This window comes from Kitasatospora sp. NPDC059973 (assembly GCF_042737525.1).
GTDB lineage: Bacteria > Actinomycetota > Actinomycetes > Streptomycetales > Streptomycetaceae > Kitasatospora.
On the sequence record NZ_JBHWUI010000017.1, the window covers coordinates 1 to 55030 of the forward strand.

The following is a 55030-nucleotide window of genomic DNA, read 5'->3' on the forward strand; positions in this document are numbered from 1 at the left end:
GCCGAGGGCAGGGCGTCGACGGGCCGTGCGCCCGGGCGGGCGAGTGCCGCCCAGACGCCGAGCGCGCCGAAGGCGGCCGGCAGGACGACGGCCGCGGCGCGGCGGCGGGCCGCCACGGGCCCCAGGGCGGCGGCGAACAGTGCCATGACGGTGTAGATCCCGGTGAGGAGCACGGTCTTGTCGGAGGTGCCGAAGGAGCGCACCGCCCACTCCTTGACCTCGGTGGGCGCGAGGTCGATCGCGGCCGAGCCGATCGCGATCACCGGGGCCGCCTGCGGGCGCAGGAGGGCCGCCGCCGTCTCGCCGACGGCGAGGGCCGCGCAGGCGGCGGCCGCGCCGAACGCCATCAGGGCCGGCAGCGCTCCGACACGGTCGCGGCGCCCGGCGCGTCGGGTGGTCACATCGTTGCTCACACTCCCCATTCGGTCGGCTCGGCGCCGCGGATGGGTCCGTCGCCCGGCTTCACTCGATCGGGTGAGGGAGGCGACCGGATCCGTCCGAAGGCAATCCGCCGGCCCGCCGGGGGCGAATACCGTGCGACCGATGAACGACATTCCTGAAGCCCCGAACCGGGCCCGGGCGGTCGCCGTGCGCACCGCACGCGGCCGTCCGGCCGGTACGCCTCGCCGGTGCATCCGCCCGGCCGGCCACCGGAGTTGCGGATCGCGGGGGTGTGGCAGGTGACCGCCGTCGCCTTCCTGCCCGGCCGCTCCGAGCCGCCGGGCGACCTCAAGGCGGTGATGGCGCTCGTCGCCGCCGGTGATCACGAGGCGTTCGCCCGGCTGTACGACGCGGTGGCCGGCCCGGTGTTCGGCCTGGTTCGCCGGATCCTTCGGGACGAGGCCCAGTCGGAGGAGGTGACGCAGGACGTGATGCTGGAGGTGTGGCGCGGCGCGGCCCGCTACGACCCGCTGCGCGGGGAGGTGCTGCCCTGGGTGATGACCATCGCCCACCACCGTGCCGTGGACCGGGTCCGGCACTGCGAGGCGGCGGCCGACCGCGACCGGACGGTGGCCGCCGGCAGCCGGGAGACGCCCTTCGACGAGGCCGCCGAAGGAGCCGGTACCCGGATGGAGCGACAACAGGTCCGGCACTGCCTGCGGCGCCTAACCGATCTGCAGCGCGAGTCCGTCCTGCTGGCGTTCTACCAGGGCCTGACCCACCGGGAGGTCGCCGAACGGCTGAGCACCCCGTTGGGCACCGTCAAGACCCGGATGCGCGACGGTCTCATCCGGCTGCGCGACTGCCTGGGAGCCGGATCATGACCGCCCCCGCCGACAGCGATCTCCACCTGCTCACCGGCGCGTACGCGCTGCACTCCCTCGACGCGGACGAACGTGACGCCTTCGAGGCGCATCTCGGCGGGTGCGGGAGCTGCGGGGAGGAGGTGGCGGGCTTCGCCGCGGCCCTGAGCCGGCTCGGTACGGCCCAGGCGGTCGAGCCACCGCCGCGGCTGCGGGCGGCGCTGCTGGCCCGGCTGGAGCGGGAACACCAGTTGCCGCCGCTCCCCCGGCACACCGGCGCGGCCGCGCCCCGGGTCGCGCCGCCCGGCGTCCGCCGGCGGGCCCGCTGGCCGCGGTTCGCCCTGGCCGCCTCGCTGGCCGCGACCAGCGCGCTCGGTGTCCTCGCCGTGCAGCAGCACGAGCAGGCCCGGCGGGCGCGTTCCGTCGCCGAAGAGTTGCGTGCCCGGCAGGCGGCCTTCGGCGAGTTGCTGACCGCCCCGGACGCCCGGGTGAGCACCGTCACCGCCGGTTCGGGTGCCGGCACCGTGGTCTGGTCGGCCGACCGCAACCGGGCCGGGTTCCTCGCCACCGGCCTTCCCGATCCCGGGCCCGGCCGCGTCTACGAACTCTGGCTCGACCACGCGGGCAGCTACCTCCCGGCCGGTCTGCTGCCGGACGGCGACGGCGCCCTCCTGCTCACCGCGCCCCTGGACGGTGCCCGGTCCGTCGGCCTGACGGTGGAGCCCGCCGGCGGGTCGGTGCGGCCGACCGGCGAGCCCGTGCTGGCCCTGCGGCTGGGACGGACCTGACGCACGGCCGTCCGGGGCCGGGTCAGGAGGAGGTGACCCGGCCGCGGTGCGGCGGACGGCGGTGTTCGGCGGGCTTCCGTGGGCGCCCTTCCCAGCTGTGCTTCACGCGGTGAGGTGCCGCTCCGCGTCGGAGCCGGTGGCGGGCGCGGTGGCGGTGGCGGTGCCGTGCTGCTCTTCTTCGGGGCGGCCCTTCTTGGGCAGCAGGAAGGTGATCGCGAAGAAGACGGCCAGCAGGCAGGCCTGGACGATCAGCGCGCGGTGGAAGCCGCCGGTGAAGTCACCGGCCTTGGCCTGGGCGAAGAACACCGAGCCGAAGACCGCGACACCGATGGAACCGCCGACCGCCTGGACAGCCGACAGGACACCGGAGGCGGAACCGATCTCGTCGTCGTGGACCGCGGCCAGGATGAAGCTGAACAGGGCGGTGATCACCAGGCCGGCGCCGATGCCCGCCACCGCCACGCCGGGGGCGATGTCCCAGATCGAGAACGAGGTGACGTCCAGGCCGTCGAGCTCGAACCACAGCACGCCCGCGCCGGCCAGCTGGACCAGCGGTCCGATCTGCAGCACCTTGCGGCCGATCCTGTCCGCGAGGAACGCGCCGCTGACCGCGCCGCCGATCGCGGTTCCCACCGCGAGGGGCAGGTTGCCCAGTCCCGCCTCACCGGCGGTGAAGTGCCGGCCGATCTGGAGGAAGAGGGTAAGAACGAGCTGGGTGCCGATGAGCCCGCCGAAGAACAGGGCGAGGCCGCCGAGGCCTACGGTGAAGGCCGGCTTGCGAAGCAGGCCCGGGGTCACCAGCGGCTCGCGTCCGGCGGCTGCCGTGCGGCGCTGCTGGAGGGCGAAGAGGGCGAAGCCGGTCGCCGAGGCGGCCATGGACAGCCATGTCCACAGCGGCCAGCCGTTCTCCTGCCCCTGGTTGAGCGGCAGCACCAGCAGGGCGCAGGACGCCACGACCAGCGCGGCGCCGGTCATGTCGACCCGTACGGAGCGGTCGCCCGCCTTCTTGGGCACGAACTTCGCGGCGACGATCAGTGCCGCGATTCCGATGGGCAGGTTGACCAGGAACACCGACCGCCAGCCCAGGTCGAAGAAGTCGCCCTCGATGAGGAAGCCGCCCAGGACCGGGCCGATGATGCCGCCCAGGCCGAGGACCGGTCCGAAGACCGCGAAGGCCTTGGTGAGCTCGGGGCCGGAGAAGTTCTCCCGCAGCAGGCCCAGGCCCTGGGGCAGCAGCGTCGCTCCGGCGGCGCCCTGCAGCAGGCGGAAGGCGATCAGTGACTGGATGTTCGGCGCGACCGCGCACAGCAGGGAACTCGCGGTGAAGGTCGCCAAGCCGATCAGGAACATGCTGCGTCGGCCGAAGCGATCGCCGAGCCGGCCGCCGAGCACGAGCCCGGCGCCCAGGGTGAGGGCGTAGCCGCCGATCACCCATTGCAGTCCGACGGAACCGGCGCCGAGGGACCTCTCCAGGTCGGGCCCGGCCACGTTGACGATCGAGGCGTCCAGGAGATCCATGATCTCCGCGACGATCATCACCGCCAGGATCAGCCACCGCCACCGGTAGGGCTCGGTCGTCCTGTCAGGGGTGGGAGACGGGGCACGCACGTCAGATACCTCCATGGTGAAGTAATTCCATGATGAAGGTAAATTGATGGGGGTAGGTTGTCAAAGGCGGGCCGCCCACCTGGACGCCCGGCGGGCGAGACGAGGTGGCAGTGCCTGTGGAGGAAGCGATGGGCGACGGTGTCGCGGCGCGGCGCGAGCGGCTGATGGAGGGGCTGCGGATCCATGGCGGCCACTACGCCGAGCTCAGCCGGCGCTTCGCCGCCTGGCTGGGCCTGCACTCCACCGACGCGACCGCGGTGCTGGAGATCGCCGCCGCCGAGGAACGCGGGGCCCCACTGTCACCGGCCCGGCTGAGCGAGCGCATCTCCCTGTCCACGGGAGCCACCACCGCGCTCCTCAACCGCCTCGAAGCGGCCGGGCACATCACCCGCACCCGCGAGCACTCCGACCGGCGCATCGTCACCCTGCGCGGCGGCCCGCACATCCAGGAGCGGGCGGACGAGTTCTTCGGCCCGCTCGCCCACCGCCTCGACGCCGTGATGGCCCCCTACCCGCCACAACTCCTGCAACAGTTCGAGCAGTTCATCACCGCTCTGAACGCCACCATGGACGCCCACCTAGCCGAGCGGAGCCCGGTGGCCCCGCCCCCCGGCTCCCCCCGGGGGACCGCCGGCGCCGGCTAGGGGTTGGCGAAGACCGTCGTCACGGCCAGGGCCAGCCATCCACCCACAGCGTCCGCAGCGGTCGGGCCCCCGGGGCGCGACCGCTGCGGAGCCGGGGCGGGCACCGCCGGCGGGCTACCGGTCGAAGTGGTGCCGGTGTTCGGCCAGGAAGGCGTCGAGGGTGCGGGGCGAGCGGCCGAGGACGTCGGCGACGGTGCTGGTGGGTGCCTCGGGGCGGGCGACGGCCAGTCGCTGGATCTCCACGACGTGGTCGGCGAGCCAGTCGGGCATGCCGGCCCGGTGGACGAGGTTGTCGCGCATCTCGTCCGGGGCGAGGTCGACATACCGGATCAGGCGGCCGGTGACCGCGGTCAGCCGGGCGGCGAGGTCGGGGTGGGAGACGGCTTCCGGTCCGGTCAGGGTGTAGGTGCCGCCCGCGAGGTGACGGCGGGTGAGCACGGCGGCCGCGACGTCGCCGATGTCGCGGCTGTCGACGTAGTTGCAGGGCGCCTCCCCCATCGCGCCGAGGACGACCCCCTCGGCCACGGCGGGCGCCAGGCGCAGGAGGTTCTGCATGAACGCGTAGGGCCGCAGGACGGTGCCGGTGAGTCCGGAGGCGCGCAGGTGTGCCTCGACGGCGTGGTGCCCGCGGGATATCGCGACGGGCGAGTCCGGCTCGGCGGCCGGGGCGGAGACCTTGACGACGTGTCCGATGCCGCTGACCACGGCGATGTCGATGACGCGGGTTTCGAGCGCGACCTGCGCGGGACTGTTGGCCATGGCGAGGAAGAGCTGGTCGGCGCCCTCGAAGGCGGCGCGCAGCGAGTCGGGGTCGCCGGCGTCGGCGTACCGGACCTCGACGAGCCGGTCGTGCCGCGGGCCGGCGGCGCCGGGGAGCGGCCGCTGCGGGGTGCGGGTGAGGGCGCGCACGGGTACGTCGAGTGCGCGGAGGCTGTGGAGCAGGGCGGTTCCGGTGGTTCCGGTCGCTCCCATGACAACGATCATCGGGTGTCCTCACATACCTGGTGTGTTCCGCGGCGGCGGGTGCCGCCGGGTTCGGTGACGGCCGGGGCCGGGGCTACGGCCGGGGCTTCGCGACGGTGCCGCGCCAGCGCAGGGTGACGATGGTGGTGGCGAGCACGGCGGAGACGGGCAGGTCGATGCGCAGCCGCCGCAGCCAGGGGGCGGCGGGAAGCGCGGTGTGCGCCGGCAGCCATGCGGCGACGAACCACCCCAGCCCCGCCGCCACGCCGGCGGTCGCGACGACGAGCAGCACGGTCAGCACGAGCCGCGGCAGGGCGAGGGTCCAGCGCCGTGGCCGCCCGCCGTGCCGCAGCCAGGCGCCGACCAGGAAGGCCACCACGGCGGAGGTGCCGGCGATGGAGGTGACGGCCGCCACCGTGAGGTCCGCCTGACCGGTGACCACCCCCGCGGTACCGGCCATCAACGCGGGAGCGGCGTAGGCGGTCAGCACCTCGCGCCACAGGACGAACGGCCGGGCGGCCGCCCGGCTCGGGGCGGTTCGGTCCTTCGTTTCGGGCATGTCGGCCTCTTCTTCTCGTTCGGGTTCCGAAAGGCGAAAGGGTTCGACCGGGCGGCCGGACGGGCCTACCCCGGTCAGGTAATTAGCTGGCTAATTACTGCTCCGTCAAAAGGGCTCCCGTCCACGGGACGGGAGCCCGGGCCGACCCACGGCCGGGGTCGGCCGAATGGGCCGGGGTCAGTCGGCGGTCAGTCGGCGGTCAGCGCCGAACTGCCGCGCACGACGCGGGAGAGCAGGTCCAGGAACACCGTGCGCTCCTCGACGGTGAGCCCGCCCACCATCGCCTCCAGTCGCCCGAAGTGCTCGGGCGCCATGTCGCGAAGGCGCTGCGCACCGCGCGCGGTCAGGACCGCCACCGTGCCGCGCCCGTCCTCGGTGGACGGGCGCCTGGCGACCAGGCCCTCGCGTTCGAGTCCGTCGAGCAGGCCGGTGACCGTGGCCCTGGAGACGTCGAGATCGGCCGCCAGCTGCGAGGGGGACTTCTCCCCCCCGTGGCCTTCGAGGTCGGAGAGCAGGCGGTAGCGGCCCGTCGAGAGCCCGAACCGGGCGAAGTGCGCCTCGGCCGCCCGGCCGACTCTCGCGCCCGCGGAGATCAGTCGCACCGCGACCAGCACCGCCTGCGGATCGACCTCCAGCCCGTAGTGCCGCAGCTGCCATCCGGCCTGCTCCAGCGTGGGCTGCTCACCGTCCCCACCGTCCCTCGTCATGCAGATAATATGGCAGCTAATGACTTGGCCCGTCAAGGAGCCACGGGCATTCGCCGAATGGCACCCGCCCGACGGCCGGAACCCCGGCGTGACGGCAGGACGCGTGGCGGGAGGGTGAACCGCGCTCCGGCCCCACCGGCCGGGGCCACCGCCCGGGTATGTCTCGCGGAATGTCCGACCGTCAGGACGGCGCCGGTACCCGGCCCAGAACAGGTGGATCCATGAGTTCGACCCCCAGAAGTCGGCGCGTCCGGGCCGCGGCCCTCCTCACCAGCCTCGCGACCGTGCTCGTCCCCGCGCTGACGCTCGGCACCGCCGCGCCGGCCGCCGCGCACGGCGACGAGCTGAGCGCCGAGATCCGGGCCATCATGGCCAAGCCCGGCTACGAGCACGCCCAGTGGGGACTGCTGGAGCGGGACGGCACCACCGGCGAGATCATCCACTCCCAGTTCCCCGACCAGTTCTTCCTCCCCGGCTCGACGGCCAAGCTGCTCAGCGTCTCGGGCGCCTGGCACGCGCTGGGCGGCGACCACGAGTTCACCACCCCCGTGCAGGCCGTCGGGCAGCAGAACGGTTCGGCCCTGGACGGCAACCTGGTCCTGATCGGCCAGGGCGACCTCACCATGGGTGGCCGGACCGCCCCGGACGGCTCGGTCTCCTACACCCCGATCGACCACACCTACGCCAACGACGTGCCCGGCGCGACCCTCACCCCCGAGGACCCGCTGGCCGGGCTCGACCTGATCGCCCGGCAGGTGCGCGATGCCGGACTCACCCGGATCGACGGCGACGTCGCCGTCGACACCCGGCTCTTCAGCTCCTTCCCCGGCCTGGACCCGACTCCCACCCCGCTGATCGTCAACGACAACGTCATCGACCTGCTGACCACCCCGACCTCCCCGGGCCAGAGCGCGCAGCTGACCTGGCGTCCCCAGGTCGCGCCGTACCAGGTCGAGTCGACGGTGCGGACGGTCGCGGCGGGCAGCCCGACCGACCTGACGGTCTCCGCCTCCCCCGACGGCACCCGGATCACCGTCTCCGGCACGATCGCGGCCGACGCCCCGCCCACCCTGCGGATCTCCCCGGTGAAGGACCCGGCCGCGTTCGGGCGCACCGCCCTGATCGAGGCCCTCGGCCGCGCGGGCGTCACGGTCACCGCCGCGCCGACCGGGCCGAACCCGACGGACAAGGTGCCGGACTCCTACGACGGCACCCGGCGGGTGGCCGCCTACGTCTCCCCGGTCTACGCGAAGTACGCCAAGCTGATCCTCAAGGTCAGCCACAACCTCGGCGCCAACCTGGCCATCTGCCTGATGGCCGTGACCGCGGGCAGCCACCAGTGCGAGGACGGCTTCCCCGTCCTCAACGAGTTCCTGCGCGGGGCCGGGATCGACCCGACCCAGGCCCAACTCCTCGACGGCCGCGGCGGAAACCCGGTCGACCGGGTCACCCCGAGGATCGAGACCGACATCGTGAACTACTGGCAGAACACCCCGGAGGCCGCCCGCTTCCGCGACGCGCTGCCGATCCTCGGCGTGGACGGCTCGCTGGCCGGCGCGTGCGCCGGCTGCCCCACCTGCCCCGGCAAGGGCAAGGTCTGGGCCAAGCCCGGCAGCGTGGTCGGCGAGGACGGGCTCAACCAGCGGCTCGCCGTCGGCGCCCAGACCCTGGGCGGCTACCTCGACGCGGGCCACGGCCGGCTGAACACCTTCTACCTGGCCGTGAACGGCGCGTCCGCGCCCGACATCGAGGGCTTCCTCGACGAGATCAACGACCTGTCCCGGATCGCGGGCCTGCTGCAGCAGGAGGCCGAGGCACGCAACGGCTGAGGTCCGAGGCCGTTCGGCGGGCCCGGCCGGACGGTGACCGGCGGGGCCGGCTCTGCTGCTTCTGCTGCCGGGCACCACCCCCTCGCACCACTGCGCGGGGCCGGGGTCACCGGGCTGCCGGACCCGGACCGCTGTCGACGTCCGCAGCGGGCGATGGGCCCGGCGGGACGGGCCGCAGGGTGGTGGGGTCGGCGATCAGCCAGGCGGTGTCCTTGTCCTCGCCCCACCGTACGTTCGCGATCCAGGGCAGCTCCGGGCCCGGACGGCGACGCGCGGTGACCAGGCAGGAGCGCCAGCGGCCGCCGACCCGCGCCCAGGCCAGGCGCCAGCACCGGTCGGCGCCGTCCTCGGCGGGCGTGCCGGCCAGCTCGGCGGGCACCGCCACCGCGTCCCGCCACCGGCCGAGGAACGGCGCGGCCGCGGGAGGCGCGTCCTGCGGCTCGGGCAGCGGCCGGACGGTCTCCTCCGTGTACAGGAACCAGCCCCAGGGCTGTGGGCTGTCCGTGTCGGGCGCCCAGCGCACATGGACCACCCAGCAGGCGGCGCCGGGCGGGCGCCGCCACACGGTGAGCATCCCCGGGCGCCACTCCCCGCCGAGCCGGATCTCCACCAGCCGCCACCGCCGCACGTCCCGGGACGCTCCGGGCAGGGTCATCAGCTCGCGCGGCGCCCGCTCGGCATCGCCGGGCCGCTCGGGCGGGCGGACGGGGCGGGAGAACGGAACGGCCGAGGTCATGAACCCATTATTCGATTGTTTGTTCGAGTGATCAAACGTCAGCTGCGCGGGCCGCCGGATGGGGCCCTGCGCCGACGCGCGATAACTGTCCCGTGCGCGAGCTGGTGGTCACCAAGATCCACACAGCCGATCCATGGTTCCTGAGTCGTGACGCGCTGGTTGGACCCTGGTCACGAGAGTGGGAACCGGTCCGACCGTCGCCGACGCGGAAGCGGTCCGGACGTGGCTCGCCCGGACGGTGAACCGACCGCGGCTGCGGACTCCGGCTCCCGCCGCCGGCGGCCGGGTCAGCGGCGGCTCTCGATCCGCAGGCCGCCCGTGGTCACCCGGCGGATGGGCTCGCTCACCAGCAGCTCGTGCGGCTGGCCGAGGGCGATCGCGCCCGCCGCGTCGAGCCGGGCCAGCTGGGCGTCCGTCAGCTCGACCGCCAGGGCGCCCAGGTTGTCCTCCAACTGGGCGCAGGTGCGGGCGCCGAGCAGCGTGGTCGTCACGCCCGGGTTCCGCAGCGTCCAGGCCAGCGCCACCTGGGCCGGAGTGTGCCCCACCTCGTCGGCCACCTCCCGGACCACCCCGGCCACGCCGAGGCTGCGTTCGGTGAGGGTTCCCAGGGCGAGGTTGTGGCTCCGGCGGGTGCTCCCGTCGGGGCCGGCGCCCGTCGCGCCCACGTCGTCCCGGCCGTACTTGCCACTGAGCACCCCGCCGCCGAGCGGCGAGTACGGGACCACGCCCAGGCCCAGCTCCCGCGCCATCGGGATCAGGTCGCGCTCCGCGGTGCGTTCGATCAGGCTGTACTCGACCTGCAGCGCGACCAGCGGCGACCAGCCGCGCAGGTCCGCGATCGCCTGCATCCGGGACACCTGCCAGGCCGGGGTGTTGGAGATCGCCACGTACAGCACCTTGCCCTGCCGGACCAGGTCGTCCAGGCCGCGCAGCACCTCCTCCGCCGAGGTCCGGAAGTCCCAGACGTGCAGGTACAGCAGGTCGAGGTAGTCGGTGCCGAGCCGCCGCAGGCTGCCCTCCACCGAGCCGAACAGCGCCTTGCGGTGCCCGCCCCCGGAGTTCGGGTCGCCGGGGCGGCGCAGGGTCGAGTACTTGGTCGCCAGCACCAGGCGTTCGCGCTCCTCATGGGCGAACTCGCCCAGCAGGCGCTCGGAGCTGCCGTCGGTGTAGGTGTCGGCGGTGTCGAGGAGGTTGCCGCCGAGCCCGACGTAGCGGTCGAACAGTTTGCGGGCCTCGGCCCGTTCCGCGCCCCATCCCCATTCGGTGCCGAAGGTCGCGGTGCCCAGGGCCAGCGGTGAGACCCGCAGTCCCGAGCGGCCCAGCAGCCGGTAGTCGTCGAGGGCCAGTGCCATCGGGTTCTCCTGTGTTCGTATGTGTTCGTGTTCCTTGCCGGGACCGAGTCTGTAGCGACGGCGGGTCCCGGATAAGGGAGGGACTTTCCTGGGAAGACCGGTCCCACCCTGGCGGTTGGACCGGTCATGACGACCCGCACCATGGACACCACCGAGGAACTGGGCGCCTTCCTGCGCAGCAGGCGCGAACGGCTGGACCCGGACCGGCTGGGCCTGCCCGCGCACCGGCGGACCCGGCGAACGCCCGGACTGCGCCGCGAGGAGGTCGCCGAGCTGGCCGGAGTCAGCACCGACTACGTGGTCCGGCTGGAGCAGGGCCGGGGGCTACGGCCCTCCGCGGAGGTGCTGGCGGCGCTGGCCCGGGCCCTGCGGCTGGCACCCGGAGAACGCGACTACCTCTTCGACCTGGCCGGACGGCGCCGCCCCGGCACCACCGGCGGGCCGGCCGCTGGTCCGGCGCCGTCGCTGGCCCACCTGGTCGACGACCTCTCCCCGCTACCCGCCGCGCTGCTGGACCACCGCTACGACCTGCTGGCCTGGAACCCCGAAATGGCCCGGCTGCTACCGGAGTTCGACGCCGTTCCGCCGGAGCGGCGGAACGCGATGTGGCTCTGCCTGCTGCACCCGCCGATGCGCGGCTTCTACGCCGACCGCGAGAGGGTGCTGCGGGACGGCGTCGCCCATCTTCGCGCGGCCTGGGCCGCCCACCCGCAGGACCGGGCACTGGCCGCGCTGATCGCCGAATTCACCGCGCAGGACGAGGACTTCGCTCGGCTCTGGGCCGAGCGGGAGGTCCGCGTCAACGGCCGCGGTCGCAAGCTGCTGCGGCACCCGGCCGTCGGGACGATCGCCGTCGACTTCGAGGTCCTGCTCCCGCTGGAGGACCCGGAGCTCCGGCTTCTGGTCTACCGCGGCGCGGACGACGAGAGCCGCGTAGCCCTGCACCGGCTGTGCGGCGGTGACGGGCGCCAGGAAGGCTGACAACTCGCGGCTGGTGGCAGGAAGCGTGACCACTTGCGCTGGATGGTGTCGACGCCGAGGTGGGTGAGGACGCCGTGCCCGCCGTTCTTCCCCCGGACGTGCAAGGTGTCCCTGGACAAGCGCCGCCTGCGCGACGTCGAGGTCGTCGAGCGGCTGCCGACGGAGGACCGCTACGACCGGCCCGGGCCCGCCGCGTCACCGGCGCAGCTGCGCGTTGAGCCGGGCGGCCTGCCGGGTGAGGTGGTCGCGTTCGGGCAGGGTGGGCGCCGACCGGGCGGCCTGGGCGTAGAGCCGTGCCGCGGTCGCCGGATCACCGTCGCGCTCGTGGAGGTACGCCGCGACGGCGGTGTACCGCGGCAGGGCGGAGTCGAGCTCCGCCAGGGCGGCCAGCCCCGCCCGGGCGCCGTCGGCCTCGCCCACCGCGACGGCCCGGTTGAGGCGTGCCACCGGGCTGTCGGTGAGCCGCACCAGCTCGTCGTACCACTCGACGATCTGCACCCAGTCGGTCTCCTCGGTGGTCCGGGCGTCGGCGTGGAGCGCGGCGACGGCCGCCTGGGCCTGGAACTCGCCCAGGCGGTCGCGGGCGAGGGCGGCCTGGAGCACGTCGACGCCCTCGGCGATCAGCCGGGTGTCCCACAGGCCGCGGTCCTGCTCGGCGAGCGGCACGAGCCTGCCGTCCGGGCTGGTCCGGGCCGGGCGCCGGGCGTGGTGGAGCAGCATCAGCGCCAACAGGCCCGCGACCTCCACGTGGTCGGTGCCGGCCGCCAGTTGGCGGGTCAGCCGGATCGCCTCGGCCGCGAGGTCGACGTCCCCGGAGTACCCCTCGTTGAAGACCAGGTAGAGCACCCGCAGCACGGTGGCGACGTCACCGGGCCGGTCGAAGCGGACGCCGGAGACGGTCCGCTTGGCCCGGCTGATCCGCTGGGCCATGGTCGCCTCCGGCACGAGGTAGGCCTGCGCGATCTGCCGCGTGGTCAGGCCGCCGACCGCGCGCAGAGTCAGCGCGACGGCGGAGCCCGGCGTCAGGGACGGGTGCGCGCACAGGAAGTACAGCTGGAGCGTGTCGTCCACCGCCTCGCCCCGGTCGGGCACGGGCTCGGCCTCGACCAGGTCCTCGCGCCGCCGCCGGGAGGTGTCGGCCCGGACGGCGTCGAGGTACTTGCGCCAGGCCACCGTGACCAGCCAGCCCTTCGGGTCGCGCGGCGGGTCGTCCGGCCACCTGCGCACGGCCTCGACCAGAGCCTCCTGCACGGCGTCCTCGGCCGCCGCGAAGTCCGCTCCGCGACGGACGAGGACACCGATCACCGCGGGCACCAGGGCCCGGAGCAGTGCTTCGTTCACTCGGTGGCCGTGCACTTCTCGCCGTAGAACGGGCGCACCTCAAGCCACTCGTGGATCGGCTTGCCCCCCGCGCCCGGGGCCGCCGACAGCTCGCCGGCCAGCTCGACCGCGCGCTCGTAGGTCTCCACGTCGATCACCATCCAGCCGGCGATCAGGTCCTTGGTCTCCGCGAACGGACCGTCGGTGACCGGGGGCCGCCCCTCGCCGTCGTAGCGGACGAACGTGCCCTCCGGGGAGAGCGCCTGGCTGTCGACGAACTCGCCGGTGCCCTCCAGCCGGGCGGCGAAGTCACGCATGTACTGCACGTGGGCCGTCACCTCCTCCGGCTCCCACTGGTCCATCGGCACGTCGTTGACCGCCGCCGGCGCGCCCCGGTAGTGCTTGAGCAGCAGGTACTTGGCCATGGTGTTCTCCTTGGTGAGGTACGGCCCATTGTGGCCGTCTTCACCCCTGGGACGGAGCCGGGCGCGGGTTCTCGACATCCCTTCGCGAAATTCCTTCCGCGGACTTCGACGCCTTCGCGGCGCGGTCGGTTCGCGCCCGCCGTGCGCCGGCCGCCCACCGGTCCGTCCCGTACCGAGCCGGGCCCGGCACCGCTCGTCGGCGGCCCCCGCGCCCGCCGACGGCGACGCGTCCGGACGGGTGCCCCCGCGGGAGGAAGGGGCCGACGGCCGGTCCGGATCGTCGTCGACGTGGACCGGCCGTGGCGCCCGCCCCCTCCTCCGGGGCTCAGCGCTCGCAGGCGACGCCGTCGCCGTCCGCGTCGAGCCCGGCGCGGTAGCCCGGGTCGCCCCGGTGCAGCGGTGCGGCGCCGGCGGCCTTCGCGGCGGCGCAGTTCTTGTAGTAGGCCGCCGCCGGGGCCTGGGTGGTGGGTTCCGGCTCACTGGTGGGGGGCTTCGGGGTGGTCACCGGCGGCTTGGTCTCCGGGACCGGCGGCTTCGGCGGAGCCGGGGCGGCGGCGGGGGTGCTGGGCGCGACCGGGACGGGCGCGGGCACCGGGGGCGCGGTGGTCGGCACCGGGCTGGGTACGGCGGGCGGCTCGGTGGCGGCGGGTTCGGGCGCGGCCGGGGCGGGCGGGGTGGTGGGCGCCGGCGGGGTGGTCCCGGCGGGCGGGGTGGTGGGCGCGGCCGGCTCGGCCGGGGCGGAGCTCACCGGGTTCGGGGGCTTGCTGTTCTGCTCGGCCTTGGAGTCGCCGGAGGCGCCGATCAGGATCAGCAGCCAGACGGCGGCCAGCACGGTGACGGCGAGCTTCGCGCCCTTGGTGAGCCGCTTGGAGCGCCACGCCCACAGTGCGCCGAGCGGCGGGAGCAGCCAGAGGGCGAGCACCCGCAGGGCTATCTGCCCCTTGGTGCGCGGGGGCAGGGGCGCCGCGGCGGGCGCGGGGGTGTGGACATGGGTCGAATTCACGCGGATTCCCCGGGTCAAGATCACAGGTGGTAGGCGCACATTGTGCCGCAATCGTGAACGGCTTCGACCGGTATTCCACACATCGGGCACCCCGGCCCCGGGAGTGGGGCCCGGGGCCGGGCGCTCCGTCAGTTGGCCACCCACCCGGCCACCCGCCCGGCCGCCCGCCCGCCGCCTACGATTCGGCGGAGGTCCGGCGGGCGGCCGCCTCGTCCCGCAGCACGCTGTAGCGGATGCTGTCGCGCCACTGCCCGTCGCGGAACACCACGTTGCGCAGCACGCCCTCCTGGGTGAACCCGGCCTTCTCCAGCGCGCGTTGCTCAGCGAAGTTCTCCGTCTCGGTGTCGGCCTCCACCCGCGCGACCGGCGAGTACGCGAACAGGTAGTCCACCAGCAGGATCTGGGCGCGAGTCCCGATGCCCCGCCCTCGCGATCCGGGCAGCAGCTGGATGCCCATGCTCCAGTAGTACGAGCGCGGCACGACGTCCACCCGCCGCCAGCCGACGAACCCGTGGAACTCGCCGCCGGCCGCGACGGCCAGCTGTCCGCGGTCGTCGCCCAGCAGCCGGTTCTCGGCCCACCGCCGCCGCCAGGACCCGGGGTCGGTCCAGCCGAACCACTGGAACGTCCCGACCGCCTCCGGGTTCTGGACCAGTTCCTCCAGGGTGCCCAGCTCGCTCTCGGCCACGGGGCGCAGTGTCACATTGTCATATGGCATGCGGTGAAGTGTAGTTTCGGCCGTCGGGGGCCGGAGAGGATCTTCACCGCAGGGCGGGCGGGAGCGGCGGGGCCCGCACCTGCTCCGTTTCGCTGAGGGGAAAGTCCGCCCCGGCGGGGAGCGACGATCCGTACAGTCCGATCTCATGACGATGGTCACCACACGCACGGTCACCTATCCCGCCGACGGCCTGACGATGGCCGGGCACCTCGCGCTCCCCGCCGGCGTCGACCGCCGGCCCGCCGTCCTGATCGGCCCCGAGGGGCCGGGCCTGAACGACTTCCAGCGCCGCCGGGCCGACGCCCTCGCCGAACTGGGCTACGTGGCACTCGCCTTCGACTTCCACGGCGGCGGACACTGGTTCACCGACCCGCAGGAGATGCTGGCCCGCGTGATGCCGCTGCTCGCCGACCCCGGCCGGATGCGGGGCATCGGCCACGCCGCCCTCGATGTGCTGCGTGCCGAACCGCGGACCGACCCCGACCGGATCGCCGCGATCGGCTACGGAACCGGCGGCGCGATCGCGCTGGAACTCGGACGCGACGGCGTCGACCTGCGGGCGATCGGAACGGTCAACGCACTGACCACGGGCCGCCCGGGCGAGGCCGCGCGGATCCGTTGCCCCGTGTGGGCCGGGGTCGGCTCGGAGGACCCGATCATGGCCGCCGGGCAACGGGACGCCTTCGCCGCCGAGATGCAGGCCGCCGGCGTCGACTGGCGCCTGGTGGTCTACGGCGGGGCCCTGCACGCCTTCCACCACCCGCCGGTCGACCAGAGCGTGGTCCCCGGCGTCGGCCACCACCCGCGGCACGCGCGGCGGGCCTGGCGCGACATCGTCGGCCTGCTCGCCGAGTGCCTGCCCGTGACGGAGTGAGCGGGCCGACCGTGACGCGCCCGCGGGAATGTCCGGACAGGCCGTCGCCCTACGACCAGGAGACCTGGGCCAGCGGACCGGCCGAACGGACATCCACCAGATCGAACCCGTCCTGCCGGCGGATCACATGCCGGATGCCCTCCGAGGCCGAACTGCGGACGAACCCCACCCATCCGACGCCGGTCGCCTTCCGGAGGAGCCACTCCACCGCCTCCATCACCACCCCGAACTCGTCCTCGTGAACACCGGTGCGAAGGGTGAGCGCCCAGGGGGCGCTCCCCTTGGGGTCCGCCCGATCGACGGCACGGACCAGCAACGCGGTGTCCGCACCGGCGAACGAGTGGCTCGCCGATCCTCCATCGAAGACCGGCCACGGCTCGTGGCCGGAGTCCTCCCAGTCGACGGCGGCATGCGTCGCCGGTGCCCGGTCGGCCTGACCCAGGAGCCATCTCACCTCCTGGACGACCGACGCCGGGAGGTCCGACGGGAGATCCACAGCCAGGAACAGGTCGTAGTAGTCGCTCACCCCCCGAACCTAGCCCGCACCACCGACACTCCCGGCTGTCGGACCGCACGGACCTGGGCCCCGGGGCGAGCGGATGGGCCGTCAGGTCACCCGCTCGGATGGAGTATCGTCCGGTGATCGCACCGGTTCGAGCGGCCCGTACCGGTCGGCGGTCCGTACCGATCGGCGCTCGGGCCCGATCGGCGAGCGTACCGGCCGTACCACCGAGGAGAACCGTGACCCTGCCCCCACCCGCTCTCGCCCGCGGCCGGGCGGCGGCCCTGCTCGCCGCGACCTTCCTGGCGTTGAGCGGCTGTACGAGTCCCGGCGGAGGCAGCGGGCCGGAGGCGGCGCCGACGCCGGCCGGGCCGCCGCTCGCGGGGCCCGGCCGGCTGGTGGTCGCCCGCTGCGAGCGGTGGGCCGTGCCGTCGCCGACGACGGCGGACGGCAAGGTGCACGTGGTGACCGTCACCGCCCACGCGGCCACCGACGGCAGGGAGGAAGCCCGCCGGGTCGCCACTCTGCCGGACCTGGCCACCAGTGCCACGCTCTGCGACCCGACCCTGACCACAGCCGTCTCGGCGACCGCCGACCGGCAGGCGTTCAACGCCGACTTCTCGCTGATCGCCGGCACCGTGGCACCGAACTCGGGGGCGATGAAGCGGGCGGCCGCCTTCACCCTGCCCGGTGGACGGGCAGCCTCCACCGCGCCGGCCGACGGGCCGGGCGAGGATCGCCGACCGCTGTTCCAGGAGGGCACCTCCGTCCTCTGGTACGAGACCGCAGGCCGGCAGCTGACCAGCCGTGACCTCGCCGCACGCGGCGCCGAGCCCGCGCCCCGGGGCACGGCCCCCGGCGAGGATTTCGCCCTGGACGGCGACCGCCCGTGGCCGGCACGCCCGTTCGGCACCAAGCCCGAGGGAGTCTCGGTCGCCCCCGGCGGCACGGTAGCGGCCGGTTACACCCAGCAGAACGCGGTGCTGTGGCGCGGCGACCAGGTCACCGGAAGCACCCTTGGCGTCGTCGAACCGCTGCTGCTCGGGACGCCCGCCGAACCGGGCCACCAGGTCGTGCCGGGTTCGGCGGGCGTACCCAGCGGCTGCGTTCCCAGACTCTGGCTCGACGGCGGCCATCTGCTCTGCGGGACACGCGACAACCTCTACCGCGTCGGATTCGCAGCCGACTTCAGCCGGGTCGAGGGCGTGGACGCACTGCTCCCGCCCGAGAAGCGCTTCGTCTCGGGCGCGGTGCTCTCCCCCGACGGCAAGGCACTCGCCTACCTGTCGGCCGCCGACGGGACCGAGTCCATCCACCGCGTCGACCTGGTACCGGACGCCGTCCCGGTCAAGCTGGCCGACCTGCCCCCGACCGCCCCCGCCACGGACGACCCCGAGAACGGCTTGCCGCACCTGGTGGCCTGGCTGTGAACCGGGACAACCGAGATCCTCAGCAGCCAGGGAACGGGATGAAACGGATTCAGCGGGTCACCGGCACGGTCGTCGGCTCGGCGGTGGGTGACGCGCTCGGAGCCCCGTTCGAGTTCGGCCCCCGCGGCGCCTTCTCCGCGCGGTTCCCCGGACCCGGTGACGGTCCCAGCGCCGGTGGCGCTGGCGAGATGTGCGGAGGTGGCGGCTGGGATCCGGGTGAGGCGACCGACGACACCCAAATGGCCGTGCTGGTCGCGGAGTCGCTGCTGCAGCGCGGTGGACTGGACCTGCCGGACATCTTCGGCCGCTTCCAGCGGTGGGCGGCGTCCGGTCCCAAGGACATCGGCCTGCAGACCGAAGACGTCCTCACCAACGGCATGGCCTGGGACATGGCCGCCGCGATCCACTTCCAGGTGAACCTGCGGGCGGCGGGCAACGGATCACTGATGCGGGCCTCGACCTCCGCGGTGCACTTCGCCGGTGCCGGACGGGCGGCCACCATGGACGCCGCCCGGCGCATCGCCGCCCTCACCCACGGCGACCGGGCCGCCTGGGAAGGCACCGCGATCTTCCACGAACTCGTCCGCCTCACCCTGGAGGGCGAGGACGCCCTCGGCGCGCTCCCGGAGATCCTGGACCTCGTCGATCCCGATCACCGGCCGCGCTACGCGACGGTCCTCGATCCCGGCTGGGATCCGGACCGGGCGACCGAGTTCAACGGCGCCGTCTGGCCCTGCCTGGGATCCGCGGTCTGGGCGCTGCGCACCACCACGAGCTTCGAGAGCGCGGTACGCGCGGCCGTCGACCTGGGCGGCGACACGGACACCGTCGCCGCGGTGACCGGCGGGCTCGCGGGCGCCCGCTACGGGCTGGACGCGATCCCTGCCCGGTGGACCGCACCGCTGCACGTCCCGCTTCCGGGCTCCGGCGGACGGGTCCTGCTGCTGCCCGACCTTGTCGACCTGGCGCGCCGCCTCGGGGGGTGACCTCGCCCGAGTGCCCCCGGGGTCCCGATCGTGCCCGCGGCGCGCACCCGGGACCCCGGGGGCACTCACCCGGCAGGGGGAGGGAGATCGTTCCGGCGGCTGACGGCGCACCGCCACGGACGGTGCACCGTGGGGAACATGACGAGTGCCGAACGGACGATGAGGGCGCTCCCGAGCGCCCGGTGGCAACGGTGGCCGGGTTGGGTGGCCCGGGCCACCCTGCTGTGGGGGGTGCTGTACGCCGCCTTCGGCCTGGCGTGCGCGCTGAGCGGGACCTCCCTGCTCCCTCGCGGCGGTGACTCGGCCGCCGCCGCGCTGAGTTGGGCGGTCGTGGCGACAGGGACGCTGGCGACGACGGCGAGCGGAGCGGTGGTGCGGTACGGACTGCGGCCCGCGCTACGGGTCCTGCTCCTGGTGACCTGCGGGCTCGCGGGAATCACCGCGTTCAGCCTGCTGATGGATGTGATCACGCTGCTGTTCGGTCAGGGCGTGGACCACCCGGCCGCCACGGCGAACAAGGCCCTGGCAGCGGTCGGAGCGGGCCTGCTCGCGGCCACGGCCCGCTCCGACCGGGCCGGCGAAGCCACCGGTACCACCGGAATCGGCAGTATCGGCAATACCGGCGGTACTGCTGTGCGGGCGCCGACCGCTGCGCCGCGGGCCGTCCAACTCGCCGCCTGGGCCGGGACACTGGCCTTTCTCCCGTACACGGCGATGAAGCTGGTCTGGGCGTCCGGCGGGACGTTCGCGGGACTCACCGGTGCGGAGACGCTCGCGATCTCGGAGCGGAACGGCGCCTCGGGCGTCTTCCTCACCCTGGAGTCCTGCGGCCTGGACCCCACCGCACTCCTGGCCGCGCTCGGCGTCTTCCTCCTCTGGGGCCTGGTCCGCCCGTGGGGACAGGTCTTCCCCCGCCCGCTGCCGTTCCTCCGCGGCCGGCGCGTGCCGCGCTGGCTCCCGCTCGCCCCGGCTCTGGTCGGCGCCGCCACGCTCGCCCCGTACGGCGTGGTGGGAGTCGGATACCTGGCCCTGGCCGCGGCCGATGTGGTGACGATCCGGCCCGGTGACTTCCCCTCCTCGGGCGACGCGCTGCTGGTCGGCTGGATCGGGCTGGTCGCCTTCGCCGTCTACGGCCTCGCGCTGACCGTCGCGGCCCGCTCCTACTGGCTCCGGACGCGACCTGCCCGTCGGGCGGGTGTCGGCGCGGAGTGATCGGTGGCGTCCGGGCTCGGCCTCGGCAACGACAGTGTCGAGCGGTCGCATCACTCGCACCGGAGGAAGTGCCCACGCGTCAGCCCGTGCGAACCCCGGGTGCCGAGCTGCGGCGGGAGCTGCTGAACGCCTACCTGCGGGTCCACAACTCCCCTGCGCAGGAGCGCCGGTGTCGCCATCTGGCGGCCCTACTGGCCGACGAGATCACCGGCGGCGGTGCCACCCCGGAGCTGGCGGACCACCTGGCCGACTGTCGCCCCTGCACCCGGGCGGCGGCGGAGCTGCGGGCCATCCACCACTGGGACGTCGCCGTGCTGCAGAAGTGCACCCTGCTCCGCCCCTGGGGCCCGACACCCCAGGAGCCGATCCAGCCCGACGACACGATCCCCGTCGATCCGCCGGAGCGGCTCCCGGCGCCGCCGGGACGCGGCGAACCACCGACGACGCCCGGCGCGACGCGGACGCGGTGCGCCACGTCACGGGCGCGACGCGGCGCACCGCAGGCGGTGATCACCGCCCGGCAGGACGCCACGCGGTCCGTGCCGTCCGGCCGGCGGCGCCACCGCCGCAGCCCGACACCGTGGCAGGCCGGCGTGCAGGAACTGGCGATCGCCGAGGCGCCGGCCGTGCTCGGGCTACGCCGAACCCCTCGGCGAGGCACCCTCGATGGGCCTCGCTCTGGCCACCGGCCGCGGCCCGCGATTCTCCCGGGACGAACGGCCCGGTCCTCGGATCAGAGCAGCTCTGATCATTCGATCGTCAGGTTATAGTGCGCACGTCAACATGCACGGGCAGGCCTCTGCGGGGCCGCCCTGACGTCGGATCACCTCCGCCGTCCCGAGGCAGGAACCGATACGACGTTGCCCAGAACGCGAGTTGCCGTCCCGGTCACGGCGCGGAGAGTCGAACTCACCCGCCCGGACACGGTGCACGGATCCGCGTTCCGCCGCCTCCGCGGCCCCCTCGCGGGCGGGGCTCCTCGGTTCCTCGCCGCGGCCCGCGGCCCCAGTCGCCGGAGACCCCGCCGCCGCTCGGCCCCCGTCTGAGAGCGAAGCCGGCCGCTCACCCCTTACGTCACCGTCACCCGGCGCTCCTCGTGCGCCCGCGCTCTCCGAGAGGTCCGCCCCGCCATGGTCGACCCCCGCTTCAGCATCCTGTCCGAGGACTTCGCCGCCGAGCACGCCCCCGTCACCACCGCAGACGGTACGCACACCACGGCCCACCGCCGACACGAGGAAAGAGGAGCCGCCATGGCAACCGTCGGAGAGCGGCTGAGCAGCGCCCGGGTCCGGGCCTTCATCGGCCGCGACGAGGAGCTCGCCCACTTCGCGCGCGCCCTGGCCGGGGACCAGCAGGCGCCGTTCGCGTTCTACCTGTCCGGTCCGGGCGGCATCGGCAAGTCGACGCTGCTGCGCCGCCTCACGGACCACGCCCGCACGGCGGGACGGCCCCTGCTGGAGCTGGACGGCCGCTTCGTCAGCCGGGATCCGGCCGACTTCGAGCGCGCCGCCGCCTCCTTCCTGACCGTCCCCGGCACGGTGCTGCTCCTCGACTCCTTCGAGCACTGCCAGTGGCTGGAGAGCTGGCTGTGGCAGCGCTTCCTGCCCCGCGCCGCCGCCGACACCCTGGTGGTGCTGGCGGGCCGCCTCGCGCCCCAGCCGCAGTGGGCGGCCGATCCCGCCTGGGCCGGACTCCTCCACGTCAGCGAGCTGGGGCAGTTCACCGAGGAACAGGCCCGGAGCCTGCTCACCACCGCGCAGGTCCTGCCCGAACTGCGGGAGCGGGTGCTCCGCTTCGCCGGCGGCAACCCGCTGGCGCTCTCCCTCGCGGCCGCGTCCGGCATGGCGGACTGGACGAGGGAGGAGGTCTGGGCGCCCTCGGCGGATGTCCTGCGCACCCTGCTGTCGGGCCTGATCGGCGAGGTGCCGACGGCGGCCCACCGCCGCGCGCTGGAGCTGGCCGCCCAGGCCTACTCGACCTCCGAGGAGCTGCTCGCCGCCGTCCTGCCCGAGGAGGACGCCCACCCGCTCTTCACCTGGCTGCGCGACCTGCCGTTCATGGAGTCCACCCACCGCGGGCTCCACCCGCACGACGCCGCCCGCGAGACGCTGGCCGCCGACCTCCGCTGGCGGGCCCCCAACGCCTTCGTGACGATGCGCCGGCGGCTGGCCGAGGAGTACCTGCGCATCCTGCGGGAGGCCCCGGAGGAGCGGGTCTGGACCGTTACCGACGAGCTGTTCTACCTCTTCCGCGAGGGGGAGCTGGTCGCCCGCCTGCGCACCTTCTCCCGCGAGGACGAGGTGCACGACCGGCCCCTCCACCCGGACGACCTCGACACGGTGCTGCGGATGGCCGAGCAGACCGAGGGCCCGGCCTCGGCGGAGCTCGTCCGCTACTGGGCGCGGCGCCAGCCGCAGGCCTTCAGCGTCTACCGCCTGGTGAGCACGGGCCGCACCGTGGCCTTCACGGTCCGCCTCGCCCTGCCCGCCCCCGCCGATCCGGAGGACCTGGCCGCCGACCCGGTCGTGGCGGCCGCCTGGGAGTACGCCCAGGCCGCCGGGCCGGTCCGGCCCGGCGAGCACATCGGCGTCAGCCGCTTCTCGGTCTACCCCGAGCGGTACCAGGTGCCCTCGCGCGTCATCGACCTCAGCAGCTCCCGCGCCCAGGCGGAGTCCGCCCGCGCCCGCGGCCGCGCCTACGGCTTCGCCGTCTGGCGGGACGCCGAGACGTGGTCGGCGCGCGTCAAGGGCAGCCTCGCCGACACCGGCGCCCGGCCGCGGGTCGGCGAGCACACCTACGGCCTGTTCGCGGTCGACTGGCGCCAGGTGCCCGTCGAGACCTGGCTCCGCCACTTCATAGCGGCCACCGCCGTGCCCACCCGGGCCGGGCCGTCGGGCGTCTCGCGCGCCGCGTTCGACCAGGCCGTCCGCGACGCCCTGACGCACTGGCGCGACGCGGGCGCCTTCGCCGCCTGCGCGCTGCTCCGCACCCGCCTGGCGGCCGACTTCGGCGAGCCCGTCGAGGAGTTGCGCGCCCTGCTGCGCGGGAGCGTCGACGACCTCGCCCGCGATCCGCGCGGTGTCCGCGCCCGCGACGCCGTGACCGCGGGCTACTTCTCCGGTGCGCCCACCCAGGAGGCCGCCGCCCGCCGGCTCGGCCTCCCCTACGGCACCTACCGGCGCCATCTGCGGCAGGGGCTGGACCTGCTCAGTGAGGCGCTGTGGCGGCTGGAGCTGCACGGTCCCGGTCCCGAGTGAGGCGGCGCGAGCGCACGCGTGTGCCGGCCGTCCCCCTCCCGGCACCGGCGGAGAGCGGCTGGTCACGGGCGCCGGACTGTGGTTCCATGCCGCGATGAGGAGTGAGAGCGGGTTCGGCCCGGGCACCGCCCCGGGGGTCCGGTGTCGTGACGATCGTGACCTCGGTGCGTGCGTGCGGGTCCTGGCGGAGGTCCATGCGCGGGACGGCTACCCGGTGAACTGGCCCGAGGCGCCGACGTCATGGCTCACGCCGCCCGTCCTCATCGGCTCGTGGGTGGCGGAGCTGGACGGCCGGATCGCCGGCCATGTCGTCCTGTCCCGCAGCGGCGCGGGCGACGCGGCGCCGGGGCTCTGGAGCGCTCGGGCGGGGGTAAACGTCGACGGGACGGCGGTGGTCAGCCGGCTGTTCGTCGCCCCGTCCGCCCGTGGCCGCGGGATCGGCGCGCTGCTGATGGCGCGGGCGGCCGAGGAGGCCCGGGCCCGCGCTCTGCACCCGGTGCTCGACGTGGTGGCGTCCGACACCGCCGCGGCCGCGCTCTACGAGCGCCTCGGCTGGCGGCTGCTGGCCACCGTCGAACAGCGCTGGAGCCCGGAGCAGCTGGTCGCCGTCCGCTGCTACGCCGCCCCGTAGCGCGCGGCGACGGCGGAGGCTCCGCCCGGCCGCGAGGAGGCCCGGGCGAGCCCCGGTCTCACCGGCCGTAGGCCGTGTCGATGTGGGCGAGCACCGCGGCGGCGCCGTCCTCCGTGGCGATCCGCCGGGCGAGTTCGGCCGCGCGGCTCCGGTGGACCGGCTCGGTCGTACAGGCCGTGATCGCGGTCCCGAGGGCTTCGGCGCTCAGCTCCTCGAACGGCAGCACCAGCGGGGCGACGCCCAGCCGGTGCAGCCGGTCCGCCCAGAAGGGCTGGTCGGCCATGACGGGGACCGGTACGGCCGGTACCCCGGCGCGCAGCCCCGCCCCGGTGGTACCCGCTCCGGCGTGGTGGACGACGGCGGCCGTGCGGGGGAAGAGCCAGTCGTGCGGTACGTCGCCGATGGCGAGGACGTCGTCGCCACCGCCGCCGAGGTCGGCCCAGCCCGCCTGGACCACCGCGCGCACCCCCGCCCGCTTCACCGCCGCGGCCACCAGGTCGCTGAGCCGTTCCCCGTGACCCGGGGCCATGCTGCCGAACCCGATGAACACCGGTGGCGGCCCGGCCTGGAGGAAGTCGACCAGCTCGGCCGGGGGCCGCCAGCCGTCCGGCCGGGCGGGCCACCAGTAGCCCGGGACCTCGACCCGGGTCGGCCAGTCCGCCGGGCGCGGCAGCACGGAGGGGCTGAAGCCGGCGAAGACCGGGCCGCGGTCGGCCTCCGACGGTGCCGGTGCCGCTTCGGGGAGCCCGAGGCGGGCCCGCAGCCGGGTGGCGGCGCCCGCGAAGAGCTGGTCCCGGCGGCGCACCACGTCGTGGCCCGCGGCCAGGTTGCCCTCCGGTCCCAGGCCGTCGGCGTCCGTCGCACCGGGCAGCGCGAACTCCCGGGTGGCGAACGCCGGTACGAGGTGGGTTTCGAGGACGGGCACGCCGAGCGCCTCCCCGGCCGTCTCGCTCAGCGGAGCCGGGGCGAAGGCGGTGAGCACCAGGTCGGTGCCGTCCGCCACGGCCCGCTCCACACCGTCGGCGAGCCCGTCCACGTACGCCCTCGTCAGCGCCCGGGCCTCCGCCCGCGACGCCGCCCGGGACCAGCCGCGGATCAGCTCCTCCGGGTCCCCCGGCAGCGGCCGGTACCCGAGGCCGCACCCGCCGACGAGTGCGGCGAAGGCCGGATGGGCCGCCACGGCGACCTCGTGTCCGGCGTCCAGCAGGCGTCGCCCCAGGCCGGTGAACGGTGCGACGTCGCCGCGCGACCCGGCGGTGATGATCAGAATCCGCATGCCGCGATTCTCCCCGACGGGCGGCGCCCGTTCACCCTTCCCGGGAGCCCACCAGCCGCTCCGGGCGGGCGGCGGTACCGGCACCTCTCGTCGGCTGCCCCGGCCCGCGGGTTTCCCGGGGAGCGGCGAGCCGGGAGAATGCGGGCATGGTGATCACGGCGCGCGCCCTCAACCGCTCGACCCTCGCCCGGCAGTTGCTGCTGGCGCGGGAGCCGATCGACGCCGCCGACGCGGTGCGGCGGGTGGTCGCCCTCCAGGCGCAGGAGCCCGCCTCGCCCTACCTGGCACTGTGGAACCGGATCAGCGGATTCGACCCGGCCGGACTCGACAGCGCCGTGGCCGGGCTGCGGGTGGTGCGGTCGACGCTGATGCGGATCACGCTGCACCTGGTCCACAGCGAGGACTACCGGGCCTTCCGCGAGGCCGTGGAGCCGACCCTGCGCGCCTCCAGGCTCGGCGACGCGCGCTTCACGGCGTCCGGGCTGACCGCCGCCGACGCCGACGCCCTGCTTCCCGAGCTGCTGGAATTCGCCGGCCGGCCGCGGACCGGCGCCGAGGCCCAGGCCTGGCTCGGCGAACGCCGCGGCACACCGGTCGAGCTCCCGGCGTGGCGGATGCTGCGGCAGTACGCGCCGCTGTGGCACGTGCCCGCCGGCGGGCCCTGGTCGTTCGCCCCCCGGCCGTCGTACGTCGCCGCCGCCACGCGGCCGGTGCTGACCGACCCGGACGCCGTCTTCGACAGCACGGGGCCGCTGATCCGCCGCTACCTGGAGGGCTTCGGCCCGGCCTCGGTGGCGGACATGGCGCAGTTCGCCATGATCCAACGGGCCCGCGCCAGAAAGGCCGTACAGGCACTCGGCGACGAACTCGATGAGCTGGAGGGCCCCGACGGCACGGTGCTGTTCGACCTTCCCGGCGCGCCCCGGCCGGACGAGGACACCCCGGCGCCGCCCAGGCTCCTGCCGATGTGGGACAGCACCCTGCTGGTCTACGCCGACCGCAGCCGGGTCCTCCCGGCCGCCTACCGCAAGCTGGTGATCCGGGTGAACGGGGACGTGCTGCCGACCCTGCTGGTCGACGGCCACGTCGCCGGCGTCTGGCGGAGCGTCGAGGCGGGGATCGAGGCCACCGCCTTCCACCCCCTCCCGGAGGAGGTCTGGGAGGCGCTGGCCGCGGAGGCCGGTGCGCTGTTCGCCTTCCTCGCCGACCGCGACCCGCGGGTCTACCGGCGCTACGACCACTGGTGGGCCAAGGGCCTGCCCGCCGCCGAGACGCGTCTGCTCACACCGGCCTGATGCCGTCTGATCCATCGGTCCACATCGAGCGCATGATCCGTCACTGAGGAGGCCGGAACCCTGCGCCCCCGCGACGCGCTAGCGGGGGCGGGGGCGGGGGCGGCGGGGATCCCGCACGGTTTCGACGTCGGCGGGGCGCGGAGGCGCACCGTACATCCGACAAGCCACGGCGATGACGCGCCCGATTGGCGCAGCTCGCCGAACCGGCGGGCCGGTACGTCGGGCGCAGTAGGGTCGACGCATGCTCCTGTGGATCAACGGCCCCTTCGGCGGGGGCAAGACGCAGACCGCGCACGAGATCCGGCGGCGGCTCGCGGGCAGCGTCATCTGCGACCCCGAGCACGTGGGTTTCGGCCTGCACCGGATGATGCCGCCCTCGCTGCGCGGGGACTTCCAGGACCTTCCCGCCTGGCGGCAGGGAGTGTTCGAGGTGCTGGACCGTGCTCTGACCGAGCACGACGGCGTGGTGATCGCGCCGATGACGGTCGTGGAACCGGCGTACCTCCGCGAGACCGTCGGTCGGCTGCGGGAGCGCGGCCACGACGTTCGGCACTTCGCGTTGCTGGCGGAGCGCGCGACGGTGCTGCGACGGCTGCGCGAGCGCGGCTTCGGGCACGTCGTGCAGTTCGTCGCCGGGAAGGACACCGCTCTGCGCCGGGAGAGCTTCGCCCTGTCGAAACTCGACGTGTGCCTGGAGCGCCTGCGCCAGGACGAGTTCGCCGAGCACCTGTGGACCGACCGCCTCACCGTCGCGCAGGTCGCCGAGCACATCGCCGCCGCCTCCGGACTGACGCTCGCCCCGAACACCGACAGCGCGCTCCGCGGGCGCCTTCGGCGGACGTGGACGGGTGTGAAGCACATCCGGTTCGACTGAGCCGCCGCTACCTCCTTACCCGGTCCCTCTGCACGGTGGCCGGACTGCCGCGGCGTCCGAAGCCCCCTGCGCTGCCGGCGACCTGACGCCGCACCCGCACCCGCACCTGTATCCGGCCCAGGCCGAGGCCCAGGCCCACGAAAAACGGCTTGCCTTCGAGCGGTGACCTCGATCAGGATCGCCCGCATGGACCTGTAACGGCTGCCACGTAGCGAGAACCACCCCGTCGCACGATCGATCTCGGAGCCTGATGGCTCGGCCCCGAGGCGATCAGTCGCGCCCGCGTGTGCATCCGTCAGATCCAGGAGCCGCAGCACCGCCTGCGAGAGCTCCTGCCGAGTCCTGAAAGCAATCACCTCCATGCATACCGACCGCAAGGCCCTGTGGGCCGTGCGCCAGTCCGCCCTGCCCACCATCGTGCGCCAGTGCCCGGACTGCTACAGCACGCGTCACCGCCCCTCGGGCAGGATCCGCGTCAACGCGAACGGCAAACTCCTCGACATCTGGCTCCTCCTGAGCTGCGCGGGGTGCGACCGGACGTCCAAGGTGCCCGTCCACGAGCGCGTCCACGTCTCGTCGCTGGAGCCCGCCCGCCGGGTCGCGTACGAGACCAACGACCCGTCTGTGGTGCGGGAGTTGACGATCAGTGCGGCACTCGCCGCGAAGACCGGATACCGCCTCGACTGGACCGGCACCTGGGGCCTGCAGACCCGCACGCCCCTCTACGCGCTCGACGACCCGACCCCGCTCAGGGTGCTGGTCACCTTCGAGCTGCCCGCGCCGATCCGCGTCGAGCGGCTCCTCGCGCTCGGGCTCGGGCTGAGCCGCGCGCGGATCCGGCGCATGCTCGGGGACGGGCGCATCCACCTGCCACCGGCCCTGGGCGCCAAGGCGCACCGGGACTTCGAACTCACGATCCACCGTCCCGGCTCCGTCGACGTGGCGAAGCCCGCGACGCTCCTCGGCACCCCCGCGCCGACCGGCCCGCGCACTGCTCCGCACCACCTCGGGTCGCTCGACACCGCGCGGCAGCTGTCGCGGTCGGCGGGAGCGTAGGAGAGAACCGGTGGGGCCTCCCTTCGAGTCGTCGGGAGGCCCCACCGCCACGGCACCCGACCGGGCGCCACCGTTGCCTCCCCGCAGCACCCCTGGGTCGCCCCGTCGTGTGCCCCCGCAGGTTCTCCCGGACCAGTGTCCCGGGACGACCGTGCCCGGAGGCGTCGGCAGTCGTTGTCGAAACCGTCGACCCATTTCCACACGAAGGCAGGCGGACACCGTGACCGACATCGACTGGGACCACCCCAAGGACCCCGCGCCGGGCACCTGGCAGCTGGACCACGTCAAGCAGTACGTGGGCTCGAACGGCGCCGAGGGGCAGCACTGGAAGGGCACCCAGACCCTCCTGCTGACCACCGTCGGCCGGGTCTCCGGGCAGGCCGTCCGCACTCCGCTCATCTACGGCGAGGACGGCGGCCGCTACCTCGTCGTCGCCTCCAAGGGCGGGGCCGACGACGCGCCCCTGTGGTACCGGAACCTGACGGCCGACCCCCGGGTCCGCGTCCAGGTCGGCCCGACGATCGTCCAGGGCACCGCGCGCACCGCCACCGCCGCGGAGCGGGCCGCCTTCTGGCCGGTCATGGTGGGCCACTGGCCCGCGTACGACGAGTACCAGGCCAAGACCGACCGCGAGATCCCGATCGTGGTCATCGACCCCGCCTGACCGGCGCGCGTGGAGCGCACCGCGGGCGGGCGGGTGGCCCCCGGTGCGCTCCACGCCCACCGCGGGCCGAACCGGGCTCGACGTCCGCACCGGCTCCGGGCCGGCGCCATCCTCACCCGGGTGGCCGCCGGTGGATCGGTACTGTGGCCGGACACCCCGTCGAGAGGCGCCCTCCCCATGGCCAAGAACGCCGCCGAACCACGTGCCGCGGCTCGCAAGCCCCTGCTGCAGCTGACCGGCGTCAGCCGCTCGTACGGCGAGCGGGAGGTGCTGCACCCCGTGAGCCTGTCGCTGGCCGCCGGAGAGTGCGTGGCACTGCTCGGCCACAACGGATCGGGCAAGTCGACCCTGCTCAGGGTCGCGGCCGGACGCGACGCCCCCAGCAAGGGCACCGTGGTCTTCGACGGCATCCCGATGGACGAGAACGACCCCCGGGTCCGGGCCCGGGTGGCGGTGGTCGGCGACACCGTCGCCTGCTACCCCGACCTGACCGTCCGCGAGCACCTGCTCCTGGTCGCGGTCGCGCACGGGGTCGCCGACGCGCCCGACTGGGTCTCCCAGGTACTGACCGACCGGATGCTCACGGCACGGGCCGACGCGCTGCCCTCGGCCCTCTCCTCCGGACAGATGCAGGCCCTGCTGCTGGCGTGCGCGCTGGTGCGCCCGCGCGACCTGCTGCTGCTGGACGAGCCCGAGCAGCGGCTCGACCCGGATGCCCGCCGCCACCTCGCCGACCTGCTCAGGGCGGAGCTGGCCGACGGCGTCGCGGTGCTCCTGGTCACCCACCACACCGACCTCGCCCTGGACGTGGCGGACCGGGTGGTGGTGCTGGAGGACGGCAAGATCCTGAAGCAGGGCGCGACCCGCAAGGTCCTGGCAGCGGATCTCGCGGCCCGCACCGCCGCCGGCTCGGCGGGTGCCCGGTGACCACGACCCATCCGGAGGCCGACCGCGACCTCGCCGTCGAGGCCTGGACGGACGACGACGACTGGACCGACGAGACGCTCGCCCTGCTCCGCGCCCTGCGGGCCCCCCACCGGCGCAACCGTGCCAAATCGGTCGGCTTCGCCGTCTACTGCGTGGTCCTCATCCTGATCATCTGGGGCGGCGTGCCCAGCCTCGGCCTGTTCCTCCAGGCCTCCATGGGCGCCGACTACACCGGCCACGGCGGTGATCTGCTCGCCGCCATGCCCGCCGGGATCACCGCGATCGGGCTGCTCACCTTCGTCCTGCTGGTCCGGGACGGCCTGTGGCGCGGCCCGGTGGTGCCGCCCCGGGCGGCGACCGACTGGCTGCTGATCCACCCCGTCCGGCCCCGCCCGGTGCTCCGCCCGTGGTTCTGGCTGTCCTGCGCCGTGGCCGCCTTCCCCGGCCTGGTGGCGGCGGTCGGCGGCATGGTCGCGCTCGGGCTGACCGTTCGCGTCGGCCTGCCGGCCGCGCTCGGCTGGTGCCTGCTCGGGGGGCTCTGCGTACCGCTGCTGGCCACCTGCGCCGCGCTGGTCGTGGAGCGCAGTGACCGCGCCGCCCGCTGGGTGCGCCGGCTCACTCCGTACCTGACCCGTGCTGATCATCGCGCTGGCCGGCCAGAGCGCGCTGGCCGTCGCCGGACACCCGGTGCACTGGCTGGAGCTGGTCGAGCTGTGGTCGGGGCCGTGGGGCTGGGCCGCGATCGCCGCCCTGGCGCCGACGCCGGCCGCCGTGGCGGGCGGCTGGGCGGCCGCCGCACTGCTGTTGCTGTCGACCGTCGCCGCCCTGGCGCTCGCCGACCGGGCCGCCGCGACGGTGCCACTGGCCCGGCTGCGGGAGCGGGCCAGGACGGCCGCCGGGGTGCTGGCCGCGCTCCGCACGGTCGAGCTGCGCAGCGCACGACTGGCCGTGAACAGCGCCAACGGCAGCGACCGGCAGCGCAGGCTCCGGCTGCCGGCGCCCCGGCGGCCGTGGCAGGTCGTGCCGTGGCGGGACACCCTCGCCCTGCTGCGCTCGCCCGCCCGGCTGGGTCGCGCGGTGGTGCTGGCGGTGCCCGCGCTGCTCTGCGCCGTCCTCGCGCACGGCGCCACCGGTGGGCTGTCCTGGCTGACCACCGCCGCCGCCCTGGTCTTCGGCTACCTGGCGGTGGCACAGCTGCTGGAGCCGGCCCGGATCGAGACGGACGACGTCCGGCGGGCCTCCTGGTCGCCGTATCCGTTCGCCGCCCTGATGCTGCGCCACGCGATCGTCCCGACCGTGGCCGGGCTCCTGCTGGGGCTGGCCTGCGCCGGGGCGCTGCTGGCCGCGGGTGGCGGCCCGGCCGCCTGGCTCGCCCCGGCCGCCGCGCCGGCACTGGTCGCCGCGGGGCTGGTGAACGCCTGCCGCGGGGTGCTGCGCAAGGACCTGATGCTGTCCCCGGCCCAGGGCGCGGGCGGCGGGACGGGCCCGCTGCTGTTCGCCGCCTGGTACGCGGCCGGGCCTGCCGTGGCGGTGGCGGTGCTGACGCCGATGTTCTCCACCGCCCTGCGCGGCGGTACGGCCGTCCCGGTCGGCAAGGCCGCCCTGATGGCGGTGGTGGTCGCCGTCCTGCTCCTGCGCTGGGCGCAGGCCAGGGCGACGAAGATGAGCAAGGCCCGCCCGGGGACGAGCGCTCCCTAGCCCCGGCCGTTCGTCGCGGGTCGTCGCTCCGGACACGTCGGCGCACCACCACCCGGGCCGCTCGCCCTCACGACCACCGAGCCGCCGCCCACCGAGCCCGCGCCCCACCCCTGCCCCCGGCCCAGCCCCGGTCAGGCAGGGGTGCTGTGGAACTGGCGGGCGAGGTAGTTGGACCAGGTCTGGTGGAAGGTGGTGGCCAGTCGGGAGTCGGGGGCGAAGAGGTCGAAGGCGTGATACGCGCCGGGGTAGAGGTGGAGCTCGACCGGGACGCCGTGGGCGCGCAGCCGGGTGGCGTAGTCGAGATCCTCGTCGCGGAAGCAGTCGAGGTCACCGACGGCGATGAACGTGGGCGGCAGGGCGCCGAGGTCGGCGGCGCGGGAGGGGGCCGCGTACGGGCAGACGTCGTCGGTGCCGGCGCGGTCGCCCAGGATCGCCTTCCAGGCCAGCAGATTGGTCGAGCGGTCCCAGATGCCGATGTCGGTGATCTCGTGACTCGACGCGGTCCGGTTGCGGTCGTCGAGCATGGGATACGTCAAGGACTGGAACAGGGGCGCCGCGCCGCCGCGGTCACGGACCAGGAGGGTGGTGGCCGCCGCGATGCCGCCGCCGCCGCTCTGGCCCGCGATGCCGATTCTGGCGCTGTCCAGACCCAGGGCGTCCGCCTCGCGGCCGAGCCACTGGTAGGCGGTGAAGCCGTCCTCGGCGGCGCCGGGGGCGGGTGTCTCCGGAGCGAGCCGGTAGTCGACCACGGCGACGGCACAGCCGAGGCTCGCGCCCAGCCGCTTGAGCCACGGGTCGTCCTGGGCGGCGAAGCCGAGCACCTGCCCGCCGCCGTGGAACCAGAGCAGCACCGGCAGCGGTCCCGGCGCGGCCGTCGGCCGCAGCAGGCGTACCGGCACGTCGGGGCCGTCCGCCCGGCTCACGAGATGCTCCTCGACGGTGACGGACCGGTCGCCGGGCAGGCTGTCGGCGGCCGACTCGGCCTGGACCCGGAACGCCGCGCGCGTCGCGGCGAGGTCCGTCAGGTCGAACGCGCCGTTGGGGGTCATGGGGACGCCATCGAGGGCCAGGCTCAGCTCCCGGTCCATCAGCTGACGGGAAACGGGCATGGTGGCGCGTACGTTCATGGTGGTGCCTACTTTCAAGGGGGGAGGGATCAGGGACGGAACGCGTCGATGACGACCACACCGGTGGGCCCGTACGTCTCCAGGGACTCCAGGACCCCGCTCGCCTCGTGGAGGCCGACGGTGCGCGAGACGATGCGGCCGGGGCTGAGGCGGCCGGCGGCGATCATGTTCAGCATCGTGCCGAAGCGCTGGCCCTGCATGCCGAAGGCGCTCAGGAACTCCAGCTCCTTGACCATCATGACGTCGATCGGCAGCGCGACCTCCCCCCTCTCCGCGGCCGTGGTGTGGCCGAGTTGGAGGTGGCGGCCGCGGGTGCGCAGGGACAGCACAGAGTTCCGGCAGGCGGCGGCGATGCCCACGGCGTCGACCGACACGTGTGCGCCACCACCGGTGAGGGTCCGCACCGCCTCGGCGGGGTCGTCCGCCGCCGCGTTGACGGTGTGGACCGCGCCGAGCGCTCGGGCGGCGTCCAGCTTCTCCTCGGTGATGTCGATCGCGATGACGTTGGCTCCGGTGGCCGCGGCGATCTCCACCGTCGACAGCCCCATGCCGCCCCCGGCCCCGTACACCGCGACCCACTCACCGCCGCGGACCCGCGCCTGGTCGACAACCCCGTGGAAGGCCGTCATGTAGCGGCAGGCCAGCGCGGCGACGTCCACGAAGCCGACGCCCTCCGGCACCGCGACCAGGTTGACGTCGGCGAAGCGGACCATGACGTACTCGGCGAAGGCGCCCCAGTAGGACACCCCGGGAACGAGCGAGTCCACGTGCTCGCAGACGTGCTGGTTGCCGCTGCGGCACATCTCGCACGAGCCCTCGCCGGGATTCATCGGGAAGATGACGCGGTCCCCCTCCCGCCACCCCCGCACCTCGCGGCCGACCTCCACGACGGTGCCCGCGAACTCGTGGCCGAGGACGAACGGGGCCTCGACCCGCGGGCCGCCCGTCCAGAACTCGCCGGCCCACAGGGCCCAGTCGGTCCGGCAGATGCCGTTCGCGCCGACGCGGAGGATCGCGCCGTCCGGCGGGCAGACGGGATCGGGCACGTCGCGGAGGACGAGCGGCTGGTGGAGTTCCTCGATGACTGCGGCACGCATGGCGCGGCCTCCTCGTGCGGTGGAGAGATGTGGCGGGGTGCGGAGAGGTGTGGCGGGGTGCGGAGAGGTGTGGCTGGGTGCGGAGAGGTGTGGCGGGGTGCGGCGGACAACGGAGCACGTTCGACGCCGTGTCCACCGGTTCAAGCGGTGGACCAGAAGCTAGCCGCTTGTCCGGAACCGTGTCAACCGCTTAAAGTGGTGGACATGGATGACAAGGACGGCCGCGACGGACGCCAGCGCGCCAAGGCCGACTTCCGCTTCGACGACGCGCGGCTGTGCTTCGCCTTCGCCGGCACCCTGGCCGACCGCGGCACGGACACGCCCTTCGAACGACTGGCCCGGCCAGAGGACTTGAGCCGCTGGGCGGTGCAGAGCGCCTGCGCGACGACGCCGCCGCCCTGCACCGAGGCCGACCTGGGCCGGGCCAGGCACCTGCGCGAGGCGATCCAGCGGACCGGCCGCGCCCTGGCGGACACCGTCCCGCCCGCCCCCGAGGACATCGCGCTCGTCAACCGCGCCGCCGCCGAACCGGCCTCGGTCCCCGAGCTCGCCCCCGACGGGAGCACCGTGCGCTGGCACGGCGACGCGGTCACCTCGGTGCTCTCGATGGTCGCCCGGGATCTGATCGACCTCTGCGCGTCCGACCACCGCACCCGGGTCCGCATCTGCGGGAACCCCGACTGCGGCGTCCCCTTCGTCGACGCCTCCCGCGCGGGCGCCCGTCGCTGGTGCTCGATGAAGACCTGCGGCGCCCTCGTCAAGAAGCGCGCTTACCGGGCGAGGCTGCACACACCCACCGACGGCGCCTGAACGGTGCTCGCCCCGGGACGCGGGCGCGCCGACGGCCCCGCGCGCACCGGGCGGGCCGTCGGCCGCCCGGGCCACCATCTGTCCGGCTCCGCTGCCGGACACGCCCGCTCCGCGGCACCGGATCCCCGTCCCGGTCACGCCCCCGGGGCGCCCCGGGGCCGTCGCGTGCCGTCCCGACCCGGTCCGGCGCCAGGCGACGCCGGACCGGACGCACGGGTGTGATCACCGTGCCGGACGTGCGGTCGGTCCGCCGGCTGCCCCGATCGCCCCGGCGTCCGGGGCAGCCGGTCCAAGCCCCTGCCCCGGCCTAGGAGGTGACGTCCAGCGGGCGCAGGAAACGGCGCTCGTACCGCTTGATGCAGCCGGTGCTCCGGGCCAGTTCGAACGCCGCCTGGCACTCCGGGTCGGTCATGCTGTCCGTGCGGTACCGCTCGTACGCGGCGAAGCCGGGAAAGGAGAAGAGGGCGTAGGCGATGTCGCTGTCTCCCTCGCTCGGCAGGAAGTAGCCGTGGTGCGTCCCGCCGAACCGGTTGACGAGCCCGACCCAGCGGCGGCCGTACTCCTCGAAGTCCGCCAGCTTGTCGGCGTCGATCTCGTACTTCAGATGAATGGTGATCATGCCCCCATGAAAGCGGCCGCGCCGACCCGAACGCAACGGGCGGCGAGGTCCTCGACCAGATCGAAGCGCCCCCACGAGCTGGAGGTGCCGGCCGACGCCCGGGGGCCCGGAATCGGCCGACGACTCGGTCCGTCCGATCGGGTGCGCTGGCAAGTGAACTACCGCTTCAGCAGCGCGGCGGGCATGCAGGACTGGTCGTACTGGCTGGACACCTTCAACATCGCCTACGACCCTGCCGCCGCCGACGTGTTCCTGTCGGCACCGCCCGTCCTCGTCGACGAGTGCGGGCCGCTGCGCTAGCGTCACCGCGTCGCTCCCCCGTCTGACCTGCGGCGCAGCCGGTGCGGCCGGGTGACGGCGGGCGGCGGGGGGCTCCGCCGTCGAGGCACCCCGGTGCAGTGTTGTCATGTCCCCCGCCTCCTTTGCGTCGGACGCTTCACGAAAGCCAAGGGAAGCTTATACATCGGCGTCTGCCATGCTGGATTCCTTATGGCGAGGCATCGCGCGGCGGCCGCGGTGCCGCTCGGAGTCGATGTGAGGGTGTGGCGATGCGGACGATCGGCCTGATCGGTGGGATGAGCTGGGAGTCGACGGCGGAGTACTACCGGTTGTTGAACGAGTTCACGCGGGAGCGCCTCGGCGGACTCCACTCGGCGCGGTGCGTGATCTATTCGGTGGACTTCGCGGAGATCGAGCGGTTGCAGGTGCAGGGCCGTTGGACGGAGGCCGGCGAGATCCTGGCCGCGGCCGCCCGGGCGCTTGAGGCGGCCGGCGCGGACATGGTGCTGATCTGCACCAACACCATGCACAAGGTCGCGGACCGGGTCGAGGCGGCGGTCTCCATCCCGCTGCTGCACCTGGCCGACGCCACCGCGACGGCCGTGCGGGCGTCGGGCCTGCGCCGGGTCGGTCTCCTGGGCACCGCGTTCACCATGGAGCAGGACTTCTACCGGGGCCGGCTCGAAGCCGGCGGACTCGATGTGCGCGTCCCGGACGCCGACGGGCGCGCGATCGTCCACCGCGTCATCTACCAGGAGCTCTGCCTGGGCCTCGTGCGGGAGGAGTCACGCGCCGCCTACCGGAAGGTCATCACGGACCTGGTGGCCGACGGTGCGGAGGGGATCATTCTCGGCTGTACCGAGATCGAGCTCCTCATCGGTTCCGAGGACAGCCCCGTCCCGGTCTTCCCCACCGCGCGACTCCACGCGGCGGCCGCCGTGCACGCGGCGCTGTCCGGCACCCGGCACGGGGGACCCACCGCATCCCGCTGACCACCGCCGAGACGGCGTGCGGAACTCGCGGGCGGGATTCCCCCCGCGCAAAGACGAGCGAACGAACGACGAGACACGGGACCTTCAACACCCCTTCGCTGAAAAGACGTTCGCCGCCGACGTGGCCCGGGCCCGGGCTGCGGCCGACACGTGCCGGGCGAAGGCGGGGGACGGGCTGGCGCACATCACCACCCGCAACACGGCACGGGACATGGGCGTCGTCCGGGCGGCGCCGGGGGAACCGAAGATCTCCTGCTTCGGGCACGCGTACGGCATCGGGCGCCCCGACCGCGGCGGGGGCGCGCGAGCACCTCGGCCACACGGCGGCCGAGGTGCTCGCGCAACTCGCGCAGCTTTCCGGGTCAGCACGATCCACGCGCCGAGTCGCACTCCCCGAGGCTCCCGGGACGGGGACGGGGACGATCAGATGCTGGTGAGGCTGACGCTCTCGAAGCTGGGCTGCGGGATGTTCGTCGCCGGCTGCGGGATGGACGGCACGATCGAGACGGTGAGCGGACCGTCCGGCATCAGCCCCTGGTCCTTGAGGCGTTGGACCTGCTCGGTGACGTCGTAGCTGGCGTCGTGCCCGCCGGCGCCGGCCATGCCGAAGAAGGAGATCCAGCCGACGAAGTAGGGGCCCTCCGGGTCGAGGTCGCCGCCGGGGCCGTTCAGGAAGACGTGGAACGGCGTCCCGGGCGGGATCTCGGTGTACACGTCGTGCACGGTGAGGATGAGGTTGGTCTGCGGCTCGTCGCGGGCGGCGAGCGAGCGCATGGCACCCTCGACGCCGCTGGGTTCCAGGGACACCGTGGTCGCCGCCCGGACATCGAGCGGCTGCCGGGGGTTGGCGACGGAGACCGCCAGGACCCGCTCGCCCGCCCGTGGGGCCTGGACCGGCGGCAGGATCACCGGCCGGGTGCCCGACCCGTCGGTCAACGACTCGTACGCGTAGTCGCGCGCGTCGTCCATGACCACCTTGCTGGTGGGCCGTTCCTCCTGTCCGTTCCCGTCGAAGAAGATGAACTCGTGGTCCAGCCAGGACGTGTGGTCCGGGTTCTGGTTGCCCTTGTCCAGCCAGCCCGACCAGAGCCGGTCGAGGTTGGCGTGGTGCAGCCAGAAGATCGGATCGCGGGCGGAGCCCTCCACCCGGCCCATCCAGCCGCCCACACCACCGTGGACCTGGTTGTGCGGGACGTTCTCCAGCTCGCCGAGGCCGGACTGGAACTGGGGCATGACGGTGTAGCTGACCTCGCTGCCGAAGGTCGGCTGGACCGCTGACAGCCTCTTCGTGGCAGCGAAGATCGTCGCGCTCATCGCCCTGAAGGGGTTGAGGTCCACGTAGGGGAGGACCTGATGGGCGGCGTTCTTGTCCTTGGCTCGATGCGGGGCGGCCCAGAACTCCGCCTTGGTCGTCGGTTCCAGGTCGTCCCGGAGGCAGAGCGGGTTGTCGACGGTCAGGGTGGTGCCGCCCGGGCGGTCCGGCATCTTCGGGCTGCGGAAGGCCGCCGGGAGCGCGCGCGTCGTGAAGGTCGGGGGCGGGCCGGCGGAGGGTGGGTCCAGCGCGTAGTCCCAGTACGGCAGGGCCCAGGTGGTGGACGGGTCGGGCGTGATGTGCTCCTCGGCGGCGATCTCCTTGATGGCCGCCCGGATGATCCGCTCGAAGTACCAGAGGTAGCCCCGGTGCCACGGCAGGAAGAACCAGCCTCCGTGCGGACACTGGCTGAAGGCCTCGTGCGTCTGCGTGACGGTGGGCGGGATGCCGTGGATGCACCCCTGGAAGACCCAGCTCGTCGGGTCGGTGGCGGGTCGCTGCTGCATCCTTCCGACGGCGCGGGCGTACCAGTAAAGCACCGGATCCCACTCGGCCATCTTGCTGGCGTCTCTTCGTATGAACGTTCCGTTCGACATGTCACTCCTAGGGTGGGCCGGGCGCCCTGGCCGGGCGGCCCGGATTCCCGGGGCGGCGGCCGCCGCCCCGTGGTGCTTCGTCCACAAGCCTTCGAGGAGGTGAACCGGGCCCGCTGTCCGGACGAGTAGCGGTGGGCGACACGGGGCGCCCGCAGGACCCTGGAACGAGCTGCTCGATCCGCCTCACCCGTCCCGGAGGGACGCCATGAACGTCAGCGATCCGACCGGCACGTACACCTACCGGAGCTTCCTCGAACGGCCCGATCCCGTCGACGACTTCAATGTCCTGCGGTTCGCCCAGGCGACGCTGCGGCTCACGGCCGAACCGGACGGCGCCCTCCACGGTGAACTGATCCTCTCGGATCCGGGGGAGGAACCGGCTTTGATCATGGATATGGTCGGCCGGGCGGAGGAATCGCCCCGCCTCCCGTTCACCTTGAGCGGCCGGGGCCGACCGCCCGTCGCGGACCTCCACTACGAGTACGACGGCGGCGTCGTCCTGCGCCACTGGGAGACCGGGATCGACCAGCGGATGGTCCTGGCCGGGGCGGTGCTGCGCGCGGAGCCGCACTCGGGTGGCCCCGCCGGGCAGACCGCGAGCTTCCTGGCGGTGCGCCGCGGCGGTGCGTGACCCGGTCACCGGACGGCCCGCCGTCAACTCATGCCGAGCAGCATGTAGGCCATGCCGATCGACATCACCGTGCGCCGCGCGGCGACCAGGTCGGGTGAGGTCAGGGCGGCCGGTCCGTGGACACGGGCCGGCCGCCCTGCCGGTCGTTCCCCCCGCGGGCGGCCCCCGGCGGCCGGGCGCGGCAGGAGCGTGCCCGCGCCGCGGGCCGCGTGGACCAGGAAGTAGGCGACCAGCGCCAGCAGGGCCCACTCCGGCACCGCGGCATGGCCGCCCCCGTGGCCGCCACCGGTGTGGCCGGCGCCCGCGTGGTGCTGCGCCGGTGCCATCAGCAGCACCAGGGCGGCCATCACCGCCGCGCTGAGGATGTGGTGCGGATAGTGACGCAGGGCGCCGATCGGGGCCGAGCGGTGGTGACGGCCCATCCGCCCCGCCAGCAGGAGCGCCGGCCAGGCCGCGGCCGCGGCGAGCAGGGCGGCCCACAGGACTCGCGGCAACGGGTCCGCCGCCGGTGCCACCATGGCGACCATGGCGAGGGCCGTCACGAACTCGATCGGCTCCAGCCGGCGGTCCGGGCAGCCGCGCCCCGCGGCGGCGAGGGCGCAGTGGACCGCACACCAGCCGGTCAGAGCGATCAGCAGGGCGGTGGCGATCACGGGCTCTTGCACGGGAGACCCCCGTTCCATGGCCGTACCCCTCATCTCCACGGTAGGCCGCGGTGCGGCGGGGCGCACGGGGAAACCTGACCGCCCGGCCGGCGGTCGCCGCCGACCCCCTCGACCGTGGGAACAGGGAGTGACCGGGGCTGCGACGCGGTTGAACTGACGGAGCGTCATCGACTACGGAGCGTTGCCCGGCCACCGGTTCCCGGCCCTGGCGCGCGGGCACACTCGCAGTCGAGCGGCGACACCACGGACGGCCACGACCGAGTAGGTGAGGATGCCCGCACCCAGCCGGGCGAGACGCGCACCAGTGCACGCCCACCGGTCGGTAGCGCGAGCAGGCGAGGGCACCGGCGACGGCGTCGTCCGGGCGCGGTGGCGGGCCGACCCGACCCCCGGCGACTGGGACTGGGCCGTCCTGAAGACCCTGCACCGTGGACAGGTCGTCACCCGGCACGGTGACCGGGATAGCCGACTGCGGCGTCACGTTCGTGGACATCGGTGGCTTCACCGCGATGATCAACATTCCCGAACCGTCGTGCCGCCCCACCGACCGGGATCGTGCCGATCGGTGCCTTCGTCCGCGTCGAGGACCGCCAAGACGGCATCGAGGGGCTGGTACACACGACAACCAGCTCGCAGAGCCGCCGACAGCCCGGCCCGAGGACGTCGTCGAGGTTGGGCGACCTCCTCACTGTGACGATCATCGACGAGGATCTGAAGCGGCACCGCATCGCGCTCTTCGTGCTCGACCGGCGCCCGCGAGGGATCGCCGGAGGGCCCGTGACGGGAGCAGCCCCCGTCGCGGGGTGCGTCGGGTCAGCTGGGCGGGCCCGAGAAGACGACGCCCTTGCGCAGCAGGCCGGTCCCGTAGTCGAACTCGACGGTGAACGGGTCGGCCGCGCCTTTCGGCAGGGCGTAGGCGGACAGGCCCACGGCCTCCTGGCCGGACGCGAGAGAACCGCTGAGGAGCTTCAGCCGTCCGCTGCCGTCCGTCAGCGAGAAGACGAGATTGCCCTTGGCGTTCTTCACGATGGGCGTCCCCGATCCGTAGAGCGAGAGGTCCGTGGCCCCGGTGTTGACGACCGTGATCCTCACCTGGACGATCCTGGCGTCCTTGGGGGGATCGAAGACCGCCGAACTCGGGACGTACGGCTCCGTCCTGGCCATCGTGACCTTCAACCCGTCGCCCTAGGTGCAGGACTGGCCGAACGACAGGTGGCGGGCCTTCTCCTTCGCGGCGGCCTTTTCCCGTTCGGCCTCGATCCGCCTCCGCTCGGTCTCGATCCGGTCCTTCTCCTTCGCCGCCCGCTCCTCGGCGGCCCTGGTCAGCGCGTCCGCACGAGCGCGCGCGGCCGTCTCCTCCGCCCGCTGCTCCCGGTGGACGGCCCGCACCTCGGCCACCACGAACCTACCGGTGTCCGGCGACACGCCCGACGCCGCCCGGCGTATCGCGCACGACGCGGCCGCCCCCTCGGAGCCAGTCGATACCCGCACAGCAAGTCCGTGCACGAAGTTGGCCGAGAATACACTCCCCCTTCATTGTCGTGCACGGGACAATTGGGCCGGATCCCGCACAGAAAGGACCTACCGATGAAGCTGTCCGTCCGCCGCTCCCTCCGCGCCACGGCCGCGGCCCTGGCCGCGCTGCTCGCGCTGGCCACACCCGCCCTCGCGGCCCCCACCACGACCGCCGCTCCGGCCGCCCCCGCGGCCTCGGCCGCCGACCAGCGCCAGGCCATCTACGCCATCGCGCACCGGGTCGACACCCTGGACGGCGTGGACGCCGCGCTCAACCACGGCGCCAACGCGATCGAGATCGACGTCTGCGCGTGGTGGAACCCGAACGAATGGCGTGCCTACCACGACTGTTCCTCGGCCGGTGAGAACCGACTGGGCCCCAGCTTCGACAGCATGATCGACCGCATCCTCTCCAACGCCAACGCGGGACGTAGGCTCGCCCTGGTCTGGTTGGACATCAAGGACCCGAACTACTGCGGGGAGCAGCCGAACCGTACGTGCAGCGTCGCCGGGCTGCGTGACAAGGCGCAGCGGCTGACGGCCGCCGGGATCCAGGTGCTCTACGGCTTCTTCGAGTACCACGGCGGCAGCACCCCGGACGTCGGCGGCCGGGGCTGGCAGAGCCTGGCGGGCAGGCTCGGCCCGCTGGAGGGCATCACCTCGACCGGGACCCGCGACCAGGTCCAGGGCGCCTTCAACCGGTCCGGCAACGGGTTCCCGGCCGGGCACCGGGCGATGGACTACGGCGACTCCGACATCACCAAGGGGTTCGGCAACTGCACGGAACCCACCTACAACACCTGCGCGGAGCTGAAGAAGGGCGCCGGTGACCGGGCCGCCGGGCGGCTCGCGGCCACGCTGTCCTGGACGACCACGTACAACGACCCGTGGTACGTCGACAAGCTCCTCGGCGACGCCCGCGTGGACGGCATCATCGCCGGCTACGGCGCCTTCACCGGGGTGCGCGAGTACGACAACGGCTGGCAGTGCGCCAACGCCGTCAACCTGGTTCGTGACTGGGTGAACCGCCACAGCGGCACCCACCGGATGGCCAACTCCGGCGACCGCCTCTTCCGGTAGCGGGACCGTCGCGGCCGGGAGCCCCGGTCCCGCGACCGGCGCCGCCCGTGGACCAGTCCGACAGCCGTCGGGCGGGACTACGGGCGGCGTCCCCATGCGGAGATCATCGGAGCGGTGGCGAGGTCGAGCCGCCCGGTGGCGACGTTCGCCAGGTGCCGGTCGATCTCCTCGTCGGTGGCGAGCCCGTGCTCGACCAGACGGTGGCGGATCTGCCGCACCGTCGCGTCCTCCAGTACGGCGCACGCCGGTGAGGTGATCGGGAAGTACGCGTCGGCCCGCACGTCCTCCAGGCCGGCTTCGCGCAGCACCCTGGGCAGGGTCCGCCCGTAGGCGAGGTCCGCGCCGCGCGCCGCCATCAGGGTGCGGAATCCCGCGCGCAAGCGGTTGGCGAGCCGCTGTTCGGGGCCGGACTCGTCCGGGCAGAGCAGCGGCTGCAACGCGGGGTCGGCGTCCTCCAGGAGCAGCCGGCCACCGGGGCGCAGCGCGCCGACCATCCTGCGCAGGGCCTCGGCGCGGTCGGCGACGTGCACCAGGACCAGCCGGGCGTGCACCAGGTCGAAGCCGCCGGGCGGCGGTGGATCGGCCGCCACGTCGTGGACCAGCACCTCGATCGCGCCGCCGGCGATGCCCCTGGTCCAGCCGACGTCGAGGTCGGTGGCGACCACCGCCCCGGTCGGGCCGACGCGTTCGGCCAGCCCGAGGGGGACGGAGGGTCCGCCGGCGCCGACCTCCCAGCACCGCATGCCGGCGCCGATGCCGATCCGGTCGACGTGCCGGAACGTCACCTGGTCGAACAGCTCGGCGAGGGCGCCGAAGCGAACGCCCGCCTCGGCCTGCTTGTTGTCCAGCAGGTAGCCGTGGTCGGTGCCGTGCTCACTCATGGGGCGATTGTGGCACCTGCACCTGCACCGGCACTGCGCACCGGCCTCCGGCCGGGAGGCCGGTGGGTTCGCCGGTGGAGCGCGCCGCGATCGGTCCGGCCGCTCCGGCGGCCCGGTCCGTCCCGCGCCGCCGGAGCGGCGTCGCCAGGTGGCGGGCCAGCGCGAGGACGGCGAGGAGCGCCACCAGGGCGCAGACGGCCGGCCAGCCTGCGAGGCCGTAGACGCGGACACCGAGCCAGGAGCCGGCGCTGCCGCCGAGGTAACCGCAGGTCATGTAGGCGGTGTTGAGCCTGGAGCGGGCGTCGGGGCGCAGCTCGTAGACCCGGGTCTTGTTGGCGATCATGCCGGACTGCATCGCGACGTCGAGCAGGAGCGTGCCGAAGACGAGGACCGCCAGCCCGGGTGTGCCGCCCCAGCCGCCCGCCGCGAGGACGGCCGCCGCGCCGAGGGTGCCGAGCAGGGCGGCCAGGTTCACCGGGTCGGAGCCCCGCCGGTCGACGTGGCGACCCGCGAGCGGGGTGCAGACCATGGTCGCCGCGCCGACCAGCGCGAGCATCCCGACCGCCTGGGCGCCCAGCCCGTAGGCCGGTTCGGCGAGCAGCAGCGGCAGGCAGGTCCAGACGGCCGAGAAGCCGGCGAAGACCGTCGCCTGGTAGAAGCAGGAGCGGCGCAGCTCCGGTTCGGCGCGCAGCAGCCGCAGCGGTTCGGCGAGCAGCGCGGGGTACGGCTGCCGGGTGGGCGGCGCGGTGGCGGCGGTCCCGTCCGGCAGGGCGCGCGCCAGCACCGCCGCGAGTGCCAGCACCAGCGCGCCGGCCACCAGGTACGGGGCCCGCCACCCGAGCCACTCGCCGAGCGCGCCGCCGAAGGTACGGGCCAGCAGCATGCCGCCGATGGAGCCGCTCAGCAGGGTGCCGAGCACCGCGCCGCGCCGGTCGGCGGGCACCATCCCGGCCGCCATCGGGGAGATGATCTGCGCGGCGACCGTGGTGGCGCCGACGAAGGCTCCGGCGGCCACCAGGGCCGGCAGGGTGGGGGCGCAGGCTGCCGCCAGCAGCCCGACACCGCTGAGGGTGAGCAGGGTGACGAGCAGCGGCCGGTTGGGGAGCCGGTCGCCGAGCGGCACCAACAGGAAGATCCCGACCGTGTAACCGATCTGGACCGCGGTCACCACGAGCGTCGCGGAATCGACCGATGTGCCGAGCCCGGCGGCGATCAGTGGGGTGATCGCCTGCGGGAAGTAGAGGTTGCCCACGCCGAAGGCACTGGTCAGCGAGAGGAGCAGGAGAAGGCGGCGGCTCATCCCGCCTCACCGCCGAGGGCGACGGTGGCCGGATTCGCTTCAGGTGTCATGCGGGGCAGTCCACGGCACCCGGGTAGCCGCCGCCAAGGGATGTAGCGTGGGGCTTCATGGTCGTCAGCTTCGAACTGGGCGTCGAGGATCTCGCGGACACCCGCTTCGCCCTCTCGCCCCTGCACGAGGCCGTGGTGAGTCTGCGGGTGCTCCGCGAGCCCGGCCTCTCCGCGCTCCACCTGCCGTGGCGGCGGTCGGTCCTCCCCCGTCTGGCCGGGCCGGACACCGAGTTGCTGCTCTCCGTGGTCTCCGCACTGCGCACCCTGCCCGACTTCCTGACCCCGCGCCCGGAGGGCTTCGCCCCGCCCTTCGAGGAGGAGCTGGCCGTCGTCCGCCGGACCGCTCCGGAGGTCGTCCGGGCCGACCTGCTGGCCACCCACGCGCCGGACCGGCTCCCCGCACCCCTCCTGGGGGCCCGCTCGGACCCGGCGCGGCTTCGGGACGCGCTCTGCGACGCCCTGGAGCGGTACTGGGAGTTGGCCGTACGGCCGAGCTGGCCCCGGATGCGGCTCCTCCTGGAGGCCGACATGACCTACCGGGCACGCCGGCTGGCCGTCGGAGGCGCCCGTCTGCTCTTCGCCGACATGCATCCCTTCCTGCGTTGGGAGAACGGGGTGCTGCGCATAGCCGACATGATCAGCCGCCACCACGTCGCCGTCTCGGGACGCGGTCTGCTGCTGGTGCCGTCCGTCTTCGCCCACAAGCCGGCGCCCCCGCTCAGCCCGGACGGCGCGCCGGCCCTCTCCTACCCGTGCCGCGGTGTGGCGACCCTCTGGTCCCGGGAGCCCGCGCCCGATGCTCCGGCGCTGGCGGCGCTGGTGGGCCCGCCCAAGGCACGGCTGCTCGCCCTCCTCGACGAGCCCCTGGCGGGAGTCGAACTCGCCCGCCGCCTGCACGTCTCCCCCAGCGCCGTCTCCCAGCACCTGCGCGTCCTGCACGCGACCGGCCTGGTGGCCCGTGCCCGAGACGGCCGCCAAGTCCTCTACCGCCGCAGCCACCTCGGGGACCAACTGCTCGGCTCCCCCGATCCGCCCGGGCCGTAGCACCGACCGCCCGGCCCCGGGGGTGACGGGAGGTCGACTCCGCGCTGTCGGGCCATCAGCCGCACAGGGCGGCCGTCTGCGCCTCCATCAGTCCCGTACTCCGCGGGACGGGCGGCGCGCCCTTGAGGTCGGCCCCGAGGTCGTAGAGGTTGACGGCCAGGACGAGCTGCCGTTCACCGTCGACGGTGGTGAGGGACACGCTCGTGTAGCCGGGGCCGCCGCCGTCCGTCGCCCAGGTACCGACCTGCCTGGTGTCCGGCTCGGTGCCGCACTCCACGTCCCGGCGCTGCACGCCGAGTCCGTAGGCCGGTTTGTCGGGGAAGTCGACCGTGGTCAGGAGTTCGCGCTGCTGGGCGGGGCGCAGCAACCTGCCGGCGAACAGGGCCCGGTGGAACCGGGACAGGTCGTCGACGGTGGAGATCATGGCGCCGGCGGTCCAGTCGTACGACGGGCTGAACCGGGTGACATCGTGCCCCGCGAGGTCGTAGCCGTGCAGATGGGGGCCGTGGATGTCGGGGTCGGTCACCGGGAAGGAGGTGTCCTTGAGGCCGAGCGGCGCGATGATCCGGCGCTGGATCTCGGAGGGCGCGCTGCGATGGGTGACCGCCTCGATGACCAGCCCGGCGAGCAGGTAGTTGGTGTTGGAGTACGCCCAGTCGGTGCCAGGGGCGAAGAGCGGCGCGTGCCGGACGGCCAGCGCGACCACCTCCCGCGGGGTGTAGACGTAGTCCCGGTCGTGGTGTTCCAGGTAGGGGGCGAAGAACGCCGGCTCGGTCGTGGGGTCGTAGATGCCCGAGGTGTGGTTGAGCAGTTGGCGGACGGTCACGGCCGCGCCGTCGTTGCCGTTCCCCCGGACCGTGCCCGGCAGCCACCGCTCCACGCTGTCGTCCAGGGAGAGCCGCCCGTCGCCCTCCAGTTGCAGCAGCACCGTCGACACGAACGACTTGGTGTTGCTGGCGATCCGGAAGCGCTGGTCGGGCCGGGCCCGCTCGCCGCTCGCGGTGTCGGCGAGCCCGGCCGCCGCGCGGGACTCCCGCTCGCCGTTCCGGGTGTACGCCACGACACCCGGGAACCCGTCCGCGACCGTCTGTTCCAGGGCCGCCTTGAGGCCGGCCGGTGGGGCCGCCGGGCGGTCCGCCGCGGCCGCGGCCCCCGGGAGGATGCCCGCTGCCGCCACCACGCACATCCCCACCCACACGGCCGCGGCCCCCGTACGTACCTTCATTGGTTGCTCCTGTCCTCGTTGCCCGTGTTCGTCCTGACTCATCGTGCCGGGCCGCGCACCGGCTGCCCATCCCGCTGACGCCCGTGTTGGTACGGGGGTTGTCCCCACCCCGCACCCTCCGGTTCGCTCCATAGCCCGTTCGAGGGGATCCGGAGCAGGTCGGGGTAGGCACCGCGCGGAACGGGGAAGGCAGCCGCCGTGTCCACCGGGACACGGGCGCACCGCTCGTGCGTCCGCCCACCACCCCACCAGGCATCGGGAACGTGATGACGAACATCGACCGCAGGCACGCCCTGCGCGTGGCATCCGCGGCAGCAGTCGGCATGGGTGCGACCCTCGGCGCGACCGGGACCGCCCGGGCGAGCCGGCGGGCCTCGACCCTGAACCTGAAGGGCAGGCGAGCGGCGGCCGACATCCCGGGCGTCCTCACCGCCGGCGCACCGTACTTCGTCCACTACGAACTCCGCGACACCGACGACAATCCGGTCGGCACCGAGAGCGCGCACAGCCTGCCCATCATCGTCGGGCCGACCGGGTCCCTCGTCCTGGCCACCGTGGCGCTGCGCCTCACCGACGGGATGCTCACCGCCGCCGGTGCCTTCGAGCGGCCGCTTCCGGCGGTGACCGAGGTGGCGCTGGGCTACCAGCCGTGGTCCCACACCTTCGCGATCACCGGCGGGACGGGCGACTACACCGGCGCCTCCGGCGAGCTCCGGATCGACCACCTCAGCCGCGACGACTCCGCCCTCACCGTCACCCTGACCTGAACCCGAACCCGGTCCGGCCCGAGGGACCCACGGCCCCCCGGAGTCGCCAACCGGCCTTCCTAGCAAGGGTTTTGGACTTGCCGGTCCATTGTGAGCCGCCTAACGTGCTGACCGTTCCCTCACGAAGAAGCCCTGCGGAGAGGCGGCACCCTGCACGCGATCCGGATCGAGAAGCACGGCGGCCCCGAGGTCATGCACTGGACCGAGCTGCCCGACCCCACCCCCGCCCCCGGCGAGGCACTGGTACGCCTGGGGGTCGCCAGGGTCAACTACATGGACATCGGTGCGGCCCGGGTGATCGACGACCAGCAGCCGGAGCTCGGCTCCCTCACCTCGTGGGCCGCCTGGCAGCGGTGGCGCGACAAGGTCGTCGCCCGCTACCGCGCCCAGGGCACCGACTGTCCGCTGCACACCGCCCTCGCCCAGCTGGGCCCGGCCACCGACGCCACGCGGACCGTGGCCGGCGGCCTGCTCGACCGGTGGCAGCAACAGCTGGCCGCGGGCATCCGCCACCTGCGGGACGCCGGCGAGACCGACCCCGACCTGGACCCCGACCGCGAGGCGCCGCCCTGCTGGCCGGCATCCAGGGCGGCGTGCTGCTCCTCCTCACCACGGGCGCGACCACCCACCTGGAGGCCGCTCTGGACGTGGGCATCGCGCGCCTGCGCGGCCGGACCGCCGCGGCCGTCGAGAACGGCACCGGCCGCGCGGCCCGCTCGGCCGTGGCCGAGTGAACCCGCCCGGCGGTGGCCGGTCCCCCCGCGATCGCATCGCGCGGGGACCGGCCACCGTGCCGCGGTCAGGACACCGAGGACACCGAGGACCCGGACGGCCCGGACGGCCCGGACAGCCGGTACGCGGCGACCCCTAGTAGAGCGTGACGGAGCTCGCCTTGTCGTTGACCCCCCACGGGACGTTCACCGGTGCGCCGTAGGGCCCGGAGCCGATCAGGTACCCGGTGTAGCCGGAGCCGTCGAACAGGCTCAGGGTGCCGCCGCTCCTGTTCCAGAAGGCGCTCGTCCTGTCGTTCATCCCGAAGTTGGCGAGCTTGAAGGACCCGGCGCTGGGCACCACCCAGAGCTGGCCGCCGCCGTTGGTGTCCGAGAACAGGCACGCCTGGCCGTGCAGACAGTTGTCCCACACCGTCGCCAGGGAGTCGGCGCCGACGGCGATCGGCTGGATCACGGCGGGAGCGGCGCCGGTCTCGCCGGCGGGGGCCTGGGCCGCGGCGGTGCCGGCCGCGGAGGCGATCATCAGGACGGCACCGGCCGTGGCCAGGGCGAAGTGCTTCACCATGTGTGCTTCCTCTTCCTCGTGAATCGTGCGGTTTGCCGTGCTCTCCGTGCGCGGTACTCGGACGACCGGCGGTGCTGGGGACACCCGGCGGTGCTCGGACGCCCGGCGGTACTGGGAACCGCCGGCGCCCCCTGCCGAACGGGCTCACGCCCCGGGGACCTCGTGCTGCCGGTGCCGGCCGTCCCGCGCTGCGTGGACCGGAGCAGTTCCCGGGTGCGGCGCCGTTCGCGACCGATCGCCGGAGCCGGCGGATGCCGCGACGTGTGCCGGCCGTGCTCCTCGGCAGGAACGGCTGCGCCACGGGACCCACCACCCCGTCCGAAGAACCGGTGGTGCCCCCACCCTGCGACCCGATGTGATTGTCCATCTACAGGAACGCGGCAACCGGCAGCTGGGCGGCGGACAACCCGGATTGGCCGCGGACAGGGCAGCGGTACCGGTGGGCGGTGCCGCACGTACGCGGGGAGGACGCCGGCGGCGGGCCCGACGGGTGACGCCCGCGCGGGTCGGGGGCCGATAGGGCGGGGCACCGGGGCTCCCGTGCCGATACTGCGGGGATGAGACCCTCCCGCCGGACCTCCCTGCTGTGCCTCGCCGCAGCCACCGCGCTCGTCGCCCTCAGCGCCCCGGTCACGACCGCCAGTGGTGCGGCCGGAACCGCCGGCCACCACCGACCGTGCGTCAGCTCCGCCGCCCCCACCGAGGGCGCCGCGCTCGACGTGCTGCGGATCGCCGAGCAGGCCAAGACGGAGATGGACCTCAAGTCCGTGATCCTGCGGGTCACCGTCGACGGCCGCGAACTCCTCACCTCCGCCCTCGGCGAGTCGATGACCGGGGTCCCCGCCGAGCCCGCGATGCACTTCCGCAACGGCAACATCGCGATCAGCTACCTGGGCACCGCACTCCTGCGGCTGGTCGACGACGGCAAGGTCCGCCTCGACGACCCGATCGGCCGCTGGCTGCCCGACCTCCCGCACGACTACGGCGACCGGATGACCCTGCGGATGCTCGGCGCCTCCACCACCGGCCTCGTCGACTACGTCACCAGCCCCGGCTTCGGCGAGACGGTCTACGCGGACCCGTTCCGCCAGTGGACCCCCGAGGAACTGGTGGGCATCTCCACCGGCCAGGACCTCTGGTACGAGCCGGGGACCAACTGGAGCTACTCGCACGCCAACTTCGTCCTACTCGGCGCCGCGCTGGAGAAGATCACCGGCACCCGGCTGGACGTCCTGCTGCAGCAGCTGGTCACCGGCCCGCTCGGACTGCACGAGACCAGCAACAGCTTCACGCCCGACATCCCGACACCCGTCCTGCACGCCTTCACCTCCGATCGCGGCACCTACGAGGAGTCCACCTTCTGGAACCCCTCGTGGACCACCGCGCCCGGCGCGGTGGAGACCACCGACATCTGCGACCTGGCCCGCTCGGCCGTCGGCCTCGGCTCGGGCGAACTGCTCTCCCCGTCCTCCTACCGGGAGTTCCTCAACCCGGGGACGGTGGGCCTGGGCACGCCGACCGAGAAGTGCCCCGCCACGGTCTGCATCCCGCAGACCCCGGCCACCCACTACGGGATGGGCGTGCTCGTGCTGAACGAATGGATCTCCCAGCACCCGCTGTTCTTCGGCTACTCGGCCTCGCAGAACTACCTCCCGTGCGAGCACCTGGCCATCGCCGTCTCCACCACCGACGGCCCCACCGCCCCTGGCGGCCACAGCGCCCACACCATCGCCCAGCGCGTCGCCGCCGCACTCGCCCCCGACCACCCCATCCCCGACTTCGGCTGAGGACGTGTCGGGCCCGATCGACCGGCGCGCGCCGGCCCGGGTGGGCGACCGTCCGCGGTCCGGGGTTCGACGGGTGACCGGATGACCGCGGGTAGGGCGAAGGGCCTGTCCCTCCGGAGAGAGGGGCAGGCCCTTCGCCCTACCAGGTGGAACGCCCACGGCAGCGTGCGGGTACGTCAGTTGTCCTGCGTCGCGTCGGAGCCGACCTGCGTGCCGGCGCTCTCGGCGGCATCCGCCTTCGGCTGCGTCTCCTGGGCCGGGCCGTCGTTCGCCGTGGCGGCGGCCCTGCCGGGCGGGCCGGCGTGGTCGGGGCCGTGGGCGGCACCTGCGGGGCCGGGTAGCGCGGGCGGTCGCGCACGCCCTGTGCGCCGTCGAGGGTGGGCGTCCCGGAGAAGTCGAACAGGACACCCTTGATCATGCCCGCGGTCCCCGCCGCACCTGCGGGCCGGACGCAAGCCCGTGGGCACGCCCGGGCACCGCGACCGTCGCGGTCCGGACGTCGTCACGCCCGCGAAGCCCCGACCGCGTCGAGGGCCGGGGCCAGGACGGCGAAGGCGTGGTCGATCAGCGCGGCCGGGTCCTCGGTGCCGTCGCTGTCGCTCCATCGGCGGAGCACCGTGTCGAAGGCGGACAGTGCCATCCCCGCCGCGAGGGGCGGGTACATCGCGGTGGCGGGATCGAGCCCGAGTCGGGCGGCCAGCTCGGCCGCCAGCTCGTCGCGCCACTGCGCCTGCCGTTCCAGGAAGCGGCCGAGCAGCGCGGGCGTCCGCACGATCAGCTGCACCACGCGCAGGGCGCGGTCACCGTGGCCGGCGTGGTCCGGGCCGTCGGCGCAGGCGGCGAGCGTGGTCCAGACCGCGTGACGGAGCGCCACGGAGGGCGGTTCCGCGGCGGGGCGGGCGGCGAGTTCGGCGCACATCCCGGGGCCGAGATCGGCCAACACCTGGACGACCACGTCCTCCTTCGAGGCGAAGTACCGGAAGAACGTCCGCTTGGACACTCCGGCGGTGACCGCGATCTCGTCGATCGTGACGGCCTCGAAGCCGTTCTCCGCCAGCAGGAGCAGAGCCGCCTCGGCCAACTCGGCGGCGACGAGCCGGCGTTTGCGCTCGGCCATGGTCAGACCGGGGCGGGCGGCGGGCCGGGTGGGTTCGGGACGGTCCGGGGCGGGGCGGTCCGGGGCAGGGCGGGAGGTCACCGGCTCATGGTAGCGCGATGCCCTGGGCGGCACTCGGGCGCATCTTGACACCGAGTGACAGCAACGTCAGCATGTGCCGCATGACTGAACATCAGAAGTGGACCGCCGAGCAGATCCCGGACCAGACCGGGAGGCTCTTCGTCGTCACCGGCGCCACCAGCGGCCTCGGCCTGGCCACCGCCCGCGCGCTGTCCCACCGCGGTGGCCACGTCGTGCTGGCGGTGCGCGACGAGGAGAAGGGCCGGCGGGTGGTCGCGGAGCTGCGCGCCGACCAGCCAGGCGCACGACTGGAGGTGCGCCGGCTGGACCTCGCCGACCTCGCCTCGGTCCGCGCCTTCGCCGCCGGCCTGCGCGCCGACAACGGCCGGCTGGACGTCCTCGTCAACAACGCCGGCGTCATGGCGCCGCCACGCACCTTGAGCGCCCAGGGCCACGAGCTGCAGTTCGCCGCCCATCACCTCGGCCACTTCGCCCTCACCGGGCTGCTCCTCGACCTGCTCGCCGAGGGCCGCGACCCCCGGGTGGTCACCGTCACCTCCCTCAACCACCGGCGCGGGCGGATCCGCTTCGACGACCTCGCCGGTGAGCGGCACTACGCGCCGATGGCCTTCTACAACCAGTCCAAGCTCGCCAACGCGGTCTTCGGCCGGCAACTGCACCTGCGGCTGACCGCCGCCGGGAGCCCGGTGCGCAGCCTGCTCGCCCACCCCGGTTTCAGCGCCACCGACATCGTCACCGGCACACCGACCGCCCTGTACCGCTTCCTCTTCGGCCGGCTGGCCCGGCCACTCGGCCAGCACCCCGACCGCGGCGCACTCCCCCAACTCTACGCGGCGACCCGGCCGGGACTGGCGAGCGGTGAGTTCATCGGCCCGAGCGGCCTTGGCGAACTGCGCGGCGCCCCGGTTCGGGTCGCACTCGCACCCGCCGCGGCCGACGCCGAGACCGGGCGCCGGCTCTGGGAGCTGTCCGAGCGGCTGACCGAGGTCCGGTACGGCCTCCCGGACGCCGGTTGAAGGGCCGTCAGCACTCCTGACAGGGCAGCCGGTCGACGAAGGGACTCCATGGTGGACCTCCGGACACCTCGACCGAGGACTGGGGGCCGGGGAGGCCGGGGAGGCCGGGGAGGCCGGGAGGAGCGTTACGGCAAACCCCCTGAATCGTCCGATACCACCGGCTACCCTGTCGCGGTGACGACCTCCCGAGTACTGTCGATCGCCCTCCAGGACACCGACCGGCCCCGGCTGCGGCCGCTGCCGGTCGAAGCAGCCGAACTGCTGCACGATGTCGACGCTCCGCCACGTCTGGTCGCCCATCTCCGCGTGGTCCACGACGTCGCGGGGCAACTCCTCGAATGGCTCGCCACCCGCGGCCTCGATCTGGGGATCGACCCGGATGCCGTCCTGTTCGGCGCCGCCACGCACGACATCGGCAAGACGCTGCACCCCGCCGAGCTGTCCGGTCCGGGCGCACGGCACGAGGAGGCCGGCCGGGACCTCCTCCTCGCCCGGGGCGTCGGTGCCGACCGGGCACGCTTCGCCGCGACGCACGCCGCCTGGACGACCGAGGCGGCCGGGACGGAGGACCTCCTGGTCAGCCTGGCCGACACGAGCTGGAAGAACAAGCGCGTCCCCGGGCTCGAAGACCTCGTCGTCGCCAGGCTCGCCACGGCGAGCGGAAGGTCGGCCTGGGAGGAGTTCATCGACCTGGACACCGTGCTCACCCGCATCGGCGACCGGGCCGACGAACGGCTCGCCTTCCAGCTCGCCCACCCCACGGCGGGGGGCAGCCCACGGCTGCCGGACCTCACCCACGCGCTCGCCGACTGGTTCGCCGCGAACGAGTCGGCTGTCCGCGCACGCGGGATCGCCACCGAACTGGGACACTCCCCGGACGACGGCCGGCTCAAGAACAGCGCCTGGCTGACCCTCGAAGCCGGCCGCCGGGCCATCATGATCACCGTCTGGAGCAGCGGCGAGACCGAACTCGACGACGTGGACCTCGATACCGGCGACAACCACCCCGAGCACCGGGACCTGACGACCGCTCAGGAGCTGCACGACGTCCTCGCGTCCGCCCTCGACCGGGCCGACCCCGGCACCGACGCCTGACCGCGCGGGCGGGGGCGGGGCCGCCTACCCGTGACGCCCGCGCCGGGGCAGCTCGGCTTCCGCCCCGGGTGCGTCGAACGGGTGAACGCCGCGCCCCCCGCCGCCGAACCGGCCGGTAGAACGTCCGGCAGCGGCCTCTCGGCCCCCATATTCGAGGAAGGACTGGACCCGCCCCGCACTCGATGGGAGACCCCGGTGACCATGGCTTCCACCGCAGGGCGGTCGGGGCTGGCGCTCGCGCTGGCCGTGTCCGGGGCGCTCGCCGGGGCTCCCGCCGGCGCGGCCGCCGGGCCGGCGTTCGATCCCGGTCCGGCGGCCGCCGCTCTGGCGCGTCTGCTGCCGGCGCAGCACGACCAGTTCACGCTGGTCCCGGTCGCCAAGGGGGCGGGCGGGGACTCGTTCTCGGTGTCCGGCACGGCAGGGGCCGTCACGGTGTCCGGGACGTCGCCGGCGAGTCTGCTGACCGGAGCCGGCTGGTACCTGGAGAACGTCGCCCACGTGGACATCGGCCTGCCGGGAGACTCGCTGGGCGCGCTGCCCGCCGTCCTGCCCGGCGTCGGCTCCCCGGTCGGCCGCACCGCCGTCGTCCCGCACCGCTACGCGCTCAACGACACCGACGCCGGCTACTCGGGCGCCTACCGGGACTTCGCCACGTACCAGCACGAGGCGGACGTCCTGGCGCTCCACGGCTTCAACGAGGTGTTCGTCCAGACCGGCGCCGAACTCCCCTACTACCAGGCGCTCCAGGGCTTCGGCTACAGCGGCGCCGAGCTGCGGTCGTGGATCCCGGCCCCCGCGCACCAGAGCTGGTGGCTGCTGCAGAACCTGAGCGGGGTCGGCGGGCCGGAGTCCGAGCGGTTGCTCACCGCCCGGGCGGCCCTGGGCCGACGGATCGCGGACCACCTCCGCGGTCTGGGGATGACACCGGTGCTGCCCGGCTTCTTCGGCACCGTTCCCCCCGGCTTCGCTGCGAGGAACGCCGACGCCAGGGTGGTACCACAGGGCACCTGGGTGGGGCTCGACCGTCCCGACTGGCTCGACCCGACGAGCGCGGCCTTCCCGAGGCTCGCGGCCGCCTACTACCGCGCT

Annotated in this window: 52 protein-coding genes and 2 pseudogenes (1 of these 54 cut by a window edge); 29 read left to right on the forward strand and 25 right to left on the reverse strand. The window is 74.1% G+C overall.

Going from position 1 to position 55030, the window contains the following annotated elements:
• Positions 1–413 (reverse strand): annotated as a pseudogene (locus tag ACFWA9_RS07390) (molybdopterin-binding oxidoreductase); the annotation flags it as partial.
• A gap of 267 nt (positions 414–680) precedes the next feature.
• Here ACFWA9_RS07390 and sigK point away from each other — a divergent pair.
• The gene (gene sigK, locus ACFWA9_RS07395) at positions 681–1265 is read left to right on the forward strand and encodes an ECF RNA polymerase sigma factor SigK (RefSeq protein ID WP_359836093.1); all 585 of its coding nucleotides are present in this window, start codon (positions 681–683) and stop codon (positions 1263–1265) included.
• The gene (locus ACFWA9_RS07400) at positions 1262–2032 is read left to right on the forward strand and encodes an anti-sigma factor domain-containing protein (protein ID WP_380384130.1); all 771 of its coding nucleotides are present in this window, start codon (positions 1262–1264) and stop codon (positions 2030–2032) included. The genes sigK and ACFWA9_RS07400 overlap by 4 nt, the downstream gene beginning before the upstream one ends.
• 102 nt (positions 2033–2134) lie before the next feature.
• Here the strand turns inward: ACFWA9_RS07400 and ACFWA9_RS07405 are convergent, their stop codons facing one another.
• A complete protein-coding gene (locus tag ACFWA9_RS07405) occupies positions 2135–3640 on the reverse strand; it encodes an MFS transporter (protein WP_380384133.1) in 1506 nt (501 codons plus the stop codon).
• Between the two features lie 128 nt (positions 3641–3768).
• Between ACFWA9_RS07405 and ACFWA9_RS07410 the strand changes: the two genes are divergently transcribed.
• A complete protein-coding gene (locus tag ACFWA9_RS07410) occupies positions 3769–4284 on the forward strand; it encodes a MarR family winged helix-turn-helix transcriptional regulator (RefSeq protein WP_380384136.1) in 516 nt (171 codons plus the stop codon).
• 114 nt (positions 4285–4398) lie between these two features.
• On the opposite strand, the gene ACFWA9_RS07415 is transcribed toward ACFWA9_RS07410, so the two are convergent.
• The 3 genes from ACFWA9_RS07415 to ACFWA9_RS07425 all read right to left on the reverse strand — a co-directional run bounded on the left by ACFWA9_RS07415 (position 4399) and on the right by ACFWA9_RS07425 (position 6513).
• A complete protein-coding gene (locus ACFWA9_RS07415) occupies positions 4399–5256 on the reverse strand; it encodes an SDR family oxidoreductase (protein ID WP_380384139.1) in 858 nt (285 codons plus the stop codon).
• Positions 5257–5341: 85 nt separating this feature from the next.
• On the reverse strand, positions 5342–5806 hold the full coding sequence (locus ACFWA9_RS07420; protein WP_352286802.1) for a hypothetical protein: 465 nt from the start codon (positions 5804–5806) through the stop codon (positions 5342–5344).
• A 188-nt stretch (positions 5807–5994) separates the two neighbouring features.
• Positions 5995–6513 (reverse strand): MarR family transcriptional regulator, encoded by a 519-nt coding sequence (locus ACFWA9_RS07425; protein ID WP_352286799.1) that lies wholly within the window; start codon positions 6511–6513, stop codon positions 5995–5997.
• A gap of 221 nt (positions 6514–6734) precedes the next feature.
• On the opposite strand from ACFWA9_RS07425, the gene dacB reads away from it, so the two are divergent.
• Positions 6735–8342: a D-alanyl-D-alanine carboxypeptidase/D-alanyl-D-alanine-endopeptidase gene (gene dacB, locus ACFWA9_RS07430; RefSeq protein WP_380384142.1), complete on the forward strand. Its 1608-nt coding sequence runs from the start codon at positions 6735–6737 to the stop codon at positions 8340–8342.
• A gap of 106 nt (positions 8343–8448) precedes the next feature.
• On the opposite strand, the gene ACFWA9_RS07435 is transcribed toward dacB, so the two are convergent.
• Both ACFWA9_RS07435 and ACFWA9_RS07440 read right to left on the reverse strand, forming a co-directional pair.
• Positions 8449–9078, reverse strand: coding sequence for a hypothetical protein (locus ACFWA9_RS07435; protein ID WP_380384145.1), 630 nt, complete (start codon positions 9076–9078; stop codon positions 8449–8451).
• Positions 9079–9365: 287 nt separating this feature from the next.
• On the reverse strand, positions 9366–10430 hold the full coding sequence (locus ACFWA9_RS07440) for an aldo/keto reductase (RefSeq protein ID WP_352286771.1): 1065 nt from the start codon (positions 10428–10430) through the stop codon (positions 9366–9368).
• 126 nt (positions 10431–10556) lie between these two features.
• Here ACFWA9_RS07440 and ACFWA9_RS07445 point away from each other — a divergent pair, with 126 nt between their 5' ends.
• Positions 10557–11411, forward strand: a complete 855-nt coding sequence (locus ACFWA9_RS07445; RefSeq protein ID WP_380384148.1) for a helix-turn-helix domain-containing protein — start codon at positions 10557–10559, stop codon at positions 11409–11411.
• Between the two features lie 195 nt (positions 11412–11606).
• Here the strand turns inward: ACFWA9_RS07445 and ACFWA9_RS07450 are convergent, their stop codons facing one another.
• The 4 genes from ACFWA9_RS07450 to ACFWA9_RS07465 all read right to left on the reverse strand — a co-directional run bounded on the left by ACFWA9_RS07450 (position 11607) and on the right by ACFWA9_RS07465 (position 14877).
• The gene (locus ACFWA9_RS07450; RefSeq protein WP_380384150.1) at positions 11607–12752 is read right to left on the reverse strand and encodes an RNA polymerase sigma factor; all 1146 of its coding nucleotides are present in this window, start codon (positions 12750–12752) and stop codon (positions 11607–11609) included.
• Entirely contained in the window at positions 12749–13156 is a 408-nt protein-coding gene (locus tag ACFWA9_RS07455) for a YciI family protein (protein ID WP_329485370.1), read from the reverse strand. Before ACFWA9_RS07455 ends, ACFWA9_RS07450 begins: the two co-directional genes overlap by 4 nt.
• Positions 13157–13481: 325 nt before the next feature.
• Complete coding sequence (locus ACFWA9_RS07460; protein ID WP_380384152.1) at positions 13482–14159, reverse strand: excalibur calcium-binding domain-containing protein; 678 nt, start codon at positions 14157–14159, stop codon at positions 13482–13484.
• Between the two features lie 175 nt (positions 14160–14334).
• A complete protein-coding gene (locus ACFWA9_RS07465; RefSeq protein WP_329485372.1) occupies positions 14335–14877 on the reverse strand; it encodes a GNAT family protein in 543 nt (180 codons plus the stop codon).
• Positions 14878–15022: 145 nt separating this feature from the next.
• Here ACFWA9_RS07465 and ACFWA9_RS07470 point away from each other — a divergent pair, with 145 nt between their 5' ends.
• Positions 15023–15751, forward strand: a complete 729-nt coding sequence (locus ACFWA9_RS07470) for a dienelactone hydrolase family protein (RefSeq protein WP_380384155.1) — start codon at positions 15023–15025, stop codon at positions 15749–15751.
• A gap of 49 nt (positions 15752–15800) precedes the next feature.
• On the opposite strand, the gene ACFWA9_RS07475 is transcribed toward ACFWA9_RS07470, so the two are convergent.
• A complete protein-coding gene (locus ACFWA9_RS07475; RefSeq protein WP_380384158.1) occupies positions 15801–16277 on the reverse strand; it encodes a hypothetical protein in 477 nt (158 codons plus the stop codon).
• A 215-nt stretch (positions 16278–16492) separates the two neighbouring features.
• Here ACFWA9_RS07475 and ACFWA9_RS07480 point away from each other — a divergent pair, with 215 nt between their 5' ends.
• The 5 genes from ACFWA9_RS07480 to ACFWA9_RS07500 all read left to right on the forward strand — a co-directional run bounded on the left by ACFWA9_RS07480 (position 16493) and on the right by ACFWA9_RS07500 (position 23769).
• Positions 16493–17683, forward strand: coding sequence for a hypothetical protein (locus ACFWA9_RS07480; protein WP_380384161.1), 1191 nt, complete (start codon positions 16493–16495; stop codon positions 17681–17683).
• Between the two features lie 38 nt (positions 17684–17721).
• Positions 17722–18669, forward strand: a complete 948-nt coding sequence (locus tag ACFWA9_RS07485; protein WP_380384164.1) for an ADP-ribosylglycohydrolase family protein — start codon at positions 17722–17724, stop codon at positions 18667–18669.
• A 138-nt stretch (positions 18670–18807) separates the two neighbouring features.
• Entirely contained in the window at positions 18808–19881 is a 1074-nt protein-coding gene (locus ACFWA9_RS07490; RefSeq protein WP_380384167.1) for a hypothetical protein, read from the forward strand.
• A 1250-nt stretch (positions 19882–21131) separates the two neighbouring features.
• A complete protein-coding gene (locus tag ACFWA9_RS07495; RefSeq protein WP_380384170.1) occupies positions 21132–23138 on the forward strand; it encodes an ATP-binding protein in 2007 nt (668 codons plus the stop codon).
• A gap of 94 nt (positions 23139–23232) precedes the next feature.
• Positions 23233–23769 carry a GNAT family N-acetyltransferase gene (locus tag ACFWA9_RS07500; RefSeq protein ID WP_380384173.1) on the forward strand — a complete coding sequence of 179 codons (537 nt, stop codon included), beginning with the start codon at positions 23233–23235 and terminating at the stop codon, positions 23767–23769.
• Positions 23770–23827: 58 nt separating this feature from the next.
• Here the strand turns inward: ACFWA9_RS07500 and ACFWA9_RS07505 are convergent, their stop codons facing one another.
• Positions 23828–25045, reverse strand: coding sequence for a glycosyltransferase (locus ACFWA9_RS07505; RefSeq protein WP_380384176.1), 1218 nt, complete (start codon positions 25043–25045; stop codon positions 23828–23830).
• Between the two features lie 146 nt (positions 25046–25191).
• On the opposite strand from ACFWA9_RS07505, the gene ACFWA9_RS07510 reads away from it, so the two are divergent.
• From ACFWA9_RS07510 to ACFWA9_RS07535, 6 genes are all read left to right on the forward strand, one after another.
• On the forward strand, positions 25192–26340 hold the full coding sequence (locus ACFWA9_RS07510) for a winged helix DNA-binding domain-containing protein (RefSeq protein WP_380384179.1): 1149 nt from the start codon (positions 25192–25194) through the stop codon (positions 26338–26340).
• Between the two features lie 241 nt (positions 26341–26581).
• Complete coding sequence (locus ACFWA9_RS07515; protein ID WP_380384181.1) at positions 26582–27214, forward strand: AAA family ATPase; 633 nt, start codon at positions 26582–26584, stop codon at positions 27212–27214.
• Between the two features lie 360 nt (positions 27215–27574).
• Complete coding sequence (locus tag ACFWA9_RS07520; protein ID WP_380384184.1) at positions 27575–28270, forward strand: DUF1062 domain-containing protein; 696 nt, start codon at positions 27575–27577, stop codon at positions 28268–28270.
• Between the two features lie 220 nt (positions 28271–28490).
• Entirely contained in the window at positions 28491–28934 is a 444-nt protein-coding gene (locus tag ACFWA9_RS07525; protein ID WP_352286738.1) for a nitroreductase family deazaflavin-dependent oxidoreductase, read from the forward strand.
• Between the two features lie 177 nt (positions 28935–29111).
• Entirely contained in the window at positions 29112–29861 is a 750-nt protein-coding gene (locus tag ACFWA9_RS07530) for an ABC transporter ATP-binding protein (protein ID WP_329485388.1), read from the forward strand.
• Between the two features lie 633 nt (positions 29862–30494).
• Complete coding sequence (locus tag ACFWA9_RS07535) at positions 30495–31559, forward strand: hypothetical protein (protein WP_380384189.1); 1065 nt, start codon at positions 30495–30497, stop codon at positions 31557–31559.
• A gap of 131 nt (positions 31560–31690) precedes the next feature.
• Here the strand turns inward: ACFWA9_RS07535 and ACFWA9_RS07540 are convergent, their stop codons facing one another.
• Together ACFWA9_RS07540 and ACFWA9_RS07545 are read right to left on the reverse strand one after the other, a co-directional pair.
• The gene (locus ACFWA9_RS07540; protein ID WP_380384192.1) at positions 31691–32686 is read right to left on the reverse strand and encodes an alpha/beta hydrolase; all 996 of its coding nucleotides are present in this window, start codon (positions 32684–32686) and stop codon (positions 31691–31693) included.
• A gap of 29 nt (positions 32687–32715) precedes the next feature.
• Positions 32716–33783: an alcohol dehydrogenase catalytic domain-containing protein gene (locus tag ACFWA9_RS07545; RefSeq protein ID WP_352286728.1), complete on the reverse strand. Its 1068-nt coding sequence runs from the start codon at positions 33781–33783 to the stop codon at positions 32716–32718.
• Between the two features lie 204 nt (positions 33784–33987).
• Here ACFWA9_RS07545 and ACFWA9_RS07550 point away from each other — a divergent pair, with 204 nt between their 5' ends.
• Entirely contained in the window at positions 33988–34593 is a 606-nt protein-coding gene (locus ACFWA9_RS07550; RefSeq protein ID WP_380384195.1) for a CGNR zinc finger domain-containing protein, read from the forward strand.
• A 307-nt stretch (positions 34594–34900) separates the two neighbouring features.
• Here ACFWA9_RS07550 and ACFWA9_RS07555 read toward each other — a convergent pair whose 3' ends face one another.
• Positions 34901–35212, reverse strand: coding sequence for an NIPSNAP family protein (locus ACFWA9_RS07555; protein ID WP_329485390.1), 312 nt, complete (start codon positions 35210–35212; stop codon positions 34901–34903).
• A gap of 87 nt (positions 35213–35299) precedes the next feature.
• Between ACFWA9_RS07555 and ACFWA9_RS07560 the strand changes: the two are divergent.
• A pseudogene (locus tag ACFWA9_RS07560) lies at positions 35300–35512 on the forward strand (hypothetical protein); the annotation flags it as partial.
• 248 nt (positions 35513–35760) lie between these two features.
• Positions 35761–36483 carry an aspartate/glutamate racemase family protein gene (locus ACFWA9_RS07565; protein ID WP_380384198.1) on the forward strand — a complete coding sequence of 241 codons (723 nt, stop codon included), beginning with the start codon at positions 35761–35763 and terminating at the stop codon, positions 36481–36483.
• 423 nt (positions 36484–36906) lie between these two features.
• Here the strand turns inward: ACFWA9_RS07565 and ACFWA9_RS07570 are convergent, their stop codons facing one another.
• Positions 36907–38391 (reverse strand): tyrosinase family protein, encoded by a 1485-nt coding sequence (locus ACFWA9_RS07570; RefSeq protein ID WP_380384201.1) that lies wholly within the window; start codon positions 38389–38391, stop codon positions 36907–36909.
• 205 nt (positions 38392–38596) lie between these two features.
• Between ACFWA9_RS07570 and ACFWA9_RS07575 the strand changes: the two genes are divergently transcribed.
• Positions 38597–39022, forward strand: a complete 426-nt coding sequence (locus ACFWA9_RS07575) for a hypothetical protein (RefSeq protein ID WP_380384204.1) — start codon at positions 38597–38599, stop codon at positions 39020–39022.
• 23 nt (positions 39023–39045) lie between these two features.
• On the opposite strand, the gene ACFWA9_RS07580 is transcribed toward ACFWA9_RS07575, so the two are convergent.
• The 3 genes from ACFWA9_RS07580 to ACFWA9_RS07590 all read right to left on the reverse strand — a co-directional run bounded on the left by ACFWA9_RS07580 (position 39046) and on the right by ACFWA9_RS07590 (position 41112).
• Complete coding sequence (locus ACFWA9_RS07580; protein WP_380384207.1) at positions 39046–39687, reverse strand: DUF5134 domain-containing protein; 642 nt, start codon at positions 39685–39687, stop codon at positions 39046–39048.
• 813 nt (positions 39688–40500) lie between these two features.
• Positions 40501–40851 carry a hypothetical protein gene (locus ACFWA9_RS07585; protein ID WP_380384210.1) on the reverse strand — a complete coding sequence of 117 codons (351 nt, stop codon included), beginning with the start codon at positions 40849–40851 and terminating at the stop codon, positions 40501–40503.
• 21 nt (positions 40852–40872) lie between these two features.
• Positions 40873–41112, reverse strand: a complete 240-nt coding sequence (locus tag ACFWA9_RS07590) for a hypothetical protein (RefSeq protein WP_380384213.1) — start codon at positions 41110–41112, stop codon at positions 40873–40875.
• Positions 41113–41274: 162 nt separating this feature from the next.
• Between ACFWA9_RS07590 and ACFWA9_RS07595 the strand changes: the two genes are divergently transcribed.
• Complete coding sequence (locus ACFWA9_RS07595; RefSeq protein ID WP_380384216.1) at positions 41275–42282, forward strand: phospholipase; 1008 nt, start codon at positions 41275–41277, stop codon at positions 42280–42282.
• A gap of 77 nt (positions 42283–42359) precedes the next feature.
• On the opposite strand, the gene ACFWA9_RS07600 is transcribed toward ACFWA9_RS07595, so the two are convergent.
• Positions 42360–43163, reverse strand: coding sequence for a methyltransferase domain-containing protein (locus ACFWA9_RS07600; RefSeq protein WP_380384218.1), 804 nt, complete (start codon positions 43161–43163; stop codon positions 42360–42362).
• Complete coding sequence (locus tag ACFWA9_RS07605) at positions 43156–44463, reverse strand: MFS transporter (protein WP_380384221.1); 1308 nt, start codon at positions 44461–44463, stop codon at positions 43156–43158. Before ACFWA9_RS07605 ends, ACFWA9_RS07600 begins: the two co-directional genes overlap by 8 nt.
• 107 nt (positions 44464–44570) lie before the next feature.
• On the opposite strand from ACFWA9_RS07605, the gene ACFWA9_RS07610 reads away from it, so the two are divergent.
• Positions 44571–45557 (forward strand): ArsR family transcriptional regulator, encoded by a 987-nt coding sequence (locus ACFWA9_RS07610; protein ID WP_380384224.1) that lies wholly within the window; start codon positions 44571–44573, stop codon positions 45555–45557.
• Positions 45558–45612: 55 nt separating this feature from the next.
• Here ACFWA9_RS07610 and ACFWA9_RS07615 read toward each other — a convergent pair whose 3' ends face one another.
• Positions 45613–46782, reverse strand: coding sequence for a serine hydrolase domain-containing protein (locus tag ACFWA9_RS07615; protein WP_380384227.1), 1170 nt, complete (start codon positions 46780–46782; stop codon positions 45613–45615).
• A gap of 266 nt (positions 46783–47048) precedes the next feature.
• On the opposite strand from ACFWA9_RS07615, the gene ACFWA9_RS07620 reads away from it, so the two are divergent.
• Complete coding sequence (locus tag ACFWA9_RS07620) at positions 47049–47549, forward strand: hypothetical protein (protein WP_380384230.1); 501 nt, start codon at positions 47049–47051, stop codon at positions 47547–47549.
• A gap of 593 nt (positions 47550–48142) precedes the next feature.
• Positions 48143–48283: a hypothetical protein gene (locus ACFWA9_RS07625; RefSeq protein ID WP_380384233.1), complete on the forward strand. Its 141-nt coding sequence runs from the start codon at positions 48143–48145 to the stop codon at positions 48281–48283.
• A gap of 133 nt (positions 48284–48416) precedes the next feature.
• On the opposite strand, the gene ACFWA9_RS07630 is transcribed toward ACFWA9_RS07625, so the two are convergent.
• A complete protein-coding gene (locus ACFWA9_RS07630; RefSeq protein ID WP_359836164.1) occupies positions 48417–48845 on the reverse strand; it encodes a peptidase inhibitor family I36 protein in 429 nt (142 codons plus the stop codon).
• Positions 48846–49402: 557 nt separating this feature from the next.
• Here ACFWA9_RS07630 and ACFWA9_RS07635 point away from each other — a divergent pair.
• Entirely contained in the window at positions 49403–50632 is a 1230-nt protein-coding gene (locus ACFWA9_RS07635) for a serine hydrolase domain-containing protein (protein WP_380384236.1), read from the forward strand.
• Positions 50633–51134: 502 nt separating this feature from the next.
• On the opposite strand, the gene ACFWA9_RS07640 is transcribed toward ACFWA9_RS07635, so the two are convergent.
• Complete coding sequence (locus ACFWA9_RS07640; protein WP_380384288.1) at positions 51135–51749, reverse strand: TetR family transcriptional regulator; 615 nt, start codon at positions 51747–51749, stop codon at positions 51135–51137.
• A gap of 161 nt (positions 51750–51910) precedes the next feature.
• On the opposite strand from ACFWA9_RS07640, the gene ACFWA9_RS07645 reads away from it, so the two are divergent.
• The 3 genes from ACFWA9_RS07645 to ACFWA9_RS07655 form a co-directional block, all read left to right on the forward strand.
• Positions 51911–52846: an oxidoreductase gene (locus tag ACFWA9_RS07645; protein ID WP_380384239.1), complete on the forward strand. Its 936-nt coding sequence runs from the start codon at positions 51911–51913 to the stop codon at positions 52844–52846.
• Positions 52847–53020: 174 nt separating this feature from the next.
• A complete protein-coding gene (locus ACFWA9_RS07650) occupies positions 53021–53941 on the forward strand; it encodes an HD domain-containing protein (RefSeq protein ID WP_380384242.1) in 921 nt (306 codons plus the stop codon).
• Positions 53942–54142: 201 nt separating this feature from the next.
• Positions 54143–55030: the start of an alpha-N-acetylglucosaminidase gene (locus ACFWA9_RS07655; RefSeq protein WP_380384245.1), read on the forward strand. Its footprint extends 1302 nt past the window's final position; the window shows 888 of its 2190 coding nt (coding positions 1–888); it begins with the start codon at positions 54143–54145; the stop codon falls past the right edge of the window.

What these genes read in the sequence shown, in the direction of transcription:
- ACFWA9_RS07600 (WP_380384218.1), bottom strand. Translation starts at nt 43,163, where the DNA reads ATGAGTGAGCACGGCACCGACCACGGCTACCTGCTGGACAACAAGCAG.
- ACFWA9_RS07540 (WP_380384192.1), bottom strand. Translation starts at nt 32,686, where the DNA reads ATGAACGTACGCGCCACCATGCCCGTTTCCCGTCAGCTGATGGACCGG.
- ACFWA9_RS07595 (WP_380384216.1), top strand. Translation starts at nt 41,275, where the DNA reads ATGAAGCTGTCCGTCCGCCGCTCCCTCCGCGCCACGGCCGCGGCCCTG.
- ACFWA9_RS07620 (WP_380384230.1), top strand. Translation starts at nt 47,049, where the DNA reads ATGACGAACATCGACCGCAGGCACGCCCTGCGCGTGGCATCCGCGGCA.
- ACFWA9_RS07640 (WP_380384288.1), bottom strand. Translation starts at nt 51,749, where the DNA reads ATGGCCGAGCGCAAACGCCGGCTCGTCGCCGCCGAGTTGGCCGAGGCG.
- ACFWA9_RS07515 (WP_380384181.1), top strand. Translation starts at nt 26,582, where the DNA reads ATGCTCCTGTGGATCAACGGCCCCTTCGGCGGGGGCAAGACGCAGACC.
- ACFWA9_RS07490 (WP_380384167.1), top strand. Translation starts at nt 18,808, where the DNA reads ATGACGAGTGCCGAACGGACGATGAGGGCGCTCCCGAGCGCCCGGTGG.
- ACFWA9_RS07520 (WP_380384184.1), top strand. Translation starts at nt 27,575, where the DNA reads ATGCATACCGACCGCAAGGCCCTGTGGGCCGTGCGCCAGTCCGCCCTG.
- ACFWA9_RS07445 (WP_380384148.1), top strand. Translation starts at nt 10,557, where the DNA reads ATGACGACCCGCACCATGGACACCACCGAGGAACTGGGCGCCTTCCTG.
- ACFWA9_RS07605 (WP_380384221.1), bottom strand. Translation starts at nt 44,463, where the DNA reads ATGAGCCGCCGCCTTCTCCTGCTCCTCTCGCTGACCAGTGCCTTCGGC.
- ACFWA9_RS07645 (WP_380384239.1), top strand. Translation starts at nt 51,911, where the DNA reads ATGACTGAACATCAGAAGTGGACCGCCGAGCAGATCCCGGACCAGACC.
- ACFWA9_RS07505 (WP_380384176.1), bottom strand. Translation starts at nt 25,045, where the DNA reads ATGCGGATTCTGATCATCACCGCCGGGTCGCGCGGCGACGTCGCACCG.
- ACFWA9_RS07565 (WP_380384198.1), top strand. Translation starts at nt 35,761, where the DNA reads ATGCGGACGATCGGCCTGATCGGTGGGATGAGCTGGGAGTCGACGGCG.
- ACFWA9_RS07575 (WP_380384204.1), top strand. Translation starts at nt 38,597, where the DNA reads ATGAACGTCAGCGATCCGACCGGCACGTACACCTACCGGAGCTTCCTC.
- ACFWA9_RS07410 (WP_380384136.1), top strand. Translation starts at nt 3,769, where the DNA reads ATGGGCGACGGTGTCGCGGCGCGGCGCGAGCGGCTGATGGAGGGGCTG.
- ACFWA9_RS07465 (WP_329485372.1), bottom strand. Translation starts at nt 14,877, where the DNA reads ATGCCATATGACAATGTGACACTGCGCCCCGTGGCCGAGAGCGAGCTG.
- ACFWA9_RS07440 (WP_352286771.1), bottom strand. Translation starts at nt 10,430, where the DNA reads ATGGCACTGGCCCTCGACGACTACCGGCTGCTGGGCCGCTCGGGACTG.
- ACFWA9_RS07585 (WP_380384210.1), bottom strand. Translation starts at nt 40,851, where the DNA reads ATGGCCAGGACGGAGCCGTACGTCCCGAGTTCGGCGGTCTTCGATCCC.
- ACFWA9_RS07635 (WP_380384236.1), top strand. Translation starts at nt 49,403, where the DNA reads ATGAGACCCTCCCGCCGGACCTCCCTGCTGTGCCTCGCCGCAGCCACC.
- ACFWA9_RS07420 (WP_352286802.1), bottom strand. Translation starts at nt 5,806, where the DNA reads ATGCCCGAAACGAAGGACCGAACCGCCCCGAGCCGGGCGGCCGCCCGG.
- ACFWA9_RS07510 (WP_380384179.1), top strand. Translation starts at nt 25,192, where the DNA reads ATGGTGATCACGGCGCGCGCCCTCAACCGCTCGACCCTCGCCCGGCAG.
- ACFWA9_RS07545 (WP_352286728.1), bottom strand. Translation starts at nt 33,783, where the DNA reads ATGCGTGCCGCAGTCATCGAGGAACTCCACCAGCCGCTCGTCCTCCGC.
- ACFWA9_RS07550 (WP_380384195.1), top strand. Translation starts at nt 33,988, where the DNA reads ATGGATGACAAGGACGGCCGCGACGGACGCCAGCGCGCCAAGGCCGAC.
- ACFWA9_RS07615 (WP_380384227.1), bottom strand. Translation starts at nt 46,782, where the DNA reads ATGAAGGTACGTACGGGGGCCGCGGCCGTGTGGGTGGGGATGTGCGTG.
- ACFWA9_RS07555 (WP_329485390.1), bottom strand. Translation starts at nt 35,212, where the DNA reads ATGATCACCATTCATCTGAAGTACGAGATCGACGCCGACAAGCTGGCG.
- ACFWA9_RS07485 (WP_380384164.1), top strand. Translation starts at nt 17,722, where the DNA reads ATGAAACGGATTCAGCGGGTCACCGGCACGGTCGTCGGCTCGGCGGTG.
- ACFWA9_RS07530 (WP_329485388.1), top strand. Translation starts at nt 29,112, where the DNA reads ATGGCCAAGAACGCCGCCGAACCACGTGCCGCGGCTCGCAAGCCCCTG.
- ACFWA9_RS07425 (WP_352286799.1), bottom strand. Translation starts at nt 6,513, where the DNA reads ATGACGAGGGACGGTGGGGACGGTGAGCAGCCCACGCTGGAGCAGGCC.
- ACFWA9_RS07455 (WP_329485370.1), bottom strand. Translation starts at nt 13,156, where the DNA reads ATGGCCAAGTACCTGCTGCTCAAGCACTACCGGGGCGCGCCGGCGGCG.
- ACFWA9_RS07570 (WP_380384201.1), bottom strand. Translation starts at nt 38,391, where the DNA reads ATGTCGAACGGAACGTTCATACGAAGAGACGCCAGCAAGATGGCCGAG.
- ACFWA9_RS07495 (WP_380384170.1), top strand. Translation starts at nt 21,132, where the DNA reads ATGGCAACCGTCGGAGAGCGGCTGAGCAGCGCCCGGGTCCGGGCCTTC.
- ACFWA9_RS07630 (WP_359836164.1), bottom strand. Translation starts at nt 48,845, where the DNA reads ATGGTGAAGCACTTCGCCCTGGCCACGGCCGGTGCCGTCCTGATGATC.
- dacB (WP_380384142.1), top strand. Translation starts at nt 6,735, where the DNA reads ATGAGTTCGACCCCCAGAAGTCGGCGCGTCCGGGCCGCGGCCCTCCTC.
- ACFWA9_RS07470 (WP_380384155.1), top strand. Translation starts at nt 15,023, where the DNA reads ATGACGATGGTCACCACACGCACGGTCACCTATCCCGCCGACGGCCTG.
- ACFWA9_RS07610 (WP_380384224.1), top strand. Translation starts at nt 44,571, where the DNA reads ATGGTCGTCAGCTTCGAACTGGGCGTCGAGGATCTCGCGGACACCCGC.
- ACFWA9_RS07500 (WP_380384173.1), top strand. Translation starts at nt 23,233, where the DNA reads ATGAGGAGTGAGAGCGGGTTCGGCCCGGGCACCGCCCCGGGGGTCCGG.
- ACFWA9_RS07400 (WP_380384130.1), top strand. Translation starts at nt 1,262, where the DNA reads ATGACCGCCCCCGCCGACAGCGATCTCCACCTGCTCACCGGCGCGTAC.
- ACFWA9_RS07435 (WP_380384145.1), bottom strand. Translation starts at nt 9,078, where the DNA reads ATGACCTCGGCCGTTCCGTTCTCCCGCCCCGTCCGCCCGCCCGAGCGG.
- ACFWA9_RS07415 (WP_380384139.1), bottom strand. Translation starts at nt 5,256, where the DNA reads ATGGGAGCGACCGGAACCACCGGAACCGCCCTGCTCCACAGCCTCCGC.